The organism is Rhizobium sp. 05N49 (assembly GCF_056396805.1).
In genome coordinates this window covers 1-56835 of the sequence record NZ_JBFTME010000018.1, presented here as the reverse complement: position 1 = coordinate 56835, position 56835 = coordinate 1, and the positions used below count along the sequence as shown (strand labels likewise).

Here is a 56835-nt window from a genome sequence, read left to right as displayed (position 1 = left end):
ACCCCATTCATTACAGGCCTCTTCCTCGTTTCATTGATTTCGGGCATCGCCTTGTTCTTTCACGTCGGGCCAGGCGCCTTCCACGGCATGCATGAGTGGTTGAGTATGGTGCTTATATTGCCGTTCGTGCTGCACCTGTGGAAGAACTGGCGTTCCTTTTCTAGCTACTTCCGACGCGCTCCGATGGCGATCGCCTTGGTGATCTCGTTGGCCGCCGCACTGTATTATTTCATTCCTTCCGCATCATCGGAAGGTCGAAGAGCAGGTGGGCCGCCGCAGATCGCCTTTACGAGCGCGATACTCAAAAATCCGGTTTCCAAGGTTGCTCCGCTGCTTGGCATAACGGTCGATAACGCTGTCGACAGCCTGAAGTCTCAGGGCTTCTCTGCGGCGGCGCCTGACATCTTATTGGCCGATATTGCGTCGRCGTCCGGGAAGAGCGAAGGGGAATTGATCCAGACGCTTTTGCCTGAGGCAGGAACACATTGACATTGCGGACACCAGTCGGTTCGCTTCGAATTTTAAAGCACCTGGCCCGATATCTAACGCACCCTGTTAAAGGGGGCACAGCCGCCCTATCGCGTGAATTACCGCCTAGTCGGACGCGGGTCGAAAGAGGTGTTTCGTGAGCGCCGCATAGGGTGAGATTATAGCATCGGCGGCGCGATCACCCCGATCCGGAGGGTCGGCAACAACGAAGCGTATCGGAGCTTTCAGCATCGCGGCGCGCAGAAGGCGCGCGAAAGCGGGAATTCGCGTCACGCGCGGTCGCGTTGAAGGGCAGCCGCAGGAGCGTCGGCGTCAGCCGGCGCGGGACCGACTGCCCCGCGACCGCGTGTTCCGCTCTCAGACCGTCTAGACATCAAATTCCGGCGTGATCTCGACCATTCCGTCCGCCGCATCAGGTCGACGGTCTGGTCGAAGCATTGCGGGCGTCGCGCCGCCGCTCCCTGGATTTTGCTGCAGTCCTAGCGGCCCGCAGCTCCTCGAGGGTTGGCTGCCACCATCCCCGAATCCGCTCGTATTCCCCCGGCTCAGCCCTCGCTGGCCACGTATGAACGAGTTCCTCCAGGGTCGCTGCCCGCCATCCTGCCCAGACATGCTCGTCGTCGGCATTCGGATGATGCTCGGCGACCTCTTCGGGGTTGACGAGTTCGCCGGTAATGTCGGTGACAACGACGATCCCAAACGCAGTCGTGGCCACAGGCCGCCCCGGCGGTGGTAGATCGTCACTAGGCACAGGCAGCCGCTTCTTATTGCGCTCGGACGTCCTGCGCTTGGCCTTCGCTTCCTCTTCGGTGCCCTTGCGGGCCTCTGCGCGTTTCCGCCGCTCTTCAGGTTCGGCCCGTTTCGCGGCCTTCTCGATGGCTTCCCAACGGTGCTGGAGGTCGTCGTAAGACGCGTACGGAACCTCCCACACCCTGTCGTCGCTATTCCAACGAGCGAACGGAATCTGCCGGAGTTCGTCGACCACCGTTCGTGAGAATGGGGTCTTGATGCGGAAGCCGCGGTCGTAGACCTGCAGGTATGGACTGAGGATTGGCTCGAACTGGTAGGCGTCGCGGCCTCGCTCCTCTTCGTAAGGCCTCTTGCGATCGGCTTCCGAGGCGAGCCATCGGTCGATACGTCTTCGTGCAGTCTTACCGGGGACCGTCCAGGCTTGAAGGGTATCCGACCACCGAGCATTCGGGAAGACCTCCCGGAAACGGGCGACGGTCAACCGGTCGAACGCGAAGGTGACCGTCTCCTGCGGTGGTTCGACTGCTTTGGTTTCTTCGCGGCTCTCATCTGTCATGGAAAGATAACGATCTGATGTTCGCGCGGTTTCGCTTAACCGAGGCCAAGATCGCGCGATCRAGGCCTGCACTTCAGCCGACGCTCACCGCGCCGGAAACACTATTCACGGGTAGAGGCCTCTATCGGTTTAAGGATTTCTTTCGCGGCAAAGAGGAGCGGCCCGCAGGCAGGATAGTCACTGTTGACTTTCACACTTACACGCCGAGCCGTTTACTGGTCGGTTCGAAGCGTAGCGAAGTGAGAGCACGTAAAGTTGCTGTTGGCGGCGCATTGGGCCATCCCTCACGAAGAGATTGCACTCAGCTATCTCAGTTCGGACGTTTCCGGCTCATTCATTGATCTTCGAGCCGACCGACCATGACCCAGGTAGCCTTTGCGATGCCTTCGGGAACGAGGCTCGGCACATGGACGCTTCGGTGGGTAGCTTCACTGCTTGGCCGACAGTCTCGGAAACCAGAGCGGCCCAACGGCATGCTCCACATGACGACAGACGTCGCCTTCGCGGCGGATGACGGCGCGCGCTGGCGCGGATCATTGCGTAACCTCGTTGATGTTGCGCGCACGCGAGATGGCGGACATCGCCCGCGTAAGTTTGGCAAGCGGCATATGGGTTTGCGCGGGGAAGTCCATCAGTGCCATTGTCGTCCTCTAGGATCACGACACGATAGCTTCATTCCAAGGCGCGATTTCACACAAATCGGCGGATTTTGAAAAGACGCAGTATCTGCCGGAAATTATACGCCGCTTGTTTGGCAGCGAGCGGCGGGTTTTTGCCTCGCCCTACGTCATTCAGCATGTCGCGGAAGTTGGCTCAGGTTTTGAGCCCATGAGAACTCCGATGAACACCAGAACTGCGCAGTCGGTTCTAGTTCTCGCCGCTGATTTATTGTTCCTAGTCGGATGCCGACCTGTTCTGCGTCTTCCATCTCTCCTGTGGTATAGATGGGCGATCCGCAATTCGCACAGAAATACTGCATCCGTCTGCGGCCGTTGGCGGCGACCTTGACGTACTCCATCGGATCGCCGGAGGTGATACGAAAGTTGGCGCGAGGTGCGGTGACTGTCACACGATAGGCAGTCCCCGTTAGCCTCTGGCAGTCGTTGCAGTGACAGATCGTAACGTCGTCGCGGTCTACCTCGGCCTCGTAGGTGACCTTCCCACAGTGACATTCGCCGTCGATATGCATCTGAATCCTCCTTACCTGATCTCAAAAGAGAGATAGACGTTGCGTGTTGTAAGTCGACATCGAGGGCCGCTTGCATCGCAACGGTGCCGCGCCTTGACGACCGCCAAGGGCCACCATTCTCCTTGGCATGATAGGCTTCGCACCCACTCCTGCGGGCGACCTGCGCGATGTGGTGGAATGCTGTCAGCGCTTTAGTTGCTTTCAGTTTTGGGAATGTCCAAGTTGGTCGAAAGCAGAGGGCGCTCGACCTTGCATGGGGAGCGCCCTCGATCACCCGGGCGACATTACTCGCGAAATCCTTTCGCGGTAAATTGTCGTTGGTACGGGCGGTAGTCCCCAATAAGAGGCCGCCCGAACTCCTTCAAGATGTCACGCTGTTCGTCTGACCATCCGGGCGAGCGCGATCAGGATGCACGCGCCGATAAACCCGGCGATCAGGTAGCCCAGCCAGCCACCGAGAACGACGCCGAACAGGGAGAGAAGGAAGTTAGCGACGATAGCGCCCACGATGCCCAGAATGATGTTCATGATGACGCCCATGTTGCTTTTCATGAACATCTCTGCGAGCCAACCTGCGATGCCGCCGATGATAATCGCCGCGATCCAACCGATACCTGCATTTTCCATAGTGAATTCCCCTTGCGAATTATTTTCAAGAACATCCGGCCATCCGGAGAAATGGAAAACACCAAATGACCGGGCTTTGTTCCGAAGCGTATCAGTTCCTTCAAGCATCTTAGGGGATGCAGGAATCGCGTTGTGGTTCCTTGCCTGTGGACTGCAGATCCGGTAGTCAGCCGCCGCTCCGGCATGAGGCCGGTTCGTTCGGAGCCGATGGCGAGACGACTGCAGAACCTGGCGGGCGGTGATAGGTCCATGTGGAAGGACGTTCGCGATGCCGTGGTCGTATTAGAGTGTACTGCGAGCGCCGGGACGGGTTCGAGCGTAAGGTTCTTGTTCAGCAGTTCGGGTTGACCGCATGTCTTAAGAAGCTGCGGCGGCTGGCGATGGGCTGCGAGCGAGCCGGTCCAGGCGGCGACACATGCCCCGCCAGGTGCTCGTGCCTCGACCCGCAGCATGTGGGTCGACCGGACGCTACGTCGAATTCACGGCGCCCTTCTGGTTCCCAGCCAACCTCTATCAGATCGTACGAAGCAGAACCTGAGATGCACGGTCTGGGAGATGTCCAAACGCTCAAGTGTCGCGAGCTCGACGCGCATCAGGCAGCACCGCTCGAACGGGGACATGGAGGCCTTTTGGACATCAGGGAGAACCGTTCCATCAGACTGCATTCGCGCGCCCGATGCGACAGGACTGTTGAAGCTGTCGCGCGTCCTCTCGCTGAGCAGGTTCCACTGATTAGCGAGCTTGGCATGGTCGCCGACCGTACCTGCAATGCCTGTCAAGCGGATCTGCACCCGGCTCGCGGGATCATAACCCACAAGCGCGACGGTATGATTGTGGGCGATGTCCGCCATCTTCGGCGATCTTGAGTCGGTAACGAAATAGAGCGCCGCCTCGTTGCGTTTTGCCTGCCTCAGGACGATGGTCCGGGCCTCGGGATCACCCCTTTCATTGACGGTGGCGAGTTGCAGGAAGTTGAAGGGGTTTCCCGACGTCGCCCCTGCTTCAAGCGCCTTCCATGCCTTGTCGAGCGCATCCTGGCACAGAGGATCGCGGTCGATTCGGTCTTCGTCGGTGAGCGTATCGGCAAACATTCAAATCTCCCCGCCCTGCATTCGCGCCGGACGATGCCGCAGCAAAAAACAGGCGTCAACACTCCGCTTTGGAACCAACTGGACCGGTCGACATTACCGTTGCCGAGCGCGAGCCGTGTCAACCGGACGCGACAGGGATGGCGAACGCAGCGGTTTTTCCGGTTTCTCGCTGTGCCAACGAAATGGCAGACGAGTGTCCCACCTGTCCGGCATCGCCCTCCCCAATAGCCCGGAGCGACCATGCAAGACGACCTGCAGAAGAAGACAATCGACTGGTTCGGCACCCTCCCCCCTGTGCTGCCGGCCGAGATGGTCGGCATCTGGCGCGGTGAAGGTGTTGCCTCCGGACATCCGCTGGATGGGGCGCTCGAGAACCTTCAGTGGTTCGGCAAGAGGTTCCATCCAGACCTGAGAGCGGACGCCTTATTGTTCCAATGGCGGCCCGGTCGTCTTGTGCCGATCGAGCCGTCCCTCTTTCCTATCAAACTTGCTCTCCGTGTCGCTGGCTTCGGCCGAACGTTTATCGCCCGGAACTGGTTCTCTTACCTCCAGAAGGCATTCCGTGCCCGCGCAACGACGGCAAAACTGACGTTACGAATGGTTGACGGCTCCGAGACGGCTGCGATGGTCTACGACAAGCAGCCGATCGTGGATCATTTCAGGCGGATCGGCGACGACGAACTCGCCGGCATGATGGTCGTCGAGGGCGACGAGAGGCGATACTTCTTTCGCTTGACGCGCGTTGACGTTCCGGCGCAAGGGGACCAGCCATGAAGACGGGGAAGGCGCCGTTGGAAACGCCGGATGGCCGCTACATTATCGTGCGCGGCCGGCTTTGGAGAAAGACAAACCCTCGCCTGCCGGAGGGTGAACGTAAGCGCCTGGTGGGGGAGCTGATGATCGCTCGCAGGGCAGTGAAGGAAGCCGCCGGCGATGATGAGAAAATGCGAGCGGCGCGAAGGGCCGTCGACGCCGCAAAGCTTGCGCTGGGCGAACGCGGGGCGGTGTGGTGGACGGATGGCGCTCCTGACCTCAACCGCCACATGGTTCGCACGACGTTATACGCAGACTGGTTCGCGGAGAAGGGGATTGCGCGATAAGAACGGCCGACCAGTGCAACGATGCGTTTTTTGCGCGCGAAGGAGGTTACCGGCATGTCCGCCACCGCGAGGGGCGAAAGAAGCGCAGACTCGTCACGCGCGGCATTTTTCGCCAAACTTACCCATAGACGTCTCTTAGCCGGATTATGTGGCAGCCTAACGCGGGTCGGTCGCAACAGAACAGCGGTCACCACTTGGAAAATCAAGTGCTTGCACCTGACTTGGAGCCTGCAGCGTGTCTCAGCGAGGCGGTCCGGCACGGGAGCGATAAGAATACCCGGCGTCGCTGACATCTATATCGACGATGCCGACTAACCTGTACCCTCATTTCGGGATGTGAATGACGAAAGGAGTGCCAGGGATTGCCTCCCCAGCACAATTTCACCGTACCCGCTAGTGCGCGGACCGGGTTTTCTTTTCGGCGGAGGCTGCAATCGTAGCAGCGAGAGCGGCCAACGGCGGATTCTCAGATGATTCACTTTGTCGACAAGATCGGCAAGGCAATCCGCCCATCCCTTGGCCCTCCGCTTGGCGGGGTGGTTGTGCTTGTCTGCGAAATTATTTCGGAACTGCTGGTTTGTTTCTCCAGTGTCAGCAAGCTATTGGCAAATGCGCAGCCTTCACCAATTCGGCCTTGCGCTTCGCCGTTTCCAATCCAAGCTCGATGAACGCCCGCGCATGTTTGGCCAGTGCTGCGTTATCTTCCCAGAGATTTCTCCAGATTGCCGTCTTCAGCGAAAGGTCCTTATCGACGATCGTTGTCGAGAAGGATTCAAAGGTCACGTAGTCGTCCCACCCGATAGCGATCAGCGCGTCGAAGATTGCGGCAAAGTCGATATTGCCTGTCCCAAGATAACCACGATGGCTTTCACCAATGTGGACATAGCCGATCTTGTCGGCAGCGTTTCGGATTGCCAAGCCGACATCCGCCTCTTCAATGTTCATATGGAACGTGTCAAGATGAAGGAACATGTTCGAGGCACCGGTATCCTTGATGTAAGCAAGGCCCTGCGCGGCCGTATTGAGCATGTTGCTCTCGAAGCGGTTGACGATCTCGAGGTTGAGAGTGACGCCCGCCGCTTTTGCACGATCGGCGACCTTCGAAAGGGTACTGACGCTCTTATCCCATCCTTTACGGGACAGGGCGCGTTCCTGCTTTCCATGAGACGAACTCAGAATCCCTGCAAGCTTCGTGCCGCCGAGATCGCGGACCAATGCGACCGCGCGATCGAGGATCGCTTCGCCGTTCGCGACCACCGATCCATCCTCGCTGGAAATATCGCCTTCCGTCGGCAGACCCATACTTACCGCGACATCTAGGCCAAGCTGTCGAATACGAGACGCCAGCCAATTTACGTCGACCTGCTTGGGGTCCAGGTATGAGAACTCGACGAGCTTGAAACCGATTTCGTGGGATCGCTCGAGGGTTCTCTCCAGTTCGTCTTTGGTAGATCCTGCGCTCCAGACAAACGAGTGGACACCGATTTTGGACATGAAACGTATTCCTGGTTGATTTCGGATCGCAGCCCGCCAAGCTCGAAAGCTTGGCGGGCTACTCGGGAGGAGACCTTAGCGAGCTGCGGTCCAGCCCTTGTAGTCCTTGACGTTGTCAGCCGTGATCAGCTTCGGATCGAGGAGTACAGTATTTTCCGCCGGCTTCTTGCCGTTGAGGACGTCGACAGCCATCTTGAGTGCGTCGCCGGCCATCACATAGGGGTCCTGCGAAGCGGAGGCCTTGATCATCGAGTTGCCGCTGGCAAGCGAATTTTCGATATCCGGGGCACCGTCGACTGCGGTGATGAAGAACTCGTTGCGGTTCAGCTGCTTCGCGGCTAGCTCGGCACCGATGCCCGTCGGGTCGTTGATCGCGAAGACGGCGTCGATTTTGTCGAAGCGCGTCAGAAGACCCTGCATGACCGACAAACCGCCGTCGCGCGAACCCTGACCGTTCTGATCGTCGGAGAGGATCTTGATGTCAGGGCTCTTCGTCAGGACGTTCTTGCAACCCTGGACACGGTCAAGGATCGAAGACGATGCGGGRCCGTTGATAATGACGACGTCGCCTTTGCCCTTGAGCTGATCGACAATGTACTGGCAGGCCTCTTCGCCGGCCTTGATGTTGTTCGTCATGACCGTGACGTCAGCACCCGGTGCAGAAACGTCGAAGGCGGCGACGATCACGCCAGCGGCCTGCGCCTTCTTGACGGCAGGTGCGATCGCCTTGGCGTCCACCGCGTTCAGCATGATGATGTCAACGCCAGCTGCGATGAAGCTGTCGATCTGCGAAACCTGCTTGTTGAGGTCGTAATCGGCCGAAACCGAGGTGACCTGAACATTCGGATTGATTTCCTTGGCGCGGTCCTCGATGCCCTTGATGGTAGCCACGAAGAACGGATTGCCAAGCAGGCCGACGGAAATGCCGATCTTCTGAAGGTCCTTGGCAGCTGCCGGCATTGCGATGGCTGCGGCCAGTGCGGTCGCTGCGAGCAGTTTCGAAATCATGCGCATATTCTTCCTCCTTATGGCGCTTCCTGCGCCCCGTTATCCGGTAACCCCGGTTCCTCCAGCCACACGTCAGGTGCGGCTAAGCCCTTTCAGCCTGTAGCGGTCGAGCGCTACGGCCACGATGATGACAAGCCCCTTGATGATGTACTGCCAAATGTCGGAGACACCGACGAGGATGAGACCGTTCGACAGCACCGCGATGATGAGAGCCCCGATCAGCGTTCCCCAGATCGATCCCACGCCTCCGACGAAGCTGGTACCGCCGAGAATGACGGCGGCGATCGCATCGAGTTCATAGGATTGGCCGAGTTGAAGGCCGTTCGCCGCATACAGGCGTGCTGCGGACATGGCACCGCCAAGCCCTGAAAGCAGGCCGGACATCGAATAGACAAACAACAGCACAAGCGGGACTTTGATACCTGTCAGGCGCGCGGCCTCGACGTTTCCGCCGACAGCATAGATCCAGGTGCCCAACACTGTGCGCTTCAGGATGAACCATGAGATCAGGATCGTCGCCATTGCGATGATGGCAAGCCATGGCACGCCGAAGAAGCTGCCGTTTCCGATGAAGTCGAATGGCAGGTCCGGATTGAATACCGTGGTGTCGTTACCGAGCAGTCGGGCAATACCGCGCATCGCGGTCAGCGACCCAAGGGTGACGATGAAGGGCGGAAGCTTGAGCGCCGAGATGATCATTCCGTTGACGAAGCCGCAAGCGAGACCTACCCCGATGGCAGCCGGAATTCCCAACATCCCGACGTCGGGCCAAAGGGACACGATGACACCGACCATCGCCGACGCGGCGAGGATCGAACCGACCGAGAGATCGATACCGCCGGTCAAAATAACGAACGTCATACCGGCGGCCAGAACCGTGTTGATCGAGGCCTGCTGCATGACGATCGACAGATTGTTCACGCTGAGAAAGCGACCACTTAGCAAATGGAACCCGATCGCCAGGATCACGAGCACCGGAAGCATGCCGAGCGCCGTTAGAGTCGATCTGAATTTCGCCTTTGCGGCGTTGCCCTGGTCAGTGGATGTCGCGGTCATGTTCTTATCCCGTCGTCTTTGATTTCCGACCTCAAGCGACTTTCGACGCCGATCCGGTGGAGAACGCCATGATGGCTTCCTGGCTTATTGATTGGTCCGGCGTCGCCAGGACCTCGCCCGCGATGCGGCCTTCGCGCATCACGAGGACGCGGTCTGCGATCCCGATGATCTCGGGCAGATCGCTCGAGATCACGACGATCGCGATCCCCGTTTGAGCAAGCTCATCGATAATCCGGTAGATTTCGGACTTCGCACCAACATCGACGCCGCGTGTCGGTTCGTCGAAGATGATAACCCGAGGCTTGGTTTCGAGCAGGCGCGCGATCAGCGCCTTCTGCTGGTTACCGCCCGACAGAGCTCCGACATTGATGCCGTCGCTTGACGTGCGAATGGACAACGACTTGATGGCCCTTGCCGCTCGTTCCTTCGCCGCGGCGAAGTTCAGAATGCCCCCTTTGCCGGCATCCTTGCCGATAACACCGATGTTGATGTTCTCGTTGATCGTCATATCGAGGAAGAGGCCGAGGCCTTTCCGGTCTTCCGTCAGKTATGCGATCCCGGCGTCCATCGCATCGCGCGGGCTGCCGATGACGGTGTCCTTGCCGTCGAGCATAGTCCGTCCGGATGTTTTCGGATCCGCACCGAAGATGAGCCGCGCGAGTTCTGTCCGTCCGGAGCCGACTAGGCCGGCTATGCCGAGCACTTCGCCTGCCTTTGCGTCGAACGAGCATCCGTGAACCCGACGGCCATCTCCGATGTCATGCACGGAGAGCACTGTTTTCGCGGCGCTTTGCGGTGCTCGGTGTTCCTTCTTGTAGAAAGAGGAAAGATCGCGACCTACCATCATCGAAACGAGTTTTTCGGCGGACAAATCGGACCGATTGAGGGTACCCACATAAGCGCTATCGCGGAGAACGCTGACCCGATCTGCGAGCGAATAGATCTCCTCCATCCGATGGCTTATGTAGATAATGGCAATACCCCGCGCCTTGAGCCCCGCGATCACCTCAAAGAGCCGCTCCGTCTCCCTGGACGTGAGCGACGTCGTCGGCTCGTCCATGACGATGATCTTGGCATTCGTGGTCAGGGCCCGCGCGATTTCCACCATCTGGCGTTCACCGAGCGAGAGCGACGCTACAAGCTGCGAGGGGCCGAAGGAAATGCCAAGCTGTTTGAGGATCGGCTCGGCCCGTGCGCGCGCAGCTGCCTTATCCAGGACGCCGTACCTGGCAGGTTCGGCAGCAAGGAACATGTTTTGTGCGACGGTCAGATTGGGCGCGAGCGAGAGCTCCTGATAAATGACGGAAACGCCATTCGCCTTCGCCTTTATCGGGTCTCCCGCAACGATGGGCTTTCCGTCGACGAGAATGGTGCCGCCCGGGTCAGCGGTGTACGCTCCCGAGAGCACCTTCATTAGCGTCGATTTGCCAGCACCGTTCTCGCCCATCAACGCGTGGACTTCACCGGGATAGACGGTAAGCGACACGTTTGTAAGCGCTTTGGTGCTCGCGAATGTTTTGCTGATATTGCGCATCTCCAGAACGGGTGCGCGGTTGTCGCCTGCCGTGTTCATGCCTGTAACTCTTTCCTCGGGCGTGCGAGTTCCGGTTCGCCGATGTCGATCAACGCCCGCCATGCATCGCGATATGCTTCGAGGCCGAAAACCTGCAACGAAGCCGCCTCACTCGTTTCGTTCGCAAAGGGCGTCTCACCCAGAGTGTCGAAGACCAACGCGGCGGCTCCAAACGCACTGCCTTCGGCGGTCGCGCTGGTGAATATCGGCTGCGAAGGGCGCAACTGAGCAAGAAGCTCGGCGAACAGTCCCGTCTTGACGAGCCCGCCATCAATGACGATCGCGTTCTCGGACTGGATGAGATCCAAAGAAAGATTGGTCATTAGAACGACATACAGAAGTGCGACGGCCGCCCTTTCTTCGCCGTTCGCCTCGGGCCCCACAAAGCGGCTTTCGAACCTCTGCATCGGGCCGCCGGGCGCAAAAGAGGGCAATGCGAATACGCGCTTCGCGATCACTCTCGAGACTGCCTCAAGACTGATTGCCTTGTTCCAGCCGTCACTTGCGATGTCATATTCCCGGCCGCCCATGAACCTTATGGTCGGAGCCGGCTTCCCGTCTACGGTGACGTTTGCGAGCATGTCACGGTGTTCATCCAACGCTTCCAGCGGGCACGCCGAATTGAAAATCACGACCCATGTGCCAGTCGACACGAGCGTAAAGTCCTGGAACCCGAGCGAACGGTAGTAATAGAGTGCGGAATTACTGTCGTGGACACCATTGTGGACAACGACCGGAACCGCGTTTTCCGGATCAGGCCCGATCTCCCAATTGCCCAAAGCAGCACCCGCCCGTTCGAAGGCTGGCATCTTTCCACGCCAGCCTCGGCTATCGACCAGACTGCTGAAATCATCACGCAGCGGTGCCCAGAGGTGAGAGTGGCAGCCGATGTAGGAAACCTCGGACACTTTCCGGCCGGAAAATTTCCAGGACCAAAACTGCGGGTATGAAAGGATGGCGTCGGCGCGGCTTACCGCCTCTGGCTTGATGGCCTCTAGCCAGAGGATGTGCCGTCCGTAATTGAAACCCAACGGGAGCTTCGGCGAATAGGTTTCGCTGAAGGCTGGGACCAAAATGTCGATGCTACCCGCAACTGGCTGAGGCGGTTCCTGTTCGTAATCGAGTACCGGATGCACCAACTCGTCATCCTGAACGAGTGCAAAGGTGCACCCGTGTCCCGAGAACATGACGTGGCCAACGGAATGCTCTTCGGTGGCCTGTTTCAAAGCAGAGGTCATCCAAGCGAAGAGCGCGACATCATCAAGAACGCGCAAGCCATCGTATTCGATCCAACTGGGCTTTGTCCTGGCTTCGGAAAGCAGGGAACCGTCTGAACCGAAGACGAAAAGCTTCGAATTCGTCTTACCGAGATCGAAAACTGCGACTACGTTCGATGGCACCATCACTGGCCTCCTACCGGAGCGATCAGTATCGTAATGCCTGCATCCTCAAGCATCTTCGCGCCGAGATCCGAAAGACCGTCATCAATCACAATCGTCCCTATGCGTGAAAGCGGAAGAACGACGTTGCGCGGCTGGATTGAGAGCTTCCGGCTATCCGCCAACAGGACAATCTCATCTGCACAGCCGCTCAGCTCGCCAATAGCTTTGGTCAACAAGGGATGGGATTCGAGAAGTCCCTCGGAACTGATGCCTTGCGTTCCCAGGAAGAACCGCGACGCGAAGAAATCAGGGGCTCCTGCGGAAGCGTCGTGGATGATGCCGGGCTCTCGATAAAGCACCCCGCCGGCTAACGTCAGATGACAGGTACCGTGCTCACCCACATAGGCCGCCAATGGCATCGAGTTCGTATAAAGGCGAACATTTCGCCGAGCCAATTGAATACCGAGCTGATAGCAAGTCGAGCCCGCATGAACGATCACGGAGTCTCCGTCTCGCACGAGGCCCGCGGCTTTTTCAGCGATGGCACGCTTTGCGTCGACGGCAATATCGCGGTTCTCGTCGTAAGGCCGAGCCGAGAGGCGTGCCGAGGTCGCAGATTCGTTCGCGGAAATGCCGCCATACACTTTGCGCGCCACACCGATCTCATCGAGCTTGTCGATGTCACGGCGGATCGTTGCCGGGGAAACACCGAGCAGCTTCTGCAGATCACGGACGGAGGCGAACGGCTTCTCGCGAAGCGTCTCCGTGATCAAACGATGACGATCGGAATCATTCAAAGCAAGCCTCCACTGACGCTTCTCCCTCAGCATCCATGATGAACTATAATCACACGTTCCTCCCGCTCGCAATACTGACGATGCACATTCTTCATTATTGACGACATTCAATCACGCAAATAGGATTGCGCCAAAGTTTGCTTACGGGACTGATTGGTTCTGAAGCAAGGGGCAGCGCCGCAGGAGGAAGAAGACATGACCGAACCGGACCTGAGGAATACCGATGATTTCAAAGACTTCCTCCGGCTTTCCAGCCGGATCGGCAACGATATCCTCAAGACACAGGGCGCTGGCGGTAATACGTCGATCAAGAGAGACGGCGTCATGTGGGTGAAGGCATCGGGCACCTGGCTCTCCAAAGCCAATGCTGAGGACATCATGGTTCCGGTGGTTGTCGAACCGTTGGTTGCCGCTCTTCGAGGAGGTGATCCTCGCGCGGAGAAGTCCACCGACTTCGTGGTTTCGGAACTGAACTCCAGCGGACTGCGACCATCGATCGAAACCAGTTTTCACGCAGCTCTCAAAAGCCCGGTGGTTGCGCACTACCACTGCGTAAACGCGATAGCACTTGCCGTCCTGGAAGACCGCGACGCACTGCTTGCCACACGCATGAATGACCTGCCCGACCTCAAGTGGGTAACAATACCCTACAGGCGACCAGGCACTCCTCTTGCGAAGGAGATCGATAAGGCTGCTGCGTCTAATCCGGACGTATTGATCCTCTTCAATCACGGCATTATCGTCTGCGGTGACACCGTCGAGGAAGTGGAAGGTCGCATTGAGCGGATCAGCTCTGCGCTGTCCAGCGAGCCACGCGAAACCAACACACCGGATATCGACGCCCTCACCGCGATTGCGGAGGGCTCGGGCTTTCACGTGGCTCGAGACGTCGATAGCCACGCGGTCGCGATTTCGGAAGCCAATCGGGAGATTGCGCTCGGCGGCTCCCTATACCCGGACCACATAATATTCCTCGGAACCGAAATTGGTGTCCTTCCCCAAGGGCAAAACGCCGCGGATTTCGAGGCGGCTCTGCACAAAGAGGGTCGTGACGTGCCTAAGATGTTGATTGTCCCCGACAAAGGGATCCTGCTGTCCAATACGCTGACGGCGGGCGGGGAAGTAATGGCGCGCTGCCTGGCGGAAGTGGTCGGCCGGATACCGATGGGAAAGAAGGTCGAATATCTGTCACAGGGCGATGAATACGAACTGACCCATTGGGAGGCCGAGCAATATCGCCAAGCGCTCGATAGAGGATCGGTGAGGCAGTCCGCGTGAATAGGCAAGTTGGCCCTGCCGTCGCCCTCGGCATCGATATCGGCACGTCCGGTGCTCGCGCAGCAGCTGTCGACCGCGCCGGAAATCCCCTCGCTTTCGCGGCCGCGCCGTTTAGGTCGCGGGATGAACTGCGACAACCGGCCTGCTGGTGGAACAGGGTCAAGGAAGCAGTCGAAGGACTCTCGGAAAAAACGGACCTGGGCTCGATCGAGGGGATAGCCGTCGACGGGACAAGCGGGACCGTACTTTCGCTGGATAGCTCAAATGAGCCAACAGGCTCAGTCTTGATGTACAACGACCCCTGTCCCGATCAGGCAGTTGTCGAACGCATTGCGGACAGTGCTCCGATGGGCAGCGCGGCTGTGGGAGCGAATTCGGGCCTCGCAAGAGCGATACATCTGTCTCATGCGAAAGGTGCCGCGGTCATCGTACACCAAGCTGACTGGATATCGATGAAACTTGGGTGCCCAGCGCGTTCCAGTGACGAGAACAATGCGCTGAAAACAGGCTTTGACCTGCAGATTGAAAGCTGGCCAGATTGGATCGAAGCGGCAGGAATGGATACGACCAAGCTGCCTATCGTGCACCGAGCAGGTAAGAGAACCGCTCCGATCGAAGGCTACTTACGCGAACTCGGACTACCGCAGACCGCTTGGTTTCATGCGGGCACGACCGACGGCTGTGCCTCATTTCTCGCGACCGGCGCATCGAGTACTGGCGACGCCGTGACAGCGCTCGGCTCCACTATCGTGTTGAAACTGGCATCGGATGCTCCGATCACCGCTCCGCAATATGGCATATACTCGCATCGTGTCGGAGGTTTCTGGCTAGTTGGAGGGGCGTCGAACAGCGGCGGAAATGTCGTGCGCGCCTTGATTGGAGATGACCGGCTGGACGACCTCACGCAGATGATCGATCCGGCCCAAAAGCTCGGGCTGGACTTCTACCCCCTCCTCCGTCCGGGAGAGCGTTTTCCCATCAACGACCTTCACTATGCGCCGCGACTCACGCCGCGGCCGGCCGACGACGTCCTGTTTTTCCACGCTATTCTCGAAGGGATGACGGAAATCGAAAGGCTTGGTTACCAGCGGTTACACGAACTCGGGTCGCCAGCATTGAAAAGCCTGAGAACGGTCGGTGGTGGAGCACGAAACCCGGCCTGGAGCAAAATGAGAGCCCTGGCAATGGGCGTGGAGATGATAGCTGCGAAGTCGACCGAGGCGGCGGTCGGAACAGCTGCGCTTGTGATATCCGAATTGGACAATGCCCATGTCTAAGCCGCGACCGACTGACTTGGCTCAGTTGAAGCAGGCCTATGACGTTTTTTTCATCGATCAGTTCGGCGTACTCAGAGACGATACCGGCCCCTACGAAGGCGCGGCTGATGCTCTGGCAATTCTGGCATCGTCGGGCAAGACAATCGTCATCCTTTCCAACTCCGGAAGAAGTGGCGAGTACAATTCCGAGCGGCTCATCAAGCTTGGCTTTGCAGCGAACAGCTTTGACTTCTTCGTCACCTCGGGGGATGTCGCCTTCGAAATCCTATCGCGGCCGGAAAACGTGATTGCGAAAGGCGCCCGTTGTCTGACGATCTCCAGCGGCGGCGACAGCAACCTCGCGGATCGGCTTGGGCTGCGATCAGTGGAAACCGCATCGGCGGCCGAGATCGTTATCGTCTCGGGTAGCGAAGCCGAACAGATCTCGATGGAACACTACCAAGCGCTGTTGCGCCCTGCCGCTCAAAATGGCATCCCGTGCTACTGTACAAACCCTGATATACACAAATTGCATAACGGTGCCCTTGCTCCGGGTGCCGGGAGCATCGCCAAGCTCTACGAGAAGATGGGAGGATCAGTCATCTGGCTTGGGAAACCCTATCCCGATATCTATAAGCACGCATTGAGGCTTGCAGGCGTTACAGACACGCGGCGCGTTGTCTGCATTGGAGACAGCATCGAACACGATATCTTGGGCGCAAAATCAGTCGGCTTGGACTCAGTACTTGTGCGGACAGGGATCTTAGCCGACGCGACCGATGAGCAACTTCAAGAAGTCTGCGATAGGGTCGGCGCTGATCCAACATACACGATGATACGCTTTGGCGCTTGAACTCGGCCAGAGGGTCATCTGGGCGTGACTGCCGCGCGACAGCCGGCCGCTTATGCGCGGTCGATGGTGAAATCTGGCCTTGGGCTTGTGGGTGATGGCCTCGTCGAGCCAGGCGACCAACTGATTTGTCCGTATGGGGGTGCCTAAAGTCAGGCATACGGACAAACCAGCGGATAGCGGTAGACTAGTATATGTGGCCTCTACTCCAACCCCCAAAAATTAGCGGGTCAGCCTTGCGGGCGCGCGTCTCTGCCCAGGGACACGCGAATCTAGGCTTTTCGCCAGCCTCACTTGAATACCAAGCTTGCCTAAGCGCCCCCACCGCATCTCGAGCCTTCGTTGGAACGCGGCGTTACGTTTCTCTTGGTCATTGTTCCCTTAACGACAGATGTGCGTTTAAGCTGACGCCGGGAGCGCGGCCTCAGAGACAATCGAAAAAGTGGCGATCCCGGCTTCGCGCGCGGCTCGGAGAAGAGCCTGGCGGAATCCTTCTGCACTGATTTCTTCCGTTATTGCGTCAACGTGAGGCAATGAGCGTCCTTCGGGTGTCGGCATTGATCTGACAGCCTCCGAGATGCAAGCACTAAAGCGATCTCAGAAGAGATCACTTAACGACTCAGCCGTTGCAAAACAGTTGAACCTGTGCGTCGCGGAGGTCCTTTACGTTCGCATGCAGCCTGTCCTGATGCTTGGATTGGCTTGAGTGATCTCGTCGAGCGGGCGGCGGGCCAAAGATGGTCGCCTTTATGGGCATTGGAATCAAAAGACTGGAAAATCTGCAGCTGCAAATCTGTCGTGATAATCAATGATTCTCAGGCTCGTGCATCGACGGTGGAATGTCGCGTTTCCCATGAAGCACACGCCACACATCGACATGATCTTTTTGATCACGATAAAAGACGATATTGGGGTATCGTTTCAGCGAAATGCTGCGCAGGTCAGGCAATCCTAACTCGTATCCATATCGTAGCGATCCCGATTCCGGATATCGCGCAATCAGATCATAGGCTGCCCCAAAGCGTCAACAAAGCCGAGGGCAACCTCGATGCCGGCCTCGAGTACATAGTGGTCTACGGCCGCTTCGACGTCACTGCGAGCCAGTTCCCGAGGGACGATATACCTGTTTGTCACTTACTGTGCCGACCACGCACACGCTCACGCAGTTCAGTGAAATAGCGCCTATCGGCGGGATCGGATCGTACGGACGATGCTCCGTCAACCAACAGTCCGCGCAAAACAAGACGGTCCCGATCTCGCCGAATTAATTCGCGGATATATTCGCTGCTAGTCCCGTAACCACGTCCAGCAACCTGCTCATCGACGAAGCTCTCAAGATGGTCCGGGAGAGAAATGTTCATCGTGCTCATATGAACGCCTATAGCCGCAACGGCAAAATTTGGCAAGATCGACATCTTTTCCCTAACCATCAGCCATGGACGGCGGCTTAGCGGGTGGTCGAATTTCACGATGAGCTCGAAAAAATATCTATAGCGCGATCAAATATCTTCTGGTCAGCGTGTCCTGCGCCTGGAATGATTTCCATGCTCCACGCAAGTTCTGCCCCAGAAGCGTTCGAAAGTCCTTGGCAGAGCTTGAAATGAGCGCGGCAGGCGCACTCTCCGTCAATGGGTCCTCTCAGCGCTATTCTCGGTGACTGGCAGCTCTTCGTTAATTGCCTTTCCCTCGACCTTGAAGTTCGTCATCACCCGGAGAGTCACAAAAGTGCAATCGACAGGACGACCGCGGTCTCGTACGCGCCTAGACCAACCGCTGCCCCGATCGCGCCCGTGGCCCAGAGGCTAGCACCGGTCGCGGTCCCACGAATGCTGGCCTTGCCGACGAGGATCGCACCCCCGCCTATGAACCCGACGCCGTTGATAATTCCCTCCACAATCCTTGCCGTAGCCTCCGCATTCTCCTTGGTCACAGTTTCTGCCGCTTGGATGAACCCGCACGCGGCGATTGCCACGAGTGGAAAGGTGCGAAGACCGGCGCTGCGCTCGTTGCGTTCGCGATCCCAAGCGATCGGCAAAGCCAGCACGTAAGCGACGAGTAGCACGATCAGATGTCGAAGCAGGTCTGTGTGAAACCCGAGGTCTACCATCCAACCCATCGCGTCTTCTCTTCATCGGTTACGATCTAGATGAACATGGGCGGCGACAACATTCCTGCAAGTAGACCAGTTACGTTCCAGTAAACTATTCGTGCGCTGCGGCCGAGGTGCCGACCACGAGCGCCAAGCGGTAGAAACGCCTGGAAGACGGATCGTCGACCATCTGGTGCTCGCCAACCATACGGACGCCAGAAGACGCAAGGCGCGGCGAACTCGATCCAAGTTCCGCGTCTTCCGACGGCTCGTCAACACCGGACGGTGACAACCTCATTCTTGCTTCGAAAAGCGACATCGCCAACGGCTTTCTATACCGATGCCGTTGTCCGACTTGAAGACTGGTGTGCCGGAAACCACACGATCGAACTCGTCACACGGGCGCCCAGCGCGATTAGGGCGCCTCGAGTATCCTGAAGCCCTCCATTTCCCTTACCAGGGGCAAGTGTGACGGTCGATCCGGCCGTGGCCAAATTGCGGGAACCTCTGCACGACCTATCCCTGAGGATCACGAGCGGTCGCGTGCAGCTCAATGACGACTTCAAGACAATGCCCTCGTAGGGAAGCCGGTGCGGCCGCACTCACCTGATCGACGGCCTTTGGATGGTTCGGGCGCGCTTTTTCAAACGGCGACTGCGTTCCATCAATGAGACGGATCGCAACGTGCGAATTTATCGGTCGAGTTGACGGGCGCTTTTCGCGGAACGCGGCCAATAACAACCCGACATATGAGACGAATGGCGCCGTCTGAGCAACGGCGCCGGCGCGTTTTCAGGGCTGCGCCTTCACTGGCAGCCGGAATGGAACGCCTAGCCGGTTGAACGCATTCATAGCCGCGATCGTGATTGTGAGATCTACCAAATCTTTGGGCTCGAACCGGCCCGGTTGGGCCGGTAGGCTCAATCAATACCCGTAACGCCGATCGAGCTCTTTGAGAGCAGCCTGAACCTCATCGATGGAAACCGGCTCCGGTGTTCCCGGAATATGACGGAACGCCGGCTTTGAATCGATCGCATAGAAGTCGGAAGCCCACGACGCCAGGATAGTCCGCTTGTCGTCCGCGGAGAGCGCAGTCGCTTTCACAACGTCAAGCGGCCGCTCAATCTGAATGCCCTGTAGCAGGACCATTGGTCCCATCGCTATGGCGTTGGTAGCCGCCTCCTTTAAGATGTCGTGCATGTCGAGCTCCTTATCGAACGTGCGGATCTTTGTCGTGCCTGCGACGGGAGACGGCGACCATGTCGGTTTCAGGCGCTAGTAAATCGTGTTTCTCGGCAAAGGCAGCATACAGGCCGCGTGCGGTCTCCGCTTCGATATCACCGCGCAGCGCGGCACTGCACGCCTTGAAAGCCACTGAATGCGCCGTGTCGCGCAACGATACTGGCCATTCTGCAAGATGTCGGTAGGCATCCATGACGGTGTTGACCTCGGCGGGAAAGCCAAGGCCGACGAGGATTGTAACAGGTTGTTTGAACATATCGGGTTTCATGACGCTCTCCTTTCCAACCCGCAATATCGACGGGCGCCGCCCCGACGGCGCCCGTTTTCCAAGGTTTCAATCAAGCAGCCTTCTGCGCTTCGATCTGCGCCGGGGCGACATTCTGTGAAAGAGCCTGGTTGGTATGGATGTCGATCCTCCGCGGCTTCAAGGCCTCGGGGATCTCACGCACGAGATCGATCGAAAGGAGACCGTTCTGCAGATCGGCGCCGTTCACCCTGACATGGTCTGCAAGCTCGAAGCGGTGCTCGAACGGCCGGCCGGCAATGCCGCGATGCAGATAGCCTTCATTGGCAGCCTCCTGCTTCTTGCCGGTGACGGTCAGCAAGTTGGACTGGAAGGTGATGTCGAGATCGTCCTGGGCAAATCCAGCCACTGCGATCGAGATCCGGTAGCTGTCGTCGCCAGTCTTGACGATGTCATAGGGCGGCCAGTCGCTGATCGCGCGGGCACGCTGGGCGTTTTCGAGAAGATTGAAGACCCGGTCGAAGCCGACGGTCGATCGGAACAAGGGTGCGTAGTCGTAAGATGTTGCCATAGCCATATCCTCCTTGAAGCAACATGGGTACGGAAGCGCCGAAAGACAGCGCTCCCAGCAAGGCCAGCCCATCATTAGCGGCTGGCGGCAAACGATTTGGTTTTTGAGGATTTAAGATTCAAGAGCACCGGAAGAAAAAAATTTCTTCCGCTTGGAGTGTGCCGACGCAACCCTAATCCGYGGCATTATCCTGAATTCCCCGAAGGCCTCTATAAGATTCATGCCGCAGATTACCGTCGTCGGTCCAGCCGCGAATTCCATCTCGGTGATCAGCTTCGGCTGCGCAAAGACGCAGTTCTTGCCTTTAAGAGGAACGACAGGTGTCCTGGTCTTCAGCGTGTCGAGCGTGTTTTTCAGGTGAGCGACGTCCTTTTCCGTGAAACCCGTTCCGACGGCGCCGACATAGATCCAATTGTGTCCGCACAGGGCGGCAGCAGGCTGCCGATACCGCGGCGCGCTACAAGGAAGGCAAGGTCAAGGAGGGCGTCGACGTCTCGCGATCGCTGTCCGCAGATGCTCGCCACGACGCGAAGCATGATGCGAAGCCGGTCAGGGGGCTGGCTGAACACCGCGATCAGGTGCTGGCCCGCGTGAAGGAACATGCGCTGCAAGGCAGTCGCACCGCCCTGACCCGTGCCCCCGGGGGCTTTGGCATGGTGCGCACGTGGAAATTCTTCAACGGTCTCGTAGCGGACACCAATGCCGGCTGATTTCCTGCATAACCATAGGGCAGGTTAATTCGTTTCAAATAACGCCGGCGGTTTGCGCAATCGACTTGATGTGGGCGAGACCGCGACGATAGCCGAGAACGTCGAAGTGCTCCAGCATGAGTGGAACGTCCCGGTTGAGTTTGGCGATCTCGATCACATAGGCAATGTAATCAAGGTTTCCTTCGCCAGGCACCACTTCATCGAGATGGAACGAGATCGTCCCCGGGCCGCCCTGCATAACAAGATCCTTGGCATGGCAAGAAACGATCCACGGCCCGAGTAGCGCAAAGCAATCTCTGATCATCGTTCCAGTGTTGAAATAAAGTCGAGGCGAAATGACCATGTTAGCCGCGTCGATATGTGCACCGAATTGCGGGCGATCAATCGCCTTCAGCAATTTGAGATAGTTCTCTGGCGTGTCGGTCACCAGCCAAGGCACCATTTCCAGCGAAAATTTCGCGCGCTTCGGCCTCACCATATCGATGACGTATCGGGCTGTCTCGACTGCACGCTGAAAGCCGGCCTCGCTTTGATTGTCGGGATGCGGGCCATAATCATAATTGTCGCTAAGCTGCCAGGGATCACCCGGATGACCAACAGTTCCGTGGAACGCAACAATGGCGCCTGCTCCCAATTCGTCTGCCAGCGCTAGCTGATGGACGGCATAGTCGAGGTTGGCCTTCCGTGTGCTTTGATCGTGGGCAATGAGGTTTTTCCAGGCCCCGCCTTCGGCCATTACCAGATCGGCCGCAGCAAAGCTCTTTACCAGAGCCTTTATCTCCTCACGGCTCTCGATGCTGATGTTTGGCATATAGGCGGCGTTGTATCCGAATTCGACATGCGCCTGTGCGTAAGCCTCCGGATCGCCATTGTAGTCAATTCCGTATCCGCCAAGTCTAAAGGTCATAGAAGGTCTTCCGTTCTTTCGGATTGAAAACGCATTTGCCCAAGCTAAGCATTCGTCCCTAGTGCTGGGCTTCGGGGGGATAGAGCAACACTTTGCCGCAATTGCCCGTTTCCTGGAGAGCGAAGGCTTCTGCGACCTGCGACATCGCAAAACGATGTGTCGTCAGCTTGTCTAGAAGCGGTCTTGCATCGCGGACGCGCTGCAGGACCTCGTCGGCGAAGACATCATGGTTCCAATGCCATGCGCCGTAGATTTCAATGCCCTTGCCTGTGATGCGGTTAACCGGTAGCGAGCCGCTCCAGGTGACAAAGGACAACCGGCCCCTGGCTCGCACTAGTTCGAGAACCACCGGTGGGGCCGCCTCATTGTTGCTGGTATCGAGCGCTGCGTCGACGCCATAGCCGCCGGTCGCTGCGCGCACCTGCTCGATAAGATCCGGCGCACGAGGGTCTATCACCTGCTCTGCGCCAAGTTCCTTTGCCAATGCAACGCGGTAGGGATTGAATTCGAGGGCGATGACACGTGCCCCGATCGTGCGAGCATTGACGACCGCGCCAAGCCCGACCGCCCCACAGCCCGAAATCAGGATCGTGTCCTTGTCGGTTAGCTGCATTCGCTTCATCGCCGTGAAACTCGGGCCAAGCGCACAGATCGCCATGGCAGCGTGGTGTGTCTCGATATCATCGGGAACCGGCTGCAAGATATAGTCCGGCTTCAGAAGATATTGCGCATAGCAGCCGATCCCGGAAGACGATCCCGTTTCACCCAACAAGTCTCGCTGCGAGGTGCAGTGGATGTGCTCTCCCGCTGCGCAGGCGGGGCAGACGCCGCAGCCGGCGTGAGGCATGACGATAACCCTGTCGCCCGTCTTCAGGCGCCTCGACTGCGCAGCATCAACCACAACGCCTACGGCCTCATGGCCGAGTTCGCATGAGTGCGTTCCCGCGCGCCACCCCTGCCACTCCGTACACATTGGAGCGACCAAGACCTCGACCTTGACGATATCGCCCGACGCCTGTGGGTCTGGCCGTTGAGTGATCTGCGCTTGGCGCGGTCCTACGATTTCTACGCAAAAAATGGTCGTTACTCCGTTTGAAGGCTGCCAAGGTGGGGGGGCGCCCTGGATGTTGATTAACTTTCAGATGTCAGTTTAAAATGCGCGATGCCACTCACGGTTTCAGTAGTGGTGGAGCAGTCATCGAAAATTGTGCCATCGTTGATCAGATCCCCACCATTCCCGCCGAGGAGCGATGACGGGCCAGGTTTCAACAAGACCGGCTGCTCGCGGTTGAGCGGGACAGCTTCATCGGCATCGATGCGGATCGACATCGTATCCTTCCCGACCTGCTTCCAGCCGCGATCGCCCGAGTCCGTCCACCTTTTCTCCATCGGCGTCAGGACCGACCACCGACAAAGTCAGTAGTGCCGTGGCGCTATGAAATGCCGAAACGATCCTGTGCACATGCTCCTCCTCTAGCCGCGTCGTCGACGAATGCCTTGCGGTAAGACCGCCATGATCCATCGGATCCTAACTCGTCGCCGAGTATCCACGCTCGGACGCATGCGGCCTCGCCGTCCCTGGCGCTTTCGGCAGGCGGCACAAGGCGAATGTTGCACCTCACAAGACCGGGCTGCGGCGGTTATTCCCTCCATCGGCCGTTCGTAACGTTACGGATGAAGCATCGGGCGCATGTTGTCAATTGTTTTCAGACGCCGAAAAATTCGACGCAAAGCAAAATTAATGGAGGTCGTAACGTTACGAATGACATTGCCGATCAAGCTAAAATCTGGGTTGTTTGGTCGTCCCCATGGCCAAGTCTCGACCTCAGGCTCATCTACATACGTGAAACGGCAAACGAGAAGTCTGGTCGATCGCGCGCTCGATCAGTAAGCTGCCAGACCATTTCCCATCCTTCTTTCATTACGGCGACAGAGGAAGGCCGGCATGCAAAGGACAAAGGGCGATTGGGGTTGTTCGGCGACGCCGAACAGCAGAATTGCCTTCGGCCTACTAATTCGAACAGATCTCCGGCAGTAAATCAACGTCATCGACCCCGCATCGACGCCGTCTCAATAAGGCAAAGAAGTCCATCATGTTCAGACTTGCAAACAAAGCCGCCCTTCTAACCAAGGGGACGGCGAAGGGCGACCATCTTCTTCGCAGCTGACGACGCGTCCTCTATTGTCGGCAGCGACCTCGTCATCGCCCGCCGTGCGTGCAACCATTAATGGCGTCCAACTTTACAGGAGCAGAACTATGCAGATCGATCTCAAAGGAAAGACCGCCCTGGTGACAGGATCTACGGAAGGCATTGGCTATGCGATCGCCCGACAGCTCGCTAGAGTGGGCGCTGACGTCGTCGTCAACGGCAGATCCGAGGAAAAGACCGTGAGGGCCGCCGAGCGGCTGAAGAGCGAAGGCGCCAAGGGGGGCGTCACGGCAGCGGCGGCAGATCTCGCCTCCGCCGAAGGCTGCGCAACGCTTGTAGCGAAGTTGCCTCATGTGGACATCCTCATCAACAATGCTGGTATTTTCCAACCAAGTGATTTCTTCGACACCGCGGACGAGGTCTGGGACCGGCACTGGCAGGTGAACGTCATGTCCGCAGTTCGACTGTCGCGAGCTTATCTGCCGGGAATGCAGAAGGCGAACTGGGGCCGGGTCATCTTCATCGCGTCAGAATCAGGTTTCAACATTCCAGTCGAGATGATCCACTACGGCGTCAGCAAGACGGCCGACATCGCCGTCGCCCGCGGGCTCGCCAAGCGAATGGCGGGCACCGGAGTGACCGTGAACTCCGTTCTTCCTGGCCCCACTCTCTCGGAAGGCGTCGAGGCAATGCTTGCCGATGAGCGCGAAAAGACGGGCAAGTCGATCGAGGAGGTCGCCGCCGACTTCGTCAAGCAACACCGGAGCAGCTCTCTCATTCAACGCGCCGCGAGCGTCGAGGAGATCGCGAACATCGTGACTTATCTGGCCTCACCATTAGCATCGGCGACCACCGGCGCTTCAATGCGGGTGGACGGCGGCCTTATCGACACGCTTTAAGACGTGAACGCATCACCCCAAGCGATACAAAGCCCCACCGGAGATGGGGCTTTCTTCTCTCAAGCCACCGCGGCGTTCTTACCGCCGCGGGGTTGTCGCGGAATTAGGTGAAGGCGACCTTTCAGCGGCGCGCGTGTCATTGTCACATCTAGCAGCGACGAAAGGCTAAAGCGCGCAAAAGCGCTCGGCACGGCTGCCAGGATCAATCATAGGCGCATGCCGGAATGGTCGACGTCGGTGCTTGAAATGACGGACGGACACGGCTCGATCACATCATTGATGTGGGCGGACCAAAGATCTTCGCGCAGTCGCTGAAAGCGGCTGCCAGGCGAGGCCACAGTAACGCATCGCCTATCGTGGCGGATCGGAGGGAGCGTTCAATCCCCTCGACATGTTCCGCAAGCAGGTCGACGTGCTTGGTATCCCAGTCGCGAGAACGAGATGATCTTATCAACCCTGACATCGGATTTTCATCGCCAAGACTTTCAGCTGGATACCCGCGCTTCGCGTGACTATGACAAGGCCAAAGCCTCACGTTTGGCACTCAACTTACGGTAAAGCGTATTGAGTGATGCCATTTCAGCGTCTAGCGTTATGAATTGCTTAGCGATTCCCTTAATCGCTCGTCGCTGCCGTTGACCGATTTGAATTCGATCATGTCGTTCTCCTCAGTAATATTTACAAGCTATTCTTTCGACAGCATTATCAAGAGCTTTATTTGTTTCTCGTTTATGACAGATACCCAGTTCAAACACGGAACTTAAACCGGCTGAACCGGTTGTCTGTTCACGGCCGTGTGAACCCGGTCAGAGAAAGCGAAGAACCTCAATGAAAAATATGATATTGGCCGCGGCGCTCGTCGGAGCCTCGGCACTGGCGGCTGTTGCGCAAACGACTCCCGCCCCGTCGACTGATGCGGGAAATCCGGCGGTCGCGACGCCAGGCACGAAGAACCCGACCGCACCCGTCGCGGGCGCGAACAGCTTCACCGAGGCTCAAGCCAAGGACAGGATCGAGAAGGCCGGTTATTCGGAGGTCAAGGACCTCAAGAAAGACGACAGCGGCATCTGGATGGCGGCCGGCATGAAGGACGGCAAGGCCGTCATGGTCGCCCTCGATTATCAAGGCAACGTTGTCGCGAAATAACTCAACTCACGAATCCGAAGGATACTTTTATGAAAGCCATTACTGGACTTTTCGACGACTATACCGATGCAAGCTCCGCCGTCAGCGCGCTTGAAGCAACCGGCGTTCCCTCGAACGATATCAGTATCGTTTCCAACAACGCGGACGAGCGCCATTCCGACAGGGAGTCGGGTGCCGCGACCGGCGCAGAATCGGGCGCAGGCCTCGGTGCCGTTGTCGGTGGCGCCGGCGGTCTTTTGACCGGGCTCGGCATCATGGCCATTCCAGGTGTTGGTCCAGTGGTTGCCGCCGGCTGGCTTGCGGCAACCGCAGTTGGGGCCGTTGCAGGTGCAGTAACCGGCGGCGCAGCCGGCGGACTGATCGGGGCCTTGACAGGCTCGGGCGTATCCGAGGACGACGCCAACCTCTACGCGGAAGGCGTGCGTCGCGGTGGCACCCTGGTCACGGCCAAGGTGGATGATGCTCTTGCGCCTGAAGCCCAAGCGATCCTGAAACGTTCGAACTGGGTCGATCCTGCAGAACGCCGGGCTTCCTACAACGCGCAAGGCTGGACACGTTTCGACGACACGCTCGATCCGTACGGGCCAGACAGATCGAACGGGAACGTGACCGCTACCGTCGCCCTCCGGCAGCTTGATCACAACTCACGGCGGTCTCCGGGCACCAGTGAATGCGGCCGGAAATCTGATCCCACATAATCATTCCAAACCCAAGGAGCCAATCATGGCCAAGCAATCCAAAACCCTCGACGTCCTGTTTCACGATACCTTGAAGGACGTCTATTTCGCCGAACATAAGATCGTTGCGACCCTTCCGAAGATGCATGAGGCCGCCAAGAGCAAGCAGCTCAAGGACGCTTTCACGAAACATCTCGCCGAAACCAAGGTGCACGTTACCCGTCTCGAAGATGTGTTCAAGCTCATCGGCAAGAAGCCGGAGCAGAAGACCTGCGACGCGATGATGGGCATCGTCAAGGAAGGCGCGGAGATCATGGATGAGTATGCCGGCGCGCCAGCCCTCGATGCCGGCCTTCTTGCGGCAGCCCAGGCAGTCGAACACTACGAGATGTCACGCTATGGGACGTTGCGTACTTGGGCGCTCGAGTTGGGCATGAAGGATGCCGCCAAGCTCCTTCAGACAACGCTCGACGAAGAGCAGGCGACCGACCTTGCTCTGACGTCCATTGCAACAAAGGTCGTCAATCAGAACGCCGAGAAGGCTGCCTGAATCTGACGCAGCCGCGTTACGGCCGGTCACTGCCTGTTGTCGCGGTGACCGGCCAAGGCAATTGGGACAGCTGAAGGAAGGACCGTTCCAATGACCGAGTTTCAGGATATCAGGATCGTCGAGTTAAGCGAAGGCGCATCTGGGGCGGCGGTAGGGCCGCTGACGACGATGGTCCTGCAGCTTTCGGGCGTTGCGCCGGTCGATTGGGCCAACGCCTTTAACGAGAGCTGGAAAGAGAGCGCGTCCGTGATGAGACGGGCGGCGACAGCTACCGGGGATACGATAACATCGGCCTGCATGCCCTATGAGCTGCAGGGCCAGATCACGGAGGTAAACAGGATTATCGCCGAGACCAATTCTTCCTATCGAGATGGTCTCGAACAGGCGGCGGTTCGACAGGATGCCGAGCTCAAGGATTTGAAGGCTACCTTGAAATCGCCGCAACCGAAATGAGCGACGATGGGCGCGGAGCTGCCGCGCCCGATAGCGTCCGCGCGAACGTGCCTGCCACCTCGCCGATCCAATCGATGATTTGCATCTGAATATCCTTCCCGAAAGCCAAATCCATGACACCGCGAACCCTCCTTCAATTCTTCCACTGGTACTATCCCGATGGCGGCTGTCTCTGGAAAGAAGTGGAAGACAAGGCCGAAAGCCTTGCCGCCATGGGCATCACCGACGTTTGGCTGCCGCCGGCATACAAAGGCGCCTCGGGCGGCTATTCGGTCGGGTATGACACCTATGACCTGTTCGATATCGGTGAGTTCGACCAGAAAGGGACGGTCGCCACGAAGTACGGGGATCGCGCCGCGCTGCAAAGGGCCTGCCATAGCCTCAAGAACAACGGTATGCGTGTCATCCATGATGTCGTCCTCAATCATAAGATGGGCGCCGACGAGAAAGAGCGTGTCCAAGTTCGTCGCGTGAACGAAGAGGACCGGCTTCAGATCGAGGACGAACAGTTCGATGCGCTTGCCTACACTCGCTTTACCTTCCCTGGGCGCCAGGACAAGTATTCGAACTTTATCTGGGACATGACGTGTTTCAGTGGCGTCGATGTAATCGAGCAACCCAACGAAAAGGGCATTTTCCGCCTCGTTAACGAGTATGGCGACGGCGAGTGGAACGACCAGGTCGATGATGAACTTGGCAACTTCGATTTTCTGATGGGTGCGAATGTCGAGTTCCGAAACGCAGCAGTCAGCGAGGAACTCAAATACTGGGGCCGATGGCTTCCTGACCAGGTGCCTGTCGACGGCTTTCGACTCGACGCGGTCAAGCACATCCCCGCCTGGTTTTTCAAGGATTGGGTCGGCCACATGCGCGATCAGATCAACCCGGACCTGTTCGTGGTCGCCGAATACTGGCATCCAGATATGGATGTCCTGACGAACTATCTCGATCTCGTGGACAAGCAGTTGATGCTCTTCGACGTGGCACTTCATCATCGCTTTCATGAGGCATCGCTTGCTGGTGAGGCCTTCGATATGCGCACGATTTTTGACGGATCGCTCGTTGCTGCAATGCCCGGACATGCGGTCACCATCGTCGACAACCACGACACGCAGCTTGGGCAGGCACTCGAGGCGGCGGTGGAACCCTGGTTCAAACCCCTCGCCTACGCGCTGATCCTTTTGCGTGAACAAGGCGTGCCATGCATTTTCTATCCGGACCTCTACGGCGCCCAATACACAGTTGAACAGGACGACGACAGCAAGACCGAGATCGACATGCCGGTCATCGACTGCCTCTCGCAACTGATCGAGGCGCGTGCACGCTTTGCCAACGGGCCTCAGACCGATCTGTTCGATGATGCCTCATGCGTCGGTTTCGTACGGCATGGCAGCGCGCAAGCGCCCGGCTGCGTCGTCGTCATGTCAAACGGCGGAGCAGCCGAGAAAGTGGTGGGCGTCGGTATCGAGCACCGCGGCGTCACTTTCATGGATTTTCTTGGCCATCACGGGGAAACAATCACCATCGACGACGCAGGTCAGGCAACCTTCCCGACAAATGGCGGTAGCCTGAGCGTTTGGGTTCGTGTGGATGGCAGCTGAAACCGGTAGACCTTGCGCCCCCCGCAACGAACGCTCCCTCGGACCCGATTGGGCTCGCTTGTAATTGTGCAAGCAGCATTACATTACGCTGACGGGGCGTCATCAGGCATTCCGCGCCAACCGGAGCATCGCTTTATGCGCTGCATTTCCGATACGATCGAACGCCTGGCGCGCTACCGCGCGATACCACAGCCTAATTCTCCAAGTAGTGCCTTGAAGAAACTGAAATCTCACGGGAAAAATCCGGGCAATCTTTCGGCTTGATACCAGGTGCCAGACGATGGACAACCTGCTCCTGCGCTGGTCGCCATCTTGCATGGATGCACACAAACTGCATCAGGGTATGATCAGGGTTCGGGCTGGTCGAAGCTGGCCGATGACTTTGGATTTGCGGTTCTCTTCCCGGAGCAATCACGGGAGAACAACGCAAACCTCTGCTTCAACTGGTTTGTCGCAGCCGATATGACGCGCGACGAGGGTGAAGTGCGCTCGATCCGGGAGATGATCGAAAGCATGGTTTCCGATCATGGCGTCGATCCCAAGCGGGTCTACGTCACGGGACTGTCGGCCGGTGGCGCGATGGCGAACGCGCTGCTTGCCGCTTATCCGGAAATGTTTGCAGGGGGGCTATCATCGCGGGGCTTCCATACGGCACGGCGTCGACAGTCCCGCAAGCCTTCGATCGAATGCGCGGACATGCCCTTCCTTCGGCTTCGGCTCTTTAAGTCATCCTCCTGCCCGCCTCAAAGCACAAGGGGCCATGGCCAACTGTGTCCGTCTGGCATGGCACATCGGACCGTACGGTCGACGACGCGAACGGACGTGCGATTGTTGATCAGTGGAAAGGCGTGCATGGCGTCACAGAACCCGTTTGTGATGTCGCTGCCGGGCATGAACATCTCATTTGGAAGGACAGTTCGGGGCGTGACGCGATCGAGTTGTACAGGATTTCCGGCATGGGTCATGGCACGCCTCTCGACGTTTCGAGCGGCTACGGCGAGAGCAGGGCTTACATGCTCGACATCGGCATTTCATCGACGCGGACGATTGCTCGTGATTGGGGTTTGACCCCATCATTTGAGCGGCGGAAAAGCAGAAACCTTCGGCGGCGGCGCGGATAGCCCCGCATGACGTTGGTACAAGCGACTTTGTCCGAACGACAATCGAAAATGCTCTTCGCAGTGCAGCCTGATGAAATAACAGTTCCCGGCGCTGGCGGATCGGAACATCTTCTCACCGTCAGCATCAGGCGGCGGCTTTGGGGCCATCAAAAGCTTCTTTACCACCATTTAGCGGATACCGGCATGCGGCTGTGCCGGTGCAGCACCGGTCGGCCCATCACAAGAGCTTGCCGGCGGAGCTGCTGCCCGGCAAGGCCACCGCGATGGATGTGATCGAGCCAAAAAGATGGCGTTGCACTCACGCCAAATTCGGAGGATCGACGGACGTCACTTTGTCCTTCTTGATAGTCACCTCATCCTCCATGTAGCCTATGTCTTATTGCAATGACTTCCTGCCGCCGAAGCTTTAAGAGGAAAGATTATAGAAGGAGCGATGCCATGGATGATCTCCAGGTAGACCTGCAGGCCATCGGCCAGATGGTCGAGGTACCCACGATCCTCGAAGTCATCTGCAAGACAACCCACATGGGCTTTGCGGCCGTCGCTCGCGTCACCGACAGCCGCTGGGTTGCCTGCGCGGTACTCGACGATGTCGATTTCGGGCTGAAGGCTGGCGGCGAACTCAAGGTCGAATCGACGATTTGTCACGAGATCCGCCAAAGTCATGATCTCGTAGTCATCGACGATGTCGATGAAAGCCCGCAATACCGCAACCATCACACGCCTGCGATCTACGGCCTGAAAAGCTACATTTCCGTTCCGATCATCCGTCGTGACGGAAGTTTTTTCGGAACGCTCTGCGCCATCGATCCGGCACCTCATAAGGTCGACAATCCCGAGACGATCGGCATGTTCCGGCTCTTCGCCAAGCTGATTGCGAATAATCTGGATAACAATGCCGATCTTGTCCAGGCTCAGGTCGAGCTCGCCGAGGAGCGCGAGCTCTCGGTGGTTCGAGAGCAGTTCGTCGCCGTGCTTGGACACGATCTGCGAAATCCAATTGCTTCGATGATGGCGGGAATCAGGCGCTTAGGTCGCACGGAAGAGATGAGCGTGGAGGACCGCAACGTTCTTGGTCTTATGCAGTCGAGTGCCATCCGTATGCGCGATCTCGTTGACAATGTGCTTGATTTCGCCAGAGCGCGCCTCGGCGACGGACTTAAGTTAGACGTCGTTTCGGAGGCGCCGCTACGTCCCGTTCTGGAAAATGTTGTCGAGGAGATCCGATCGGTCCATCCGCATCTGGATATTCGGAGCAATTTCGAACTAGATCGCGACGTCCGTTGCGATCATCCCCGTATGTCCCAACTTCTTTCGAACCTGATCGGGAATGCGGTTACCCATGGCGACAGCGCAAAGCCAATTCAAATTGGTGCGACGACAACTGGAGGTCGCCTAGAGCTCTGGGTCGCCAACGCYGGCGAACCAATTTCAGATCAGGTGAAGACAACGCTGTTTAGGCCGTTCTTCCGCGGTGAAGTCAGAGGCAGCCAACAGGGTCTCGGGCTTGGATTGTACATAGCAAGCGAGATCGCCAGGGTACATGGCGGGAAGCTTTCTGTTACGTCGGACGACTCAGAGACCCGGTTCATATTCACGATGCCTTTACAATCAGCCAGTGGAGGTCTCTCAAACGGCTAACGCGCCCTGCACGAAGTATCAGCTCTTATCTCGGTTCTTGCTTACTTCATGTGGAAAGTGCTCTTGCAGTGCTTCGAGAAGGGTCGCGGCAGAAAACGGCTTTTGAACAAAACTCGCATTGCTTGGGAGATCACCCTCTTTGGGCATCCTTGCTCCCGATGCGACGATCACCTTTATGTCTGGCCACCGCTCGGCGACCGTCCTGGCCAATCCGAAACCATCAAGATCTCCACCGGTCTGCACGTCGGTGAACAGCAGCTGGAGGAAGCTGTATTTTTCGAGAAAAGCGAAAGCCTCGTCGGCCGTATCCGCTTCCACGACGTAATATCCTGCTTCTGAAATGAAGTCGGCAGTATCCATACGTATCAATGGCTCGTCATCCACGACGAGTGCTATGGGTTCGGCGATCTTGTCGAATCGGTCTTTATCCATACGCACTAACACGATCCGTGAAAGCTTGTTCCAACTTTTGATATAATTTCGAAAGTAATTAGAGATGTTGAGGTGATGCAAATCGAGGTGATAGGATTTCCCGTCCTTTGTAGCCCATACGCAAGCGTTTCTCGTGTTGGAAACAAGCTTGTTGAGGGCGCCGACGATGCCCGGCCGGGCAAGTTCAGAACGACCCCACAGAACAAACGCCGCATGAGAGATGGAGCRGTTCTTCTCTCAGCCCCCGCAACGTTTCACAGGGAAATGTCGCTGCGGATTAACCTCAGCGGGATCAGCGAGCGCATTGCATCGGGATCCCCTTTTTCTTCTGTTCGGCCCAGGTCTGTTGCGCCTTTATTCGTCACCGCTGAGAAAGTGTCCGATGGGAGCAGGCCCTATTCCATCGCAGACGATTTTGGGAGTGGCCAGCATCGCCACCGCAAGGATAGCCCCTGGCACCCCCACGTCCAGAACTAGAAGACCAGGGCTACTATCACCACCACTGTTGCTCGGCTTATGAGGGCAATGGGGCTGCAGGGCATAATTCGTGGCAAGCCGATCCACACGACGATCAGTGACAAGACCGGCCCATGCCCCTGCGCCGAACATGCTCTGGCTTTCTGATTTCACGTATGTGGCCACTTGGCAGGGCTTCGTTTACGTCGCGTTCGTGATCGATGCCTTCGCTCGCCGCATCGTCGGTTGGCGAGCAAGCCGGACTGCCCATGCGGGCTTCGTTCTCGATGCCCTCGACCAGGCACTGCATGATCGGCGGCCCGTCCATCGTGGCGGGCTGGTTCATCATTCCGACCGCGGATCGCAATATGTGTCCATTCGCTATTCCGAACGGCTGGCGGAAGCTGGCATCGAGCCGTCTGTCGGGAGTGTCGCTACGAAGCTGACTTGGGCGTGGAGCCATTACTGAAAATCCAATCCGACGTTGCAGGCAAGATCTTCCGCTGGGCCTGGTCGAAAGTGAGCGACCCATTGATCTTGCCACCACACCTCATCAAAAGGAGCCCTCCCAGGGGTGTGGGGGGCTCCGAGAAGCTTAGATGCCGGAACAGGTACCAAACGGCCAAGCTAGACAGTAGGCTCACAGAGCACATGTATTAGCGAATCAATTCGGCTGATCCTCGAAGGCCGTCCTCATTTGAGCGAGAATGAATACGCGCAAGGTCTGCTTGCTTGCCAGGCGGGGCGAGTTTGAGAAAAGGAGAGGATATAAAATTCAGCAATCGAAGGTCTGTCCGAAAATTCGACGGTGATGTTTCGGCGCGTGGCTGGATGTTCCTACGTCCTCCCTTCTGGAGCGCGTCCCATCTGCCTTTACGACAAGCTTCTTGAATGGCATCAGCTTGCTCACAACCTCAAAGGAAAGACTTCGGGATAGGAGCGACACTACCCCGCCTTGGCGTATTGGCCCAAACGTTTTGACTAGGATCGAAAAATTGTCGTTGTGGTCGCCGAGCCCCGCCCGACCAGCCAAATCAACGTCTGGGCCATGACAACAGCCAAGATAGTCAGTGATGCAGCGAACCAACGCCATGGCTCCAAATCGACTTGCGTTTCGAGACCGAATGCACAGGCATGGGCTGAGGCTTTCTCGACACAGAAGCTTCCTGCCTAAGCATATTTCGCACCCGAAAGCTTGGAATGTATGTCCCTTTGGGAACGGTAAGGACAATGTCATCTTCCGAGCCCTGAAGCAGGTAGTATCGCTCCAACTCGCGGCGGATCCGACTTGCTTCGATTCGGAAACAGAAGTCGGCCTGTGCATCGAAGGATGCATCCCGACCGAACACAAGTTGAGCGATCGTCACTGCCTTCAGGTACCCTGCCTGCCACCAAGGGTTTCCTCGACGACGAATTGCAGAAATCTTCTCGCCCGCAGCTGCAGTCTTAACTCTGTACTGGTCAGGATTCGTTCAACCTGCCCCTTATCTGATCTAGAGATGGATCACCCGTTTCGTGGGGCATCGGGGGGAGTATAGCTGTCAGGGGTTCCTCGGTCGCGTGTGAAATGCGCGTTATTATGCGCCGTGCGAAGAGATTTGTTCTCCAGCCTACTCCCAATAAATACCGATGGTGGCCATTAAATCAGAATATTCCGGGAAAATATTCCACAAAAGTTGCTAGCCAATCGATGAACGGGCTTTGTGTTCCGGTGAGGTATTGAAGCCAAGGCTTGCAACAAGCAGCGAACGCCCTACTTAAATGACAAGCTCACCCGGAGAATGGTTGTCGCCACTTCTCGGTCATCTTTCGGACAGCCCCTTATAGGAGCGTACAATGTCCACCCGATCGACCTTGGGGAGTATGAGTGCTGAACGGCGGGAGTCGGTCCTGCGTTCGCTCGCGTCGATGCTGCAATACTCTGCGGGAGTAGCTAAGCTTCGACACTATCCGAGTTGGAACGAAATGGAAGTGTTGGCCGCAGAATTAACGCGAAACGCGGCCGTCATTGCTCAGGAAACCTCGGAAGCGGCCGAAACGGCTGCCGCCCAAGCCATAAGACTTTTGAGCGAGTTCGAATTGCGTTATCCCTCCACTGATTTTAGCCATCATTGAGATCGCTTCCATCATCCGGTGAATGATGGACTGCATCTGTTGCACCAGCTCGTGACGTTTCGCCGATTACTGGTAATCTGAGGCCCAGCGCCATCATCACATAATAGGGCCACCCTTGGCGGATGCTCTTGCCGAGACGGGCTCGACAAATCGCGGGAACGCTCCCACTTTTAGACGTCGAAAGTGACATCGGCATATTGTGCTTACGGTCATGGCATTACCTCCCTGCCGCTACTCGGACGGGTGCCGGAACCGACAGATCGGCGAGTGATCCTCGCTCTATGAGCCGGCATGGCATGTAGACCCGGCCGTGTTCGGGACGGCCGGCAATTTCATCGAGCAGACATTCGACGCGCGTCTGGCATGGCAAGGAAGACATCCGATGCGACACGGTATCGGACCCGGAAATCGAGCATCCCCGTGATGCGCTCATCAAAGTGACGAGCTGCGCGATTTGCGGATTTGCGGCTCGGAACCCCCATCTCTTCCATATTTTCATCCCAAAGATGAAGTCGGGAAATAATATCAGGCACGAAATGATGGGCGAAGTCGTCGAGACCGGCTCGCAGATGAACGGCCGCCTGAAGAAGGCTGACCGGATCGTCGTTGCCCTGGCTGACCGCGGAGCAGCTGGTGGCGAGGCAAGAGGGTGAACGCAGAGACTTCAAGGCCAGCCTGCGGTATAACTGATTGTTCCCGTGCCCGCTTTGAGCTTGGGTCCATTTCGGGCACTTGGGTGTTCTTCGCAATGCTTGGAGGTGGCTGATGAGCGGAACAGAATTTTTAAAGGCGGCGACGTCCGCGGCACCCCATGGACTTCCGGATGGCGAGCTTCGCAACCGGCTCTCCGGACGCACGATACTGATCCTGATCGGCGTGGCCGTTATTCTTCGGCTGGGCCAAGAGATATTCGTACCGCTCGCGCTGTCTCTGCTCCTGACGTTTACACTCGCGCCGATCGTATCCTTCCTTCGCAAGCGTTCTGTGCCGAAGATCCCCGCCGTTCTGCTGGCCGTTGCGTCGGCATTCTGCGCGATTACCGTATTCAGCGTCGTCGTGGCAACGCAGGTTACCAATCTTGCCGAGAACATTCCGACATATCAGCGAAACATTGTCGATAAGGTGCATTCACTGGCGCAGGCAGGTGCGGGAAACGGCGTGTTCGAGCACCTTAGCAAAGCCGTCGAACGCGTGGGCGCCGAAATACAGACCCGTGCCGTCGAAAGCCAGGATCCGAAAGTTGAGGCGCCGACCATCCGAACGCCGATGCCTGTCGAGATCGTGACGCGCTCCGATCCAATCCAGACGCTGGGCAACTTTCTGCTGCCCCTTATTAGTCCGTTCGCAACCGCTGGTCTGGTTATGGTACTTGTAATCTTCATGCTTCTCGAGCGGGAAGAGCTGCGCGACCGGTTCATCCGGCTGGTCGGCCTGGGCGACCTCCACCGAACCACAGCAGCGCTGCAGGATGCCGGCGCGCGGGTCGGAAAATATCTGCTGATGCAATTGGTGGTGAACACGCTGTACGCCGTGCCTATTACCATCGGTCTCTGGGCCCTCGGCATCCCGAACGCAATCCTATGGGGACTGCTGAGCCTGGTTTTGCGGTTTGTGCCCTACATTGGCGCAATCATCGGGATGATGTTGCCGCTGTTTCTCGCGCTCGCGATCGCACCGGGATGGTCACTGGTGGTCTGGGTTGGCACCCTCTATCTGGTTACCGAGTTGGTCAGCAACAACGTGCTGGAGCCATGGCTCTATGGGACGCATACGGGATTGTCGCCATTGGCAATTATCATCTCGGCGATCTTTTGGTCCTGGCTCTGGGGTCCGCTTGGCCTTATGCTATCGACCCCTTTGACGGTCTGCCTCGTCGTGCTGGGAAGACATGTTCCGCAGTTCGAATTCCTTGACGTCCTGCTCGGCAACGAGCCGGTGCTGGAGCCTCACGAAAAGCTTTATCAACGACTCCTGGCCGGGGATCCTAACGAAGCTTCTGACAATGCCGAAGAGTTCCTCAAAGAGGAATATCTCGTCGAGTACTACGACAAGGTAGGTATGCCGGCGCTTCTACTGGCCGAACTCGATCGTCAGCGCGGCGTGATGTCGGAGAGGCAGATTGAGATGGTCGCGTCGAGCTCGCTGTCCTTGGTTGGGAACCTGTCCGATATAGCGGATGACGAGGAGAATGAGGATGAAACTGCGCCGGAGGAACCGTCACCGGCAGACGCCGAATTGGAGCTTCCTGACGGCGAGGGCCACTCCCTTCTGTGCATCGGCGGACGCGGTGGTCTGGACGACGCTGCCGCTGCCATGCTCTCGCAGATATTAGAAGTCCAGGGCGCCGCAGCGACGCGATCGTTTTATGCCGAGCATGCTGCTCGTGGATCCCTGGCACTTCCCGTCGACGGGGTCGACACGGCGATCGTCACGTATCTTAACGGCAATTCGAAGTCCCGTGCCCGCCAGATGATCCGCCGCCTCAAGCGCCTGAAGCCTGCGCTTCGTGTCGGTGTTCTCATTCCGACAGCAAACGGCCAGGACTTTGCTCAGATCGATCCGAAGGAGATAGATGCAGACTTCGTGGCAATCACGATAACGCAGGCTGCTCGTTCTGGCCTAACCTCTTCGGCCGCTGTAAGCCTCAAGACCGTAGTGCGAAAGATCGCCCGACGGAGGTCGCCTTCCATCGGAGGGACGGAAACGACGATTTCGGGGTAGTTAGGCTGGGCAAATATTGCTTGCTCTTGACGCGATGTGAACCGACGGCCGACCCGTACTGTGTTCTCTTTCAATGCTACCCGTGGGAGTGGGCTCCAAACCCGACCGGCGCTGCTGGTTCGCTCGAAACTGGTTGCCCCAGTCGCGAACCCACGATCCGAGCGCCTTCTTGACTGCATCGATGAGTGCGGATCCCACGAGTGATGAAGATCATCGGCAGCTTCGCTCCAGCCCCTTTCAGCTTGCGCAGTTCGATGCCGGACATGCCTCCGAGATCGATATCCAGCACGAGACAGTCGATCGGCGTTTTCACGTCGTGACGGAGAAAAGCTTCCGCCGATGCATATTCGACAGCCGCAAATCCGTAGGCATTGAGGAGCCGACCCACGCTTCGACGTAGGCTCGTATCATCATCGACTACGGCGACAGTGCGGCGCAGCTTTCCCACCTCATGCGCTCATGCGTGACATTGCGCTACATACGCGGGTTTACGTCACTCTAGGCGTGCCGGCGGTCGGTTGATATTGCCCTTAGGGGAAGAGCGTCCGATCACCCTGTGGTCGCGGTACGACCGATGTCGGCGGCGATCAATAAGACCTCCGCAAGCAATTTTGCGGCGATCTTCTCCATGACCTGGTGGCCACGGACGATAAGCCCAAAGACTTCGGCTTCAGGCGCGCTCAGACTCGCAATCAAGCCACTCACTTTCTGCAGACGGTCGTGCTCGGCCCGTCGTCTCTCATATTGCGCTAGCGCTCGCTCGATCGCCTCCATCAGCACCGCCGCCGAGCTGGTCTTTTCCAAGAAGTCCTGTGCACCTGCTTTCCTTGCGTCGACGCCAGCCTTTATTTCACCTGGGCCCGTAAGAAACACGACCGGGATTAGAGGTGCAAGCGCGGCTTCCGGAACGGCTCAAAGATCCAGCCGGTAGCCAATATGCAAGCGTCCGGTCTTCTGAGCCTTCAAAAGATCCTGCGCTGCTTCACGGAGTGAAATCGGGTCAGCGACTACTCAATGTGGAGCGGGCCGTGGTGCTGGCGTCCACTCGACGCCAGCATCGTTGGCTCCCGCGCGTTCATTCGTTGGTCTGGTGGAACATTCGGGGCGTCAATCCATTGTCGGTTGGGCTTGTTTTCCCTGTACGGGCCTAGAGGCTCATCGCCCACCCCGCGATGGGCCCTTTCCCGCGCTCGCTACCAACCATCCGCGTGATGATGGGGCAGTGGGCTAACATCCTGCCGGTCTGAAAACAACGCGCTTTTGACGCTCACTCCTTACCGATGCCAAGCGGACGCGCAACGGACTTGGCGATTTTCTCCGCGATGTCCGATTGGATTGCAAACGATGGCTTCCTGTCCAGCTCGTCGTCATAATTTTCAGCCCAAACGACAGCGCCATCCGAACGCCTCACCAACCGGGTCGCCAACCTTAGTCGCCGTCCCTCCAGTAGCACCGCCCCTTGGAGCAGATAGAGGCTATCGTTCGAACTCGAGGTACGACCGGCCTTTACGACAAGCTTCTTGATTGGCACCAGCTTGCTCACAACCTCATATGTAAAACTCAGAGATATGCCTACCGTGTCTGAGTCCGGGGACATAGGCTCAAATGGTTCGACGGCGATCGATTGCATGGTCGTTGTGATCGCTGAGCTCGGACTGTCCATCAGAACCAGACCGTGGACGAGCACAAAGCTTCCGATGGTCACGGCACCCACGACCCATTGCCAAGGCTCCAAGCCGGCTTTGCGTATCGGATCCTCAGGCAAGGCCAGAGGCTTTGTTGGTGCAGATATTGCCTGTCCCTTCGGCATCGTTCTCATCCGAAAGGTTGGAACGTATGCCCCTTTGGGAACGGTTATGACAATGTCGTCTTCCGAACCCTGGAGCAGGTAGTATCGCTCCAACTCGCGGCGGATGCGACTTGCTTCGATCCGGACACAAGGGTCGGCCTGTGCATCGAAGGATGCATCCCGACCGAACACAAGTTGAGCGATAGTCACCGCTTTGATGTATCCCTGCCTGCCATCCAGAGTTTCATCGACGACGAATTGCAGAAATTTACGTCCACGCTGCGGCAGTTCGAGGTTCTGACTGCTCAACATGCGTGTGAGTTGATCCCTGACCTGCTCTGGAGAAGGCTCACTAAGTTGGAGGGCGTTCGTGAATGCAGCTGTCATCGGCCCGGTCACCGTCCGTTGAAGTGAAACGCACGCTCTCACGCGCAGTCGAAAGTCATTTGTTTCTAGCATACGCTCAATTAGTGCCATTGGGCCAATAAATGAGAATATTTTCGGTCAGGTAGTCGTCACCAGTCGACCGGCCAATAGTTGAAGAGGCGATGGGGTGCGCCTAGTCGTTAACCGATCCAAGATCTTTTCCTTCCGAAGGTGCTGGAAAAACTTCGCTCGTTCCTTAAATCTCCACCATGCAGAACGCCCTCAACTTTCAGCACGAAAGGGGTGCCTCTCCCTGACCGGGAGGCGCCCTTTTCAATGGGCTATTAAGACATACACAGATCTCGTGCCCGATCTGACGGTGGCAAAGCTGATTGCGCCCACTGAAACGCCCGGCGCGGTCGCAACAGAGGCGGTCGGCTTCGGATGTCATCCCTCTGTCACTTGTCAGTGCCGGCCCTCCTCCCAACCTGGATATCCAACAGATAGGCGAAGACTAACGGCGGCGCGATGGCGCTGTTCCTGGCACTGCCGCGCTACCCCAACCTATGAAGCCGTCCATGAAACCGGATTGACGCTGCAAGGCTTTATTGCTTTCCTCGACCCCGCCAGAAACGGCCGCCGCCGCACTCGCTGCGCTCCGTGCATCCGGCGTGGCTGTCAAAATTCTGACCGGGGATAACGATCTGGTGACGCGCGAGACCTGCCGGGATGTGGGTCTCGATATTTCCGGTCTCTTACTCGGGCACGATCTGGAAGCAATGAGTGACATGGAAATTGGGGACGCAGTAGAGAAAGCGAACGCCTTCGCCAAGGTGTCGTCCTGCCAGAAGGCCCGCATCGTCGCTGCTCGGCAGGCCAGAGATCACGTTGTCGGCTTCATGGGCGATGAAATCACGTTGGTCCGGCATTGAAGACCGCCGATGTCGCAATATCCGTGGACACGGCGGTCGATATCGCCAAGGAATCCGCAGATATTATCCTGCTCTAAAAAAACCTGGCCATCTTGAACGATGTCATCGAGGGCCGACGCGTCTTTCGGCAACATCGTCAAATACATTAAGATGGGCGCAAGCTCGAACTTCGGCAACATGTTCAGCGTTCTCGGCGCGTCGATCTTCCTGCGTCCCCGAAAATGGGAAATCGGCAATACATGCGCTTTATGCTGTTCATCGGGCCGATCAGCTCGATCTTCGATTATTCGACTTATTTCACCATGCCGTTTGTCGTCGATGCCTGGACAAATGCGTCGCTATTTCAAACGGGTGGTTCGTGGAACCAATCCTGACCCAGACGCTAATCATTCATGTCATCCGCACCCCTCGAAAGCCGTTTATCGAGAGCTGGGCCAGCCCGCCGTTGATCATTTCCACGATCATCATCTGTGCGATCGCCATTGCCCTGCCGTCTTCCGTGTTGACGCCGATGGCGATGATCACCGCGGTGGAGACGATGCGTCCGCCGCGCGGGACCTTGAGATAGGTGGCATCGATCCAAAGGTATGGCCCCTCGCCTTCGATGGGCCGGGAGAGAAAGGCCTTCACCTTGTCGGATTTCCTCGCACAGCCTGGAGACCTGGCTTTTGGAGATGCCGCTCATACCCATCGCCCTGACCAGATCGTCCACCGAGAGGGTCGAAACACCCTGGATATAGGCTTCCTGGATCACCGCGGTCAGCGCCTTCTCGGCCATGCGGCGCGGCTCCAGAAAGCTAGGGAAGGAACTGCCAGTGCGCCGCTTTGGAATTCGCAGTTCAACGGTACCAGCTCGGGTCTCCCAATTGCGGTCGCGATAGCCGTTACGCTGTGCAAGTCGAAAGTCATTTTTTCCCCGTAGGCCGCTCCAGTCTTTGCGCCGACCTCCAGCTCCATCAGCTTCTCGGCTGCAAAGCCAATCATCTCGCGTAGCAAATCCGCATCGCGATACCTCAGACCAAAACGATTTCTGCAAAGCGAAGCACGCGAACCGATCGATGGCACTGAGCTTGATGAGGTGGATGGCTCCCTCTTCTGGCGATTCCTCCCAAGCCTCCGATGTCTGTGCGCTTGCACCCTCCCAGTTTTCCAAATTTGAAAAACGGTTAAGCATTTTTTGCCGTTTTTTTCGAAATTTGAGCGCCTAAGTCAGGTCGTGTGATGTCATGACGAATGGCTCGGAAGGAGATAGGCCATGGATAGAAAGCACCACGAGGACGTCGCTAAGGACTTTCTGGATGCGCTTGCACGATGCGATACCGACACGATGTCGAAGCTCAGCACCGAGGATATGACCTGGTGGATCATGCCCGGAAATAAGTTTTCGGGCTTGCACGCTAAGGGGTCATATCTCAAAAACTTGCCCAAGCTTTTACAAAACGCCTCCGGCCCACTCAGGCTGGAGTATCACGAAATCACCGGCGAGAGCGATCGCTTGGCGATCGTCGCCGAGGGCGATCTGCCGATGAAGGATGGCCGGCACTACCGGAACCATTATCATTTCCTGCTGCGCTTCCGGGACGGGAAGATCGCAAGCGGCAAGGAATTCAAGGACTCGCTGCGCATCAACGAGATATTCGGCGCGCCCGACAGAAGTGACGCAGCCTGATCGCGCCGAGCGCTAGGCAGCTTACACCCCATCAATCACAACTGACGCGGAGCGGACCTTCCTGTCCGAACGGATTGACGCGTCTAAAGGAGCGTAAAATGAAGTACAAGCCACTCGGCAATACCGGTCTTCTGGTTTCGCAGCTTTGCCTGGGAACGATGACTTTTAGCGACGGCACCGGCATCTACGAACATATCGGCGATGTCGGCCAGAGCGGCGCCGACGAACTGGTCAAGGCCAGCATCGACGCTGGGATCAACTTTTTCGATACTGCCGACGTCTATTCAGCTGGTGCCAGCGAGCGCACGCTCGGCCAGTCCTTCAAGAATCTCGGGATACCCAGAAACGAGATGGTCCTGGCCACCAAGGTCTATAGCCGCATGGGACCAGGCCGGAACGATGTCGGCGCGTCGCGCGGGCACATCATGGATGCCGTGGACGCCAGCCTCAACCGGCTTCAGACCGATCACATCGATCTCTATCAGGTCCACGCCACGGATATCCTGACGCCGGTGGAGGAAACGCTGCGGGCACTGGACGATCTGGTACGCCAGGGCAAGGTCCGCTATCTCGGCGTGTCCAACTGGCAAGCCTGGCGCATTGCGACCGCGCTGGGTGTTTCCGCCCGCCTCAATCTGGAGCGTTTCACAACGCTGCAGGCCTATTACTCGGTCGCCGGACGAGATTTGGAGCGCGAATTGCGGCCGCTTCTCGAAGCCGAGAAAATGGGCCTTCTCGTCTGGAGCCCGCTTGCCGGCGGCCTTCTGTCGGGCAAGTTCAGCCGGGAAAACCAGTCGCCCGAAGGTTCGCGCCGCTCCTCTTTCGATTTCCCTATTGTCGACAAGGAGCGCGCCTGGAATGTGATCGACGTGCTGAAGCCGATTGCTGAAGCCCATGGCTGCAGCCCAGCCCGCATCGCGCTTGCCTGGCTTCTTTCCAAGCCTGTCGTCACCTCCATCATCGTCGGCGCGAAGCGGCTGAGCCAACTCGAGGATAATATCGCCGCAGTGGATATCACCCTCACCGAGGACGAAAGCGCCAAGCTCGACGCCGTTAGCGAGTTGCCGCCGGAATATCCGGGCTGGATGCTGGCCACGCAGGGTGCGGACCGCATGGGCGCCGTCGATCTTTGGGCCGACAAGACGTCGCAAACGTCCTGATCGATGCGCGGGAGCGTCCGAATAGCGACAACCAAACCAAGAGGATAAGGATCATGACAGATCGATTGAAAGGGAAGGTCGCTGTCATTACCGGCGCTTCCAAGGGCCTCGGCGCAGCAATCGCGAGGGGCCTTGCCGTCGAGGGAGCCTCGGTGGTGGTCAACTATGCGGCCAGCAAGGATGCGGCCGACCATGTGGTGGCGGATATCGAGGCGAAGAGCGGCCAAGCCATTGCCGTCAAGGCAGACATGAGCAATCCGGCACAGGTGGAGGCGCTCTTCGCCGAAGCGAACCGCGCTTATGGCCGCGTCGACGTGCTCGTCAACAATGCTGGCGTCTATGACTTCCAGCCGCTCGAAAACCTCTCCATCGAGCTCTTCCGCTGGCATATGGAGTTGAACGTCTTCGGCTATGGAGGCCGTGAAATACATGCCGGAGGGCGGCAGCATTGTGAACATGTCCTCGACGGTAACGATTTTCGGCCCGGAAAACGCTTCCGTCTACACAGCCAGCAAGGGCGCGATCGACGGATTGACGCGGGCGCTGTCCAACGAACTCGCGCCCCGCAATATCCGCGTCAATGCGATCAAGCCCGGCGTTGTCGATACAGAAGGCGTCCAGGCCGGTGGCTTCCTTAAGACGGACTTCGGCCCCGCAGTGACGGCCAGAACGCCGCTCAAACGACTGGGCACGGCCGACGACGTGACGCCGGCGGCAATTTTCCTCGCCTCTGACGAATCCAGCTGGACGACCGGCGAATTCTTCGTCTTTGCCGGCGGCCACCGCTAAGTTGAAGCAAAATAATGCGCCGCGACGCGGCCCGGAGATTTCAAGATGACAGATATACAGGAGAGGACGGCCGCACAGGTCGTCCAGCATTATCTCGATACGTTCTTCCGCAAGGATGTGGACAAGACGCTCAACTGCCTTACCGACGACGTGGTTTGGAAAGTGCAGGGCGCTTCCGACGTTCCCACGATCGGCATCCGCCATGGGAAGGATGCGGTGCGGGCCTGGATGGCGGTCTTTCCCGATCATTTCGAGCCTCTCGATTTTTATGTCGAGCGGATCTTCGAAAATGGCGATACGGTCGTCGTCACGGGCCATTTCCGCCATCGCATTCTCACCGAGGGCAAGACCTTCGCGAGCGACTTTGCGGCGATCTGCTCCGTGCGCGATGGGAAGGTCAGCAGCTATAACTTTATCGAGGATTCCTACGGGCTCTGGAAAGCATTTCAGCCCGACTGATGCAGACGATCCGGGCACGCCGCCGTCGTGGCCGGCTCTCAGCCGTCGGGGGGGCGCCTGGAAAGGTCGAGATTGGTGCGCATTACCCGATCGGCCAGAAAATCCCCGACCGCTCTCACGCGCGCCGAGGCCACAAGATCGGCATGGGTGACCAGCCAGACCTTGTTGCTGAACATCCGCTCCGACGGAATGACGGGAACGAGATCGTCTCCAACTGCTAGGAAATCGGGAATCACGGCCAGGCCCAAACCGGCCCGCACGGCTACGATTTGCGACGGCAGGCTGCTGGTGACGAGGGCGATCTTGCAACCGGGATGCTCCCGCTTCAGCCAGGCTGCGGCCGGCATAAAGGCATGGCTGTCGTCCCAGGTGATGAAACGCCGGCCGCCTAGCGGTTCTCCCTCGACATAGGGATGGCGGTCGAGATAGGCCCGGCTGCCATAGACCGAATAGGTCATGCGTCCGACACTCCTGATCGTCAGATTGCCGCGGGTCGGTCGAACAACGCGTAGCGCGATATCGGCCTCGCGCCGACCAAGTTCGGCGGCAACCGTGCTGGTGATGATCTCGAGACAGATGCCGGGATAGCGCTCGCAGAAGGCAGGGAGTGCCGGGATGATCAGATCGGTCGCCAGATTTTCCGATGTCGCAAGCCGCACGACGCCCTGCGGATCCTTGTCGAGGCCGACCGCGCCGCGCTCTAGGGCCAGGATGCTATCTTCGACCTGCTCGGCATGGCGCAGCACCTCCCGCCCCTCATCCGTCAGGAAATAACCGGTCTGATGGCGCTGAAACAGCGCCACGCCGAGATCGTCCTCCAGTTCGACAATGCGTCGGCTAACCGTGGATTGGCTGACCTTGAGTTCCGACGCGGCCTGGGTGAGGCTCGCGGTGCGGGCAACAGTCAGAAAATAACGAAGGTCGTTCCAATCCATGTGCAGCCTTTCATGTCGTGGCGCCCGTCCGGAATCGCATATCGTCGATAAGCCGTACGCACCAATAGCTCCGAAATCGCCGCTAGGACCAGCCCGCAATTCACGAACGGGTCGCGATGAACCGCCATGCCGCAATGGCTGCCACACGATGGGGCGCGGCTTGGCGCGCGTAATCCTCGGTTTCAGTGATCCGGCGCAGATCCGAAAGGCTGCGATAGCGCACGATGACGATGTCGTCCCAGCTTTCCTGTTCGAGCGGCACAAGGGTCAGGAGCTGGCTGCCCGCATGAACCAGCTCATATTCGATCCCAAGCCTCGCCGCGATCTGGCCGAATGCGCCGGCGTAACCTTCGTAGTAGGCGGCACGCGCGGAGGACTTCCTATCCGCAAAGCCGTCCGGGTAGAGCGGGCTCTTCCTGGAGGTCAGGAGGTTCACCATGACCACGGGGCCACCCCCCAGCCGCTCCACCGCCTCGTTCAAAAGATGCTCGGGCAACTCGACATCCTGCATACTTTACCTCCTGACATTTTCCGTCATTTTGTCATCAGTTGACAATTTTTGTCTAAATGTCAAGGTAAGGCATGGACGCCAGAGCTGAAAAAGAAGACCATATCGTCGGGGCTGCAGAGTATGTTTTCGTGCGTTACGGTTTCGCTCGCACAACCATGGGCGATATCGCTAAGGCGGCCGGGATGTCCCGCCCGTCTCTTTACCTCCAGTTTAGGGACAAGGAAGCGATCTTCAGCCGCGTCATCGAAAACATGGACGCGCAGGCGCTGACTAAGATCAGGACGGCTACGGCGAAGATTTGCCCGCTCGACGAAAAGCTGCTTCACGCCTGCACGAGCTGGGGCATGCATGGCGTCGAACTCGCGGCCGCGTTTCCAGATGCGGCCGATCTCTTCGATTTGCAATTTCCCGCCGTCCGCCAAGTCTATCGAAACTTCCAGGCTCTGGTCGTAGAGATCCTCCAGGCGAGCGTGGAGAGCTGGCCGATACCCGCTTCGCCCGAGGATTATGCTCTGACGCTCACCTATGGCATGCGGGGCTTGCGCTACGCCGCCCAGGATGTTGAGGATATGCGGCGCCTTATCGCGATTCATGTAGCGATCTATAGCAAGTCGTTGGCAGCCCAGCCTTAGTCGAGTTCTCGTGCAAAAAGCACTGCAAGAGCCGCCACAGCTTCATTTTCTGGTCAACGGCGCAGTCATTGGGACCGCACCCATGAACGCGGATCTGGTACTCTCCGACCGCAGGCTATGCATGAAGTCAACGTTCGCACTCCTGTTCTCTTTGCGCGGGCAGCAATTTCAAATCTATCGTCCGACGTCCGGATCATCTCTCTCGGCCCTGGCGGAGCGTGATGTTGACTATCAGAGAAGTCTCACCTCGCTTGGACGCTTTGGCGAACCCCGGGGAAATCGCCAACGCAGTCGCTTTCCTGGCTGGTCCTGATAAACGGCGCAGTTCTTAGCGTAGACGCCGGCTTCAAGCCTAACGGCCCTTTTTCGGAGGTCGGCCTTTGCTGATGTCCGTCGCTCTCCATCGCGCGTCGACTGGCGCCAGATAGGATCCACCGGGCCTCGGCGCACTTCCAACACTGAGCACGGCCGGAAGAAGAGACCTCGTCTGCGAACGCGTTCGTCGGCAAAACGACCAGCCCTGAGCAAGCCGTCGATGCGATGTTCAGAGGCAAAACCAAGGGAATCAACACGATGATCGTTACGGGCAACGCCAGAGTCCCCCTGCACTTGCAGTCGACTTCCCGCGTGCCGGGGCAGGACACTGTCCGGGAAGCACAGCAGGGGAAAGCAGGTGGAAATCCCCCGTCTGTTTCACTTGATCCTCGATATGGCTCGAAACTCGCGGACGCGCTGTGGTTGATGGAGAGCAACGGCGTTGTGCTGGACCAAAAGCCTAATCGCACCGCTCTTAGCAAAGACGAAGAGCCCGACGCAGCTGATGAATTCCTGAAGGTGTCCAACATGACGCCAGCTGAACGTATCCGCTATTTCTTCCGAAAGAACGCGAGCTAACCGAAGACAAGCTAGCTGCGATGGGCCTGAAGGATCGAGAGGCAATCGAGCAGCGGATCAAAGACCTTATTCTTAATCAACTCGGTTTGGAAAACGAAGACGGTAAGCCTGGCGATGCCCCTCAGCCCGCACCAGAAGGGGATCCCGTACCTCTGGACGCGACCCCGTAAAGGCCATAGCTCCTTCGCAGATAGTTCATCGCAGCAACACTTCGATCACTGCTCGAGGACGGCGGCGACCGGGCTGCGCCATCCTGTAGGCGAAGCGTCACCTGGAAATGTTCCGCACTGCCCGGGTGTTGGTGGAGGCGCCCTACGTTACTGTTTACGAGCAAAGCCCGACACCGAGGATGGGCCTGTTCATACAACCGAGATCGTCCGAGTGGTGGATGGACGGCGCAATCTTTCCGCTTTGTTTTAAATCATTGAGACCAGGAGCAAGGTCCGGAACCAGAAAGACGCTAATGGGGGCGGTGCGCCGGTAGAGAATCTGGCAGCTGCTTATCAGCTCGGTTCGCCACCACAATCGCCATTGTAGTTTGTCGGCAGCTTCGCAGCGTCTCTGATACAAAAAAGCGTGAAGCCGCCTTGTTCGCCGTTCGGATTAAGGGCGGGCGGCCATGACGAGGCGGATGAGGCCCGCGCGGCGGCTGACACCCATCTTCGCGAAGATCGCAGATAGATGCTTCTTGATGGTGTTCGGAGAAACTCCCAGCGCGCTCGCCATCTCCGCGACGGTGTGAATGTCCAGCGCGGCCTGAAGGACACGCGTCTCGGAGGGCGTCAGGCCATAAAGGATCGCACAGGCCTCAATTCCGGATTTCGGCACGGTCTCCGCGCGGCGCACGAACAATGCTGCGCGCGCCGACCGACCGACCCGCTCGAAGGTGGCTTGCGTTTGCGAACGCGGCGCCAGTTGCATCAAAGAGGCGATCCATTCGTCGCCCTGACTGTCGATCAACTTGATCAGTGCAGGACGATCTTGAAGTAGTTGCTCCGGCTGGCCGCCGTCGCCCGACAATCCCTCGCGGAGCAGGCGATGGGCGTTTGGGTCGGAGAGCGTTAAGCCGAACGCGTCGTCGCGGACGATGTCGCCCCTGGTTAGAAGAGATTGCGCATTCTCGTTGGTCCAGGTCACTCGGCCGCCCGGATCGAGAATGAACACACCGGCCTCCACCCGGTTCAATGCCGCTTCCAGCGAGAGAATACGCTTTTCCTGTCTGCCAAATTCGCGGCGGATTATAGCGGAGCGTTGCAGATGCGGCGCCAGCCTCTTCAGCCTCACCCGCAAGGTCTCGTCGACGAGGCCGTAGCCATCGCCAGTAATGACCGTGAAAGCCGCGGCGCTGGCCTCGTAGCGTTGAATGTTGAAGATAGCGGCGTCCAGAAACCCTTGCGGGGCTGCCCATTCACGAAAGAAACGGCTGGCTTGAAACTCTTCCGAGGGAACGAGATCGCGGCTCGAAAACACGTCTCCGGGTTTAATAAAGATCGACGCCGGGTAGGTGGGATTGAGGGTGACGAATTTCTCTCGATACAAGCGGAGGAACTCTGGCGCGATCCCCCAGGAATAGACAGTCTCGCCGACGCCATTGGTCGCATCACGCCAATAGATGCGAGAAGCGGTGCCACCAGTATAGTTACAGATCTTCTGTAGCGTTTCCGGCCAAATCGTCTCATCTAGGATAGTATCGTAGATCAGTCCGATGATCTCCGACAGCCCGTCCAGCTCCGATGTTGAGGGTTTCATACAAACGTTCCGACGTGTGACCGACGCTGATCTTGCCTCGATACGATAACGTGGCGCCAAAATTTTAACAAGCACTACTCGTTCAGGTGATGCGGAGCCGGAGTCAGGATGTTCTTCTTCCGATGTTGACGTGTCGACCGTCAAAACAAGAATGCCAAAGAGGGTGTTTTTTTAGGGAACACCGAGAGGGGTGGGCGTGGATCATTTTATCTCAAGCTACGTCTTCGGGCTGTCGATCGCTATGCCGTTTGGACCGGTCAGCATGATGTGTCTGGAGCAGAGTCTCGTGCGAGGGGTGGGACCTGGGTTGGCAAGTGGTGCAGGCGCAGCAACGACCCATGGCCTCTATGCGACCTTGGCGGTATTCGGCGCTCATGTCTCGGCCGCACCCTTCGCCGGCTTTCAAACGCAATCTCATTTTTTCTCAGGGATGGTTTTTGTGTTGCTCGGTGTATGGACGCTATTCCGACATCCTAGGACCCGGGACAACAAGACACCCACCAAAGGGGGACTTAGACCATTTTTCGCCGGGGCGGGGTTGGCACTGGCGAACCCTATGACGCTGCTGCCCTATCTCGCCTTCGCCGGCTCCCTCGCGCTGACCGATCGGATCGGCGGCCTCTTCCACATCCTGATCGTCTGCGGTGTGGGCCTCGGCACGCTCTCCTGGTACTGGACGATGAGCGGATCAGCGTGGCTCTTGCGCCAGCGCCTCCCGAGCCAGCTTCTCACGCACCTCCACCTTATAGCAGGGCCGGCCTTAATCGCGATGGGCATTATGACGGCATTGCGGTAGCTCTCTTGTCGTTCGATGCGTAGCATCGTGATGCCCCGCTTCAGCTTTACTTCGAGAAGTGGCGGGCTACTAAGAGTCTATCGCCACTGAATTCTTCGACGTGCTCTCGCCTCCGCGGCCGCGCCAGCTGACCGACCTCAAGGCGCGCAGAGGTCATTGATGCGCTTTAGAGGTCTTGAAGGGATTAGGATTAGCGGCCCTCATTCAATGTCGGGACCTTCTGCCAAAAATTCATCGAGTTAGAGGCGAGATGGAATGCATTCAACCGAAACTTTTGATGAGTTCCGCCTAAGGGTTCAGCGCGTTGTTGAGGTCATGCAATCCGACCATCAGCATCATGGGGTCGGAAGGAGAAGGCAGGAAGCCGACGGCCTCATAGAAGGCTCGTGCGTCATCTGAAATCGCATGAACGAGCATACCTCGGATGCCGAGTACGTCAGCGGCATTGAGCAGGCGCAGGCCCGCGTCGCGGACCAATGCCCTGCCGATACCACGCCCCTGGTAGGATTCATCAATTGCGAGGCGACCAAGCACGGCGACCGGAATTGGATCAGGCATGTTGCGCCGAAACCGGCCAGGCGCTTCCGGCTGCTTCACGGCGCCGGAGGCGAGTGCGTAATAGGCGATGATGCGGCTCTCGTCGCACACGACGAAGGTCCGCGATGCACCGCTTGCTTGATTAGAACGAGCGCGGCGTCTCAACCAGTCGTCCAGTTCGGCGACGCCGGAATTGAATTCAGCCAGCTCATGATGTTCGGCCAGGGGTGCCGGTGCGCTGAGGGTCACGCCTCATCCCACGGTGCTTTGGTCGACATGGTGCGTGCTAAACGTTCATTGGGCTGCGGGGGTGCATCGAGCCGGGCAAGGTATTCAGCATAGATTTCGGGGCTTACCGCGAAGATACTGCGGTCGAGCAGCACTTCCTCGGCTCGGCGCTCGGACGCTTCCAACATGAAATCCGTACGCGTCTTGCCAAGCAACTCAGCGGCGCGATCGATCAAGTTACGGGTCGCAGGCTTGATGCGCATATTCAGCGGCACGCTTGCGTCCGAGCTTTTGCTCGTGTGTGAGGTCGGCATGGCAAACTCCTGTTTGCATCTATATAGTGTAACGACAATATCTTTACAAGGTCCGTAAAGGCATTGTCGTTACACACGTGCGCATTCCTAGTTCGCGGCATTTAGCTCATCTAGCTCCGCATGACCTGCAGAGGATCATTGCGGCTCGTCGTGAGCATTACACGTTGTCTTTAGGCTCTCACGCAGATAGGTCTCGCGAACATGGAATGGGTTGGCAAAGACGGACACGGGCCAACTTCACCGTTGTAGTCACCCCATTGATCAGAACAATCTCGCTCAGTCGACTTGTAGGCTTCACCTGCTCGAAACGTGCCATCGCAGGTGGCGCTCAGAAATGATATGAATTCGAATGAGGCTGACGGCGGCGCGGCGGTCACATTGATGCTTTCGCTGATCGCTTTTCTGTACGAGCTGATCATAGCGGGCCACAGCATGCTCGTGCAGATAAAGCTGGATCGCCGCAGAAGCATCGACTAGACCTCGTAGCGGGGTCAATCGGCTCGCCGCCTTTCCAGTTCCTGGCTGATCTCCTGCTCCATCTCACCACAGACGGTCTCGTACTCTTCAACGAGATGATGGCGATTGAAATCGCGACGAAAAGCTTCGAGTGCAAGACAGGCCCATCATAAGCCTGGAAAAGATCGAGCAACGTCTCGGGGCATGCAGTGCTGAGCGCTGCCAACTGATGTCGCCTCGCGGGCAGCTTCAGCATCAGGCGACGCAGACCCGAATGTGCCGTCGCCCGACTACTTTCGAATTCGTCCTCGCCCATTTCGCCTGTCCCCCGAAGAGAGGTTAGCACCGCCAGACCTGAAAAGGAGTATATTACGGTAGTCTCTCTACCTAAGGAGGTGGTCCGCGTGCAGGAACTCCGCGGCCTTCACGGTTTGGAGGCCTCCCGACGATCTCAAAGGAGCGGTCGACGCCGTTCCCCGCAACCCGTTTGCGACGAGAAGGACGGCAAGCAAAAGGAGAACGCCAAGACCGAGAGCCGACCACGACGATATCCCGCTGCGCCTGAAAGCCCGCGGTGTTTCACGCCCTTGGTAAGGAGATCGTTGCGTCTCTCCGTCTGGTAGCTTCGTCTCGTTCATGTCGCCTACCCCGATCTTCGCGATTACAGATTATCTGTGTGGTGGGGTCGAGATTTCCACCTTACTCGGCGAATTCTTGAAGCCGCCTTGAGGACAAGATTCTTATCTTTCTATGGGTGTGCCCTTCGAGGCTGATCGCTCCCGAGGCCGTGAGAGTGGTGAACGATCTCGCCACGGCTTCAATTGTCAGTGCGAGGTAGTCGGCCACGTCCCTCCGACACATGAACAGTTCGAACTCCGAAGCTCCAAGCCGCTGGGCCATTTCAACAATGAACGCCGCAACCCGCGCCACAGCGCTCTGTCCGCGCCACAGCGCTCTGTTGTAGCATCGCGAGTTGCCGATTGTGGGCTGTCGCCAAGTCTTTGAAAGCCAAAGCGAGGAGATCGACTGGCAGGCAGGCCGCGTTGGCAGTGGAGTACCGTATGATGTTCGCGTCGCAAATTGCCTCGGCGAATCACGATCTCCTGCTTCCTCCCTCGATCCCGAACCAGTCACCGCAAGAACAGAGGGACAAGATGTATCGCTTTCCGTCCGGCAGGTATCGAAAGACCCTTACGGCTCCGCTTTCGACACGGTAGACGTTGTTCGCGGTCTGCCCTTCGCTGTAAACTCTGTCGTCGGCCGTGTGAAACTGGGGCTTCCCCGCCACCGTACGCTCGACCGCTTTCTGGTTATTCCGCTCAACGATTGGACGGTTTACAAAGGTTGCTATATTCATCGTGAGACTCCCTGGAGGAGGAGGCTACCAGTCGAGGTACACCGCGCCAACGTGATGGCGAAGACGAGAGCGCGAAATCTAGCGGATTTGATCAGATTGGTCACAGGGTTGAAGACGGAGGCATATCAAGGCGACAATGGCTGGCCTACCAGCAGACAAGCGGTCTCTCTTGCTAGTAGCTACCCTTAGAGGGTATCCCATATTTCCCGAAGCAAGACGGATGATCGTCATCGTAAATGCTGATTTTCCGTAACGCGAAAAGGTTATTTTCCTATTCCACCGCGGGACTGAGGCTGGGTAGGGATAAGCTAGTCGGGGCGATTGCCGGTTGAAATTGCGCCACGAATCTCGGCTATATACCCAGCAGGCGTCGGCGCTTTGCAACAAATCCCGATGCTTTTACGGCGCTCCGAGGCATTCTCGTCGAGCGCCATTTTTCCGCAATCATTCGTCTATGCCTTCGACCCTGCTATCTTTGATGTTCCGGAGTTTGACCGCGAGGCTGCGACATTCTCACTGGAACTTGCGCATTTAAAGGACGACCGAGAGCAAGCACAGCGCGAACGAGCCTACAAAATTTGGCGAACAGAAGGCCGCCAGGGAGGTCGGCATCTCGATCATTGGGTTCGCGCAGACGAGGACGGTGAGGCCGTTGAGACGGAAGCCGCTGAGTTGACTGATGCAAACCAGGCCGCCGATCGTGAATTCAATGTTAAGGGTGACGAAGCCCCGTCACCAATGAATAATAAGCCGCCTTCCGTGGCGAGCGCTGACTGACAAGTAAAGAAAAGCAGGCGAGCTAGTCGTTTGGTTCGCTCCCAGTATAGGCCGTGCCAAGGGATGGTTTCGCACGACGCTCGTATTCACGCTCGTCCAAACTTGGCGTCGGCACGTCAACGGCCGCTCCGGCGACTCTCTCGCACACCCCCACTCATAAGATTTCGGGATTGAAGTATCCTCTCTGCTGGGTAGCTTGGCAGCAAAAGGGGGCCGAAAGGCCGGAATGGGATGGCCTCACGGGGGTGGGCCATCACATTTCGTCTCTACGCCACGTTCTATCCGCACCGAAGCGGAAGCGCTTGCCGCGCGAGAGCGGTTTCAATTCATAAGACGCAGAGCGCTAAACTGGCTTATCCGGAATCGGTTGACTGTCGGGCTCCTCATCTGGTTCGACATTCGAGGCACCCGCCCACTCATTGATTTGACCCTGCGAGAAAAACGGGCCGATCGGTTCATCGTCCTCATGTTGCAGATAATATGAGCCATGCACCAGGATGACTTTCCAGACCTTGTCGTTGCGCTTAACCGTCCGCATGCTTTACCTTAGATCGCCGCTCCTCTCGGTCATGTAGTTATTCCAGGGTCGGTTTTCACTGTTTGCCTGGCTGGCTCGTCCTGAGTGAAAATCTATATTTTAAACAAGATCGGACCGGCCATAGTGTTCGCCGCGACCACAGCTCAAACTTGGTCGGTCACGTTCCACGTACTGTCATAGAAGGTGACAGCCTGTAGCCAACGAGGTTCGCTACGCCACACTGATGCATGTGCTCTCGGCCGCCAGCTCAATAAATTAAAATCGGAACGGAGCTGAACCCTGACGGTAACAGCAAGCTCCAGCCAGAGCTCTTGAGTAGACTCGAACCGCCGACTAGGTCATTTCTCTCGTCCATCCACGGAACAAAAAGGCCATTTCGGCGCGGCTGCTATATAAAGGTAGTTGGAACGGAGCATGAGCGCGCCGACCAACTGTTACCCTGCTGACGTGGAAAGCAAGCAGCGAAACTGCTTACCACTGAACTCACCCATCATTGCCGACACGGAAATGCCTTGCTCAAAGCATCGATCAACGATTCATCGGAGCTTTGCGAAAGCGCGTCTTGGTGGTCATTGAGGTATTGGCAATAGGCTGTTGATAATTGGCTAGCTGTCAGATCACGGCTTAAGCAGAACCCTGGCGCGTCATGGACCTTGGGGCCGTCTGCACCGGTCGGGTTGTCAGCCGACCATTTGTCTGCCCATCCGGTAACGTAGCCTGTCACAAAGCTTGGCGTTCGCTGACAAGCATCGTGTAGATCACGACCCGTCCAGTAACTTGCTGATGCAGTTGCCGTCGATGCAAGGACTCCTGCTGCTGCCAAATAAAACCTCATGTGATCCTTTCCCATTGCCTGTTTTCCTCTCGCAAAGTCAGATCTTACAGCGACGTCCGACGTGTGCCGTCGTCTCTCGCAACAACGAGCTGGCTCGGCAGCTCCCAGCAGATGAGCCGGCCGCCGGCTGCTCTTCCCACGCGAACTTCGCCGGCTTCGATTATTTCCTGACGACTCCCTTCAGTCCGCCCCCGATGAGAAAGGTCACATCCATCAAAGCTATCATTGGGTTGCCCGCGCCTGAAACCGCAAGATAGCGCGGTTGCCAGTGCGGGTGGAACTTCGATTTGAAGGCACGAAGGCCTTTAAAATTGTAGAAGCGCTCGCCGTGCTCGAAGACGGTGCGGCCGATGCGGTCCCAGACAGGGGCCGTTTCGCGTTTCGACATGCCTGAAAGCGGCGCCATGCCGAGGTTGAAGTGCTTGTAGCCCTCCGCTCTCAGGTATTCCATGATCTGCACGAAGAGGAAGTCCATGGCGCCTTTCGGCGCATCGGGCGAGAAGCGCATCAGGTCGATCGTGGCTTCGGACTTGGTTCCGGTGACAAGGATATTGGCAAAGGCAACAATTCGGCCGTCCTTCCTCAACACCCCGATTGGCTGCGAATTGACGTAATCGGGCTTGAAAGCGCCGAGCGAGAAGCCCTTCTCCCGGGTATTATGGTCTTGTAGCCAGGCGTTCGAAACCGCGGACAAGTCGTCGAAAACGGACGTTACCCCTTCCGCCGAGATGACTTCGAAACTCAGCCCGTCGCGCTGGGCGCGGCTTGCGGTCTGGCGCAGGTTCGCCCATTTGCCGCCCTTCATTTCGAAGGTGCGCAGATCAGCGACCGCCAGTTCACCCAGCTTGAAGGCGCGCAAGCCGGCATCGGCGCAATGCGAAAGCAGCGCCG

The 56835-nt window shown here is 57.7% G+C and carries 53 protein-coding genes and 13 pseudogenes (1 of these 66 only partly in view); 28 read left to right on the top strand and 38 right to left on the bottom strand.

The features are described 5' to 3' along the window. Positions 1-489, top strand: partial view of a DUF4405 domain-containing protein gene (locus AC1DF8_RS27930; protein ID WP_478155824.1) — the 3' portion only. 27 nt of this gene lie to the left of the window's left edge; the window shows 489 of its 516 coding nt (coding positions 28-516); its start codon lies beyond the left edge, outside the window; the stop codon is at positions 487-489. A 412-nt stretch (positions 490-901) separates the two neighbouring features. Here the strand turns inward: AC1DF8_RS27930 and AC1DF8_RS27925 are convergent, their stop codons facing one another. The 4 genes from AC1DF8_RS27925 to AC1DF8_RS27910 form a co-directional block, all read right to left on the bottom strand. Continuing rightward, entirely contained in the window at positions 902-1795 is an 894-nt protein-coding gene (locus AC1DF8_RS27925) for a hypothetical protein (RefSeq protein WP_478155823.1), read from the bottom strand. A 787-nt stretch (positions 1796-2582) separates the two neighbouring features. Continuing rightward, positions 2583-2984: a GFA family protein gene (locus tag AC1DF8_RS27920; RefSeq protein WP_112971205.1), complete on the bottom strand. Its 402-nt coding sequence runs from the start codon at positions 2982-2984 to the stop codon at positions 2583-2585. Positions 2985-3353: 369 nt separating this feature from the next. Next, a complete protein-coding gene (locus tag AC1DF8_RS27915) occupies positions 3354-3611 on the bottom strand; it encodes a GlsB/YeaQ/YmgE family stress response membrane protein (RefSeq protein WP_478155822.1) in 258 nt (85 codons plus the stop codon). Positions 3612-4090: 479 nt separating this feature from the next. Next, positions 4091-4702 carry a pyridoxamine 5'-phosphate oxidase family protein gene (locus tag AC1DF8_RS27910; RefSeq protein ID WP_478155821.1) on the bottom strand — a complete coding sequence of 204 codons (612 nt, stop codon included), beginning with the start codon at positions 4700-4702 and terminating at the stop codon, positions 4091-4093. Positions 4703-4942: 240 nt separating this feature from the next. On the opposite strand from AC1DF8_RS27910, the gene AC1DF8_RS27905 reads away from it, so the two are divergent. After that, on the top strand, positions 4943-5476 hold the full coding sequence (locus tag AC1DF8_RS27905; RefSeq protein WP_113207508.1) for a GXWXG domain-containing protein: 534 nt from the start codon (positions 4943-4945) through the stop codon (positions 5474-5476). After that, on the top strand, positions 5473-5802 hold the full coding sequence (locus AC1DF8_RS27900; protein WP_113207507.1) for a hypothetical protein: 330 nt from the start codon (positions 5473-5475) through the stop codon (positions 5800-5802). The genes AC1DF8_RS27905 and AC1DF8_RS27900 overlap by 4 nt, the downstream gene beginning before the upstream one ends. A gap of 591 nt (positions 5803-6393) precedes the next feature. Here the strand turns inward: AC1DF8_RS27900 and AC1DF8_RS27895 are convergent. The 6 genes from AC1DF8_RS27895 to AC1DF8_RS27870 all read right to left on the bottom strand — a co-directional run bounded on the left by AC1DF8_RS27895 (position 6394) and on the right by AC1DF8_RS27870 (position 13112). Continuing rightward, entirely contained in the window at positions 6394-7296 is a 903-nt protein-coding gene (locus AC1DF8_RS27895) for a sugar phosphate isomerase/epimerase family protein (protein WP_478155820.1), read from the bottom strand. A gap of 75 nt (positions 7297-7371) precedes the next feature. Further along, positions 7372-8310 (bottom strand): ABC transporter substrate-binding protein, encoded by a 939-nt coding sequence (locus tag AC1DF8_RS27890; protein ID WP_113207505.1) that lies wholly within the window; start codon positions 8308-8310, stop codon positions 7372-7374. A gap of 66 nt (positions 8311-8376) precedes the next feature. Beyond that, complete coding sequence (locus tag AC1DF8_RS27885; protein WP_478155819.1) at positions 8377-9360, bottom strand: ABC transporter permease subunit; 984 nt, start codon at positions 9358-9360, stop codon at positions 8377-8379. Positions 9361-9391: 31 nt separating this feature from the next. Further along, entirely contained in the window at positions 9392-10933 is a 1542-nt protein-coding gene (locus AC1DF8_RS27880) for a sugar ABC transporter ATP-binding protein (protein WP_478155818.1), read from the bottom strand. Beyond that, positions 10930-12336, bottom strand: coding sequence for an FGGY-family carbohydrate kinase (locus tag AC1DF8_RS27875; RefSeq protein ID WP_478155817.1), 1407 nt, complete (start codon positions 12334-12336; stop codon positions 10930-10932). The genes AC1DF8_RS27880 and AC1DF8_RS27875 overlap by 4 nt, the downstream gene beginning before the upstream one ends. Further along, the gene (locus tag AC1DF8_RS27870) at positions 12336-13112 is read right to left on the bottom strand and encodes a DeoR/GlpR family DNA-binding transcription regulator (protein ID WP_478155816.1); all 777 of its coding nucleotides are present in this window, start codon (positions 13110-13112) and stop codon (positions 12336-12338) included. Before AC1DF8_RS27870 ends, AC1DF8_RS27875 begins: the two co-directional genes overlap by 1 nt. A gap of 195 nt (positions 13113-13307) precedes the next feature. Between AC1DF8_RS27870 and AC1DF8_RS27865 the strand changes: the two genes are divergently transcribed. Genes AC1DF8_RS27865 through AC1DF8_RS27855 form a run of 3 tightly spaced genes read left to right on the top strand, consistent with a single transcriptional unit; the run spans position 13308 to position 16499 of the window. Beyond that, positions 13308-14390 (top strand): class II aldolase, encoded by a 1083-nt coding sequence (locus AC1DF8_RS27865; RefSeq protein ID WP_113207501.1) that lies wholly within the window; start codon positions 13308-13310, stop codon positions 14388-14390. Continuing rightward, the gene (locus tag AC1DF8_RS27860; protein WP_113207500.1) at positions 14387-15667 is read left to right on the top strand and encodes a xylulokinase; all 1281 of its coding nucleotides are present in this window, start codon (positions 14387-14389) and stop codon (positions 15665-15667) included. Before AC1DF8_RS27865 ends, AC1DF8_RS27860 begins: the two co-directional genes overlap by 4 nt. Continuing rightward, positions 15660-16499, top strand: a complete 840-nt coding sequence (locus AC1DF8_RS27855; protein WP_478155815.1) for a TIGR01459 family HAD-type hydrolase — start codon at positions 15660-15662, stop codon at positions 16497-16499. Before AC1DF8_RS27860 ends, AC1DF8_RS27855 begins: the two co-directional genes overlap by 8 nt. 802 nt (positions 16500-17301) lie before the next feature. On the opposite strand, the pseudogene AC1DF8_RS27850 reads toward AC1DF8_RS27855, so the two are convergent. The 12 genes and pseudogenes from AC1DF8_RS27850 to AC1DF8_RS27795 all read right to left on the bottom strand — a co-directional run bounded on the left by AC1DF8_RS27850 (position 17302) and on the right by AC1DF8_RS27795 (position 23588). After that, a pseudogene (locus AC1DF8_RS27850) lies at positions 17302-17630 on the bottom strand (type II toxin-antitoxin system RelE/ParE family toxin). Continuing rightward, positions 17627-17902: a ribbon-helix-helix domain-containing protein gene (locus tag AC1DF8_RS27845; RefSeq protein ID WP_478155845.1), complete on the bottom strand. Its 276-nt coding sequence runs from the start codon at positions 17900-17902 to the stop codon at positions 17627-17629. Before AC1DF8_RS27845 ends, AC1DF8_RS27850 begins: the two are co-directional and overlap by 4 nt. A gap of 219 nt (positions 17903-18121) precedes the next feature. Further along, positions 18122-18612, bottom strand: a pseudogene (locus AC1DF8_RS27840) (MgtC/SapB family protein). Between the two features lie 85 nt (positions 18613-18697). Next, positions 18698-18883 carry a hypothetical protein gene (locus tag AC1DF8_RS27835; protein WP_162735817.1) on the bottom strand — a complete coding sequence of 62 codons (186 nt, stop codon included), beginning with the start codon at positions 18881-18883 and terminating at the stop codon, positions 18698-18700. Positions 18884-19377: 494 nt separating this feature from the next. Then, positions 19378-19482, bottom strand: a pseudogene (locus AC1DF8_RS27830) (carboxymuconolactone decarboxylase family protein); the annotation flags it as partial. 27 nt (positions 19483-19509) lie between these two features. Then, entirely contained in the window at positions 19510-19785 is a 276-nt protein-coding gene (locus AC1DF8_RS27825) for a hypothetical protein (RefSeq protein WP_113207496.1), read from the bottom strand. 10 nt (positions 19786-19795) lie between these two features. Further along, positions 19796-20095: a DUF982 domain-containing protein gene (locus tag AC1DF8_RS27820; RefSeq protein WP_113207495.1), complete on the bottom strand. Its 300-nt coding sequence runs from the start codon at positions 20093-20095 to the stop codon at positions 19796-19798. Between the two features lie 70 nt (positions 20096-20165). Further along, the gene (locus AC1DF8_RS27815) at positions 20166-20642 is read right to left on the bottom strand and encodes an Hsp20 family protein (protein WP_112547263.1); all 477 of its coding nucleotides are present in this window, start codon (positions 20640-20642) and stop codon (positions 20166-20168) included. 172 nt (positions 20643-20814) lie between these two features. Then, a pseudogene (locus AC1DF8_RS27810) lies at positions 20815-21062 on the bottom strand (ATP dependent DNA ligase); the annotation flags it as partial. A gap of 324 nt (positions 21063-21386) precedes the next feature. Then, positions 21387-22259 (bottom strand): sugar phosphate isomerase/epimerase family protein, encoded by an 873-nt coding sequence (locus AC1DF8_RS27805; protein ID WP_113207494.1) that lies wholly within the window; start codon positions 22257-22259, stop codon positions 21387-21389. A 58-nt stretch (positions 22260-22317) separates the two neighbouring features. Beyond that, positions 22318-23232 (bottom strand): zinc-dependent alcohol dehydrogenase, encoded by a 915-nt coding sequence (locus AC1DF8_RS27800; RefSeq protein ID WP_112547259.1) that lies wholly within the window; start codon positions 23230-23232, stop codon positions 22318-22320. Between the two features lie 158 nt (positions 23233-23390). Then, entirely contained in the window at positions 23391-23588 is a 198-nt protein-coding gene (locus AC1DF8_RS27795; RefSeq protein ID WP_162735816.1) for a hypothetical protein, read from the bottom strand. Positions 23589-24516: 928 nt separating this feature from the next. Here AC1DF8_RS27795 and AC1DF8_RS27790 point away from each other — a divergent pair. The 9 genes and pseudogenes from AC1DF8_RS27790 to AC1DF8_RS27750 all read left to right on the top strand — a co-directional run bounded on the left by AC1DF8_RS27790 (position 24517) and on the right by AC1DF8_RS27750 (position 32497). Next, the gene (locus AC1DF8_RS27790) at positions 24517-25308 is read left to right on the top strand and encodes an SDR family oxidoreductase (RefSeq protein WP_113207492.1); all 792 of its coding nucleotides are present in this window, start codon (positions 24517-24519) and stop codon (positions 25306-25308) included. Between the two features lie 138 nt (positions 25309-25446). Next, entirely contained in the window at positions 25447-25623 is a 177-nt protein-coding gene (locus tag AC1DF8_RS27785) for a hypothetical protein (protein WP_478155844.1), read from the top strand. Positions 25624-26136: 513 nt separating this feature from the next. Beyond that, positions 26137-26454, top strand: a complete 318-nt coding sequence (locus AC1DF8_RS27780; protein WP_112547256.1) for a PepSY domain-containing protein — start codon at positions 26137-26139, stop codon at positions 26452-26454. A 29-nt stretch (positions 26455-26483) separates the two neighbouring features. Further along, a pseudogene (locus AC1DF8_RS27775) lies at positions 26484-27091 on the top strand (general stress protein). 86 nt (positions 27092-27177) lie between these two features. Beyond that, a complete protein-coding gene (locus AC1DF8_RS27770; protein ID WP_113207489.1) occupies positions 27178-27681 on the top strand; it encodes a YciE/YciF ferroxidase family protein in 504 nt (167 codons plus the stop codon). A 90-nt stretch (positions 27682-27771) separates the two neighbouring features. After that, a complete protein-coding gene (locus AC1DF8_RS27765; RefSeq protein WP_478155814.1) occupies positions 27772-28134 on the top strand; it encodes a hypothetical protein in 363 nt (120 codons plus the stop codon). A gap of 113 nt (positions 28135-28247) precedes the next feature. Further along, positions 28248-29735, top strand: coding sequence for an alpha-amylase (amyA, locus tag AC1DF8_RS27760; RefSeq protein ID WP_478155813.1), 1488 nt, complete (start codon positions 28248-28250; stop codon positions 29733-29735). A gap of 135 nt (positions 29736-29870) precedes the next feature. Further along, positions 29871-30927: pseudogene (locus AC1DF8_RS27755) on the top strand (extracellular catalytic domain type 1 short-chain-length polyhydroxyalkanoate depolymerase). A gap of 313 nt (positions 30928-31240) precedes the next feature. Continuing rightward, entirely contained in the window at positions 31241-32497 is a 1257-nt protein-coding gene (locus tag AC1DF8_RS27750) for a GAF domain-containing sensor histidine kinase (RefSeq protein ID WP_478155812.1), read from the top strand. Positions 32498-32515: 18 nt separating this feature from the next. Here AC1DF8_RS27750 and AC1DF8_RS27745 read toward each other — a convergent pair whose 3' ends face one another. Next, entirely contained in the window at positions 32516-32929 is a 414-nt protein-coding gene (locus AC1DF8_RS27745) for a response regulator (protein ID WP_478155843.1), read from the bottom strand. A 501-nt stretch (positions 32930-33430) separates the two neighbouring features. On the opposite strand from AC1DF8_RS27745, the pseudogene AC1DF8_RS27740 reads away from it, so the two are divergent. Further along, positions 33431-33818 (top strand): annotated as a pseudogene (locus AC1DF8_RS27740) (DDE-type integrase/transposase/recombinase); the annotation flags it as partial. A 751-nt stretch (positions 33819-34569) separates the two neighbouring features. Here the strand turns inward: AC1DF8_RS27740 and AC1DF8_RS27735 are convergent. Further along, a pseudogene (locus AC1DF8_RS27735) lies at positions 34570-34886 on the bottom strand (hypothetical protein); the annotation flags it as partial. Positions 34887-35221: 335 nt separating this feature from the next. On the opposite strand from AC1DF8_RS27735, the gene AC1DF8_RS27730 reads away from it, so the two are divergent. The 3 genes and pseudogenes from AC1DF8_RS27730 to AC1DF8_RS27720 all read left to right on the top strand — a co-directional run bounded on the left by AC1DF8_RS27730 (position 35222) and on the right by AC1DF8_RS27720 (position 38221). Then, positions 35222-35500: a hypothetical protein gene (locus AC1DF8_RS27730; protein ID WP_162710218.1), complete on the top strand. Its 279-nt coding sequence runs from the start codon at positions 35222-35224 to the stop codon at positions 35498-35500. 329 nt (positions 35501-35829) lie between these two features. Further along, positions 35830-36108, top strand: a pseudogene (locus AC1DF8_RS27725) (alcohol dehydrogenase catalytic domain-containing protein); the annotation flags it as partial. Positions 36109-36265: 157 nt separating this feature from the next. Further along, a complete protein-coding gene (locus AC1DF8_RS27720) occupies positions 36266-38221 on the top strand; it encodes an AI-2E family transporter (protein WP_183851292.1) in 1956 nt (651 codons plus the stop codon). Between the two features lie 199 nt (positions 38222-38420). Here the strand turns inward: AC1DF8_RS27720 and AC1DF8_RS27715 are convergent. The 3 genes and pseudogenes from AC1DF8_RS27715 to AC1DF8_RS27705 form a co-directional block, all read right to left on the bottom strand. Then, positions 38421-38669, bottom strand: a pseudogene (locus AC1DF8_RS27715) (response regulator transcription factor); the annotation flags it as partial. Positions 38670-38770: 101 nt separating this feature from the next. Continuing rightward, positions 38771-39115 (bottom strand): annotated as a pseudogene (locus AC1DF8_RS27710) (response regulator transcription factor); the annotation flags it as partial. 373 nt (positions 39116-39488) lie between these two features. Next, entirely contained in the window at positions 39489-40397 is a 909-nt protein-coding gene (locus AC1DF8_RS27705) for a hypothetical protein (protein WP_113115854.1), read from the bottom strand. A gap of 587 nt (positions 40398-40984) precedes the next feature. Here AC1DF8_RS27705 and AC1DF8_RS27700 point away from each other — a divergent pair. After that, complete coding sequence (locus AC1DF8_RS27700) at positions 40985-41308, top strand: hypothetical protein (protein WP_478155811.1); 324 nt, start codon at positions 40985-40987, stop codon at positions 41306-41308. A 390-nt stretch (positions 41309-41698) separates the two neighbouring features. Here AC1DF8_RS27700 and AC1DF8_RS27695 read toward each other — a convergent pair. Beyond that, positions 41699-42482: pseudogene (locus tag AC1DF8_RS27695) on the bottom strand (transposase). Between the two features lie 81 nt (positions 42483-42563). Here AC1DF8_RS27695 and AC1DF8_RS27690 point away from each other — a divergent pair. The 4 genes and pseudogenes from AC1DF8_RS27690 (at position 42564) to AC1DF8_RS27675 (ending at position 45385) form a co-directional block, all read left to right on the top strand. After that, on the top strand, positions 42564-42977 hold the full coding sequence (locus AC1DF8_RS27690) for a nuclear transport factor 2 family protein (RefSeq protein ID WP_478155810.1): 414 nt from the start codon (positions 42564-42566) through the stop codon (positions 42975-42977). 98 nt (positions 42978-43075) lie between these two features. Continuing rightward, the gene (locus tag AC1DF8_RS27685; protein WP_478155809.1) at positions 43076-44137 is read left to right on the top strand and encodes an aldo/keto reductase; all 1062 of its coding nucleotides are present in this window, start codon (positions 43076-43078) and stop codon (positions 44135-44137) included. Positions 44138-44190: 53 nt separating this feature from the next. Then, positions 44191-44926 (top strand): annotated as a pseudogene (locus AC1DF8_RS27680) (SDR family NAD(P)-dependent oxidoreductase). Positions 44927-44971: 45 nt separating this feature from the next. Next, on the top strand, positions 44972-45385 hold the full coding sequence (locus AC1DF8_RS27675) for a nuclear transport factor 2 family protein (protein ID WP_478155808.1): 414 nt from the start codon (positions 44972-44974) through the stop codon (positions 45383-45385). Positions 45386-45423: 38 nt separating this feature from the next. Here the strand turns inward: AC1DF8_RS27675 and AC1DF8_RS27670 are convergent, their stop codons facing one another. Together AC1DF8_RS27670 and AC1DF8_RS27665 are read right to left on the bottom strand one after the other, a co-directional pair. After that, positions 45424-46320, bottom strand: coding sequence for a LysR family transcriptional regulator (locus AC1DF8_RS27670; protein WP_113207479.1), 897 nt, complete (start codon positions 46318-46320; stop codon positions 45424-45426). A 100-nt stretch (positions 46321-46420) separates the two neighbouring features. Continuing rightward, complete coding sequence (locus tag AC1DF8_RS27665; protein WP_478155807.1) at positions 46421-46831, bottom strand: DUF1330 domain-containing protein; 411 nt, start codon at positions 46829-46831, stop codon at positions 46421-46423. Positions 46832-46902: 71 nt separating this feature from the next. On the opposite strand from AC1DF8_RS27665, the gene AC1DF8_RS27660 reads away from it, so the two are divergent. Beyond that, positions 46903-47463, top strand: coding sequence for a TetR/AcrR family transcriptional regulator (locus AC1DF8_RS27660; RefSeq protein WP_478155806.1), 561 nt, complete (start codon positions 46903-46905; stop codon positions 47461-47463). A 573-nt stretch (positions 47464-48036) separates the two neighbouring features. Further along, complete coding sequence (locus AC1DF8_RS27655) at positions 48037-48357, top strand: hypothetical protein (RefSeq protein ID WP_478155805.1); 321 nt, start codon at positions 48037-48039, stop codon at positions 48355-48357. A gap of 603 nt (positions 48358-48960) precedes the next feature. Here the strand turns inward: AC1DF8_RS27655 and AC1DF8_RS27650 are convergent. Then, entirely contained in the window at positions 48961-50106 is a 1146-nt protein-coding gene (locus AC1DF8_RS27650; RefSeq protein WP_478155804.1) for a helix-turn-helix transcriptional regulator, read from the bottom strand. Between the two features lie 196 nt (positions 50107-50302). Here AC1DF8_RS27650 and AC1DF8_RS27645 point away from each other — a divergent pair, with 196 nt between their 5' ends. Further along, positions 50303-50902 carry a LysE family translocator gene (locus AC1DF8_RS27645; RefSeq protein WP_478155803.1) on the top strand — a complete coding sequence of 200 codons (600 nt, stop codon included), beginning with the start codon at positions 50303-50305 and terminating at the stop codon, positions 50900-50902. 288 nt (positions 50903-51190) lie between these two features. Here the strand turns inward: AC1DF8_RS27645 and AC1DF8_RS27640 are convergent, their stop codons facing one another. From AC1DF8_RS27640 to AC1DF8_RS27625, 4 genes are all read right to left on the bottom strand, one after another. After that, a complete protein-coding gene (locus AC1DF8_RS27640) occupies positions 51191-51688 on the bottom strand; it encodes a GNAT family N-acetyltransferase (protein ID WP_478155802.1) in 498 nt (165 codons plus the stop codon). Beyond that, a complete protein-coding gene (locus tag AC1DF8_RS27635) occupies positions 51685-51981 on the bottom strand; it encodes a type II toxin-antitoxin system TacA family antitoxin (protein ID WP_478155801.1) in 297 nt (98 codons plus the stop codon). The genes AC1DF8_RS27640 and AC1DF8_RS27635 overlap by 4 nt, the downstream gene beginning before the upstream one ends. 1155 nt (positions 51982-53136) lie before the next feature. After that, positions 53137-53337, bottom strand: a complete 201-nt coding sequence (locus tag AC1DF8_RS27630; protein ID WP_246715783.1) for a helix-turn-helix domain-containing protein — start codon at positions 53335-53337, stop codon at positions 53137-53139. A gap of 193 nt (positions 53338-53530) precedes the next feature. Next, on the bottom strand, positions 53531-53794 hold the full coding sequence (locus tag AC1DF8_RS27625) for a cyclic nucleotide-binding domain-containing protein (protein WP_478155800.1): 264 nt from the start codon (positions 53792-53794) through the stop codon (positions 53531-53533). Positions 53795-54115: 321 nt separating this feature from the next. On the opposite strand from AC1DF8_RS27625, the gene AC1DF8_RS27620 reads away from it, so the two are divergent. Next, the gene (locus tag AC1DF8_RS27620) at positions 54116-54571 is read left to right on the top strand and encodes a DUF2934 domain-containing protein (RefSeq protein ID WP_246715764.1); all 456 of its coding nucleotides are present in this window, start codon (positions 54116-54118) and stop codon (positions 54569-54571) included. A gap of 343 nt (positions 54572-54914) precedes the next feature. On the opposite strand, the gene AC1DF8_RS27615 is transcribed toward AC1DF8_RS27620, so the two are convergent. The 3 genes from AC1DF8_RS27615 to AC1DF8_RS27605 all read right to left on the bottom strand — a co-directional run. Beyond that, complete coding sequence (locus AC1DF8_RS27615) at positions 54915-55109, bottom strand: hypothetical protein (protein WP_018114734.1); 195 nt, start codon at positions 55107-55109, stop codon at positions 54915-54917. 490 nt (positions 55110-55599) lie between these two features. Continuing rightward, positions 55600-55959 carry a Rap1a/Tai family immunity protein gene (locus tag AC1DF8_RS27610; RefSeq protein WP_478155799.1) on the bottom strand — a complete coding sequence of 120 codons (360 nt, stop codon included), beginning with the start codon at positions 55957-55959 and terminating at the stop codon, positions 55600-55602. Positions 55960-56104: 145 nt separating this feature from the next. Next, on the bottom strand, positions 56105-56835 hold a 731-nt coding region (locus tag AC1DF8_RS27605; protein ID WP_478155798.1), incomplete at its 5' end, for a phosphatidylglycerol lysyltransferase domain-containing protein.

Coding starts and splice junctions, on each gene's coding strand:
- AC1DF8_RS27815 (WP_112547263.1), bottom strand. CDS start 20,642: ATGGCAACATCTTACGACTACGCACCCTTGTTCCGATCGACCGTCGGC.
- AC1DF8_RS27615 (WP_018114734.1), bottom strand. CDS start 55,109: ATGCGGACGGTTAAGCGCAACGACAAGGTCTGGAAAGTCATCCTGGTG.
- AC1DF8_RS27675 (WP_478155808.1), top strand. CDS start 44,972: ATGACAGATATACAGGAGAGGACGGCCGCACAGGTCGTCCAGCATTAT.
- AC1DF8_RS27720 (WP_183851292.1), top strand. CDS start 36,266: ATGAGCGGAACAGAATTTTTAAAGGCGGCGACGTCCGCGGCACCCCAT.
- AC1DF8_RS27770 (WP_113207489.1), top strand. CDS start 27,178: ATGGCCAAGCAATCCAAAACCCTCGACGTCCTGTTTCACGATACCTTG.
- AC1DF8_RS27610 (WP_478155799.1), bottom strand. CDS start 55,959: ATGGGAAAGGATCACATGAGGTTTTATTTGGCAGCAGCAGGAGTCCTT.
- AC1DF8_RS27690 (WP_478155810.1), top strand. CDS start 42,564: ATGGATAGAAAGCACCACGAGGACGTCGCTAAGGACTTTCTGGATGCG.
- AC1DF8_RS27660 (WP_478155806.1), top strand. CDS start 46,903: ATGGACGCCAGAGCTGAAAAAGAAGACCATATCGTCGGGGCTGCAGAG.
- AC1DF8_RS27900 (WP_113207507.1), top strand. CDS start 5,473: ATGAAGACGGGGAAGGCGCCGTTGGAAACGCCGGATGGCCGCTACATT.
- AC1DF8_RS27910 (WP_478155821.1), bottom strand. CDS start 4,702: ATGTTTGCCGATACGCTCACCGACGAAGACCGAATCGACCGCGATCCT.
- amyA (WP_478155813.1), top strand. CDS start 28,248: ATGACACCGCGAACCCTCCTTCAATTCTTCCACTGGTACTATCCCGAT.
- AC1DF8_RS27650 (WP_478155804.1), bottom strand. CDS start 50,106: ATGAAACCCTCAACATCGGAGCTGGACGGGCTGTCGGAGATCATCGGA.
- AC1DF8_RS27855 (WP_478155815.1), top strand. CDS start 15,660: ATGTCTAAGCCGCGACCGACTGACTTGGCTCAGTTGAAGCAGGCCTAT.
- AC1DF8_RS27925 (WP_478155823.1), bottom strand. CDS start 1,795: ATGACAGATGAGAGCCGCGAAGAAACCAAAGCAGTCGAACCACCGCAG.
- AC1DF8_RS27705 (WP_113115854.1), bottom strand. CDS start 40,397: ATGACAGCTGCATTCACGAACGCCCTCCAACTTAGTGAGCCTTCTCCA.
- AC1DF8_RS27820 (WP_113207495.1), bottom strand. CDS start 20,095: ATGAAACCCGATATGTTCAAACAACCTGTTACAATCCTCGTCGGCCTT.
- AC1DF8_RS27795 (WP_162735816.1), bottom strand. CDS start 23,588: ATGTCGATCCGCATCGATGCCGATGAAGCTGTCCCGCTCAACCGCGAG.
- AC1DF8_RS27895 (WP_478155820.1), bottom strand. CDS start 7,296: ATGTCCAAAATCGGTGTCCACTCGTTTGTCTGGAGCGCAGGATCTACC.
- AC1DF8_RS27825 (WP_113207496.1), bottom strand. CDS start 19,785: ATGCACGACATCTTAAAGGAGGCGGCTACCAACGCCATAGCGATGGGA.
- AC1DF8_RS27915 (WP_478155822.1), bottom strand. CDS start 3,611: ATGGAAAATGCAGGTATCGGTTGGATCGCGGCGATTATCATCGGCGGC.
- AC1DF8_RS27635 (WP_478155801.1), bottom strand. CDS start 51,981: ATGCCGACCTCACACACGAGCAAAAGCTCGGACGCAAGCGTGCCGCTG.
- AC1DF8_RS27685 (WP_478155809.1), top strand. CDS start 43,076: ATGAAGTACAAGCCACTCGGCAATACCGGTCTTCTGGTTTCGCAGCTT.
- AC1DF8_RS27805 (WP_113207494.1), bottom strand. CDS start 22,259: ATGACCTTTAGACTTGGCGGATACGGAATTGACTACAATGGCGATCCG.
- AC1DF8_RS27670 (WP_113207479.1), bottom strand. CDS start 46,320: ATGGATTGGAACGACCTTCGTTATTTTCTGACTGTTGCCCGCACCGCG.
- AC1DF8_RS27800 (WP_112547259.1), bottom strand. CDS start 23,232: ATGTGTACGGAGTGGCAGGGGTGGCGCGCGGGAACGCACTCATGCGAA.
- AC1DF8_RS27790 (WP_113207492.1), top strand. CDS start 24,517: ATGCAGATCGATCTCAAAGGAAAGACCGCCCTGGTGACAGGATCTACG.
- AC1DF8_RS27630 (WP_246715783.1), bottom strand. CDS start 53,337: ATGGCCCAGCGGCTTGGAGCTTCGGAGTTCGAACTGTTCATGTGTCGG.
- AC1DF8_RS27655 (WP_478155805.1), top strand. CDS start 48,037: ATGATCGTTACGGGCAACGCCAGAGTCCCCCTGCACTTGCAGTCGACT.
- AC1DF8_RS27765 (WP_478155814.1), top strand. CDS start 27,772: ATGACCGAGTTTCAGGATATCAGGATCGTCGAGTTAAGCGAAGGCGCA.
- AC1DF8_RS27875 (WP_478155817.1), bottom strand. CDS start 12,336: ATGGTGCCATCGAACGTAGTCGCAGTTTTCGATCTCGGTAAGACGAAT.
- AC1DF8_RS27625 (WP_478155800.1), bottom strand. CDS start 53,794: ATGAATATAGCAACCTTTGTAAACCGTCCAATCGTTGAGCGGAATAAC.
- AC1DF8_RS27780 (WP_112547256.1), top strand. CDS start 26,137: ATGAAAAATATGATATTGGCCGCGGCGCTCGTCGGAGCCTCGGCACTG.
- AC1DF8_RS27920 (WP_112971205.1), bottom strand. CDS start 2,984: ATGCATATCGACGGCGAATGTCACTGTGGGAAGGTCACCTACGAGGCC.
- AC1DF8_RS27905 (WP_113207508.1), top strand. CDS start 4,943: ATGCAAGACGACCTGCAGAAGAAGACAATCGACTGGTTCGGCACCCTC.
- AC1DF8_RS27665 (WP_478155807.1), bottom strand. CDS start 46,831: ATGCAGGATGTCGAGTTGCCCGAGCATCTTTTGAACGAGGCGGTGGAG.
- AC1DF8_RS27745 (WP_478155843.1), bottom strand. CDS start 32,929: ATGGATAAAGACCGATTCGACAAGATCGCCGAACCCATAGCACTCGTC.
- AC1DF8_RS27865 (WP_113207501.1), top strand. CDS start 13,308: ATGACCGAACCGGACCTGAGGAATACCGATGATTTCAAAGACTTCCTC.
- AC1DF8_RS27730 (WP_162710218.1), top strand. CDS start 35,222: ATGTCCACCCGATCGACCTTGGGGAGTATGAGTGCTGAACGGCGGGAG.
- AC1DF8_RS27885 (WP_478155819.1), bottom strand. CDS start 9,360: ATGACCGCGACATCCACTGACCAGGGCAACGCCGCAAAGGCGAAATTC.
- AC1DF8_RS27835 (WP_162735817.1), bottom strand. CDS start 18,883: ATGAGGTTGTCACCGTCCGGTGTTGACGAGCCGTCGGAAGACGCGGAA.